Annotated in this window: 55 protein-coding genes and 1 pseudogene; 18 read left to right on the forward strand and 38 right to left on the reverse strand. The window is 53.4% G+C overall.

The window, feature by feature from the left end; genetic code table 11:
- Positions 1-84: 84 nt before the first annotated feature.
- Positions 85-864, forward strand: a complete 780-nt coding sequence (locus D1841_RS07455) for an SDR family oxidoreductase (protein WP_160642717.1) — start codon at positions 85-87, stop codon at positions 862-864.
- Here the strand turns inward: D1841_RS07455 and D1841_RS19090 are convergent.
- Positions 810-932: pseudogene (locus D1841_RS19090) on the reverse strand (helix-turn-helix domain-containing protein); the annotation flags it as partial. The gene D1841_RS07455 and the pseudogene D1841_RS19090 sit on opposite strands and share 55 nt — an antisense overlap.
- A 322-nt stretch (positions 933-1,254) precedes the next feature.
- Positions 1,255-2,511 (reverse strand): hypothetical protein, encoded by a 1,257-nt coding sequence (locus tag D1841_RS07460; RefSeq protein ID WP_160642716.1) that lies wholly within the window; start codon positions 2,509-2,511, stop codon positions 1,255-1,257.
- Positions 2,512-2,951: 440 nt separating this feature from the next.
- Between D1841_RS07460 and D1841_RS07470 the strand changes: the two genes are divergently transcribed.
- Entirely contained in the window at positions 2,952-3,542 is a 591-nt protein-coding gene (locus tag D1841_RS07470) for a transposase (RefSeq protein ID WP_160642714.1), read from the forward strand.
- A gap of 403 nt (positions 3,543-3,945) precedes the next feature.
- Here D1841_RS07470 and D1841_RS07475 read toward each other — a convergent pair whose 3' ends face one another.
- Positions 3,946-4,269 carry a hypothetical protein gene (locus tag D1841_RS07475; RefSeq protein WP_160642713.1) on the reverse strand — a complete coding sequence of 108 codons (324 nt, stop codon included), beginning with the start codon at positions 4,267-4,269 and terminating at the stop codon, positions 3,946-3,948.
- A gap of 77 nt (positions 4,270-4,346) precedes the next feature.
- Complete coding sequence (locus D1841_RS07480) at positions 4,347-4,601, reverse strand: helix-turn-helix domain-containing protein (protein WP_160642712.1); 255 nt, start codon at positions 4,599-4,601, stop codon at positions 4,347-4,349.
- 382 nt (positions 4,602-4,983) lie between these two features.
- Here D1841_RS07480 and D1841_RS07485 point away from each other — a divergent pair, with 382 nt between their 5' ends.
- From D1841_RS07485 to D1841_RS07525, 9 genes are all read left to right on the forward strand, one after another.
- Positions 4,984-6,120 carry an ABC transporter ATP-binding protein gene (locus D1841_RS07485; RefSeq protein WP_237076257.1) on the forward strand — a complete coding sequence of 379 codons (1,137 nt, stop codon included), beginning with the start codon at positions 4,984-4,986 and terminating at the stop codon, positions 6,118-6,120.
- Complete coding sequence (locus D1841_RS07490) at positions 6,110-6,934, forward strand: ABC transporter permease (RefSeq protein ID WP_160642711.1); 825 nt, start codon at positions 6,110-6,112, stop codon at positions 6,932-6,934. Before D1841_RS07485 ends, D1841_RS07490 begins: the two co-directional genes overlap by 11 nt.
- A complete protein-coding gene (locus tag D1841_RS07495; protein WP_160642710.1) occupies positions 6,931-7,737 on the forward strand; it encodes an ABC transporter permease in 807 nt (268 codons plus the stop codon). Before D1841_RS07490 ends, D1841_RS07495 begins: the two co-directional genes overlap by 4 nt.
- The gene (locus tag D1841_RS07500) at positions 7,737-8,894 is read left to right on the forward strand and encodes a PotD/PotF family extracellular solute-binding protein (protein ID WP_160642709.1); all 1,158 of its coding nucleotides are present in this window, start codon (positions 7,737-7,739) and stop codon (positions 8,892-8,894) included. Before D1841_RS07495 ends, D1841_RS07500 begins: the two co-directional genes overlap by 1 nt.
- A gap of 108 nt (positions 8,895-9,002) precedes the next feature.
- Entirely contained in the window at positions 9,003-9,584 is a 582-nt protein-coding gene (locus D1841_RS07505; RefSeq protein WP_160642708.1) for a uracil-DNA glycosylase family protein, read from the forward strand.
- A 77-nt stretch (positions 9,585-9,661) separates the two neighbouring features.
- Positions 9,662-10,228, forward strand: coding sequence for a phosphate propanoyltransferase (gene pduL / locus D1841_RS07510; protein WP_160642707.1), 567 nt, complete (start codon positions 9,662-9,664; stop codon positions 10,226-10,228).
- A 408-nt stretch (positions 10,229-10,636) separates the two neighbouring features.
- Complete coding sequence (locus D1841_RS07515) at positions 10,637-11,287, forward strand: lysoplasmalogenase family protein (RefSeq protein WP_161879944.1); 651 nt, start codon at positions 10,637-10,639, stop codon at positions 11,285-11,287.
- Between the two features lie 13 nt (positions 11,288-11,300).
- Entirely contained in the window at positions 11,301-12,110 is an 810-nt protein-coding gene (locus tag D1841_RS07520; RefSeq protein WP_160642705.1) for an alpha/beta fold hydrolase, read from the forward strand.
- 14 nt (positions 12,111-12,124) lie between these two features.
- Positions 12,125-12,484: a PAS domain-containing protein gene (locus tag D1841_RS07525; protein WP_160642704.1), complete on the forward strand. Its 360-nt coding sequence runs from the start codon at positions 12,125-12,127 to the stop codon at positions 12,482-12,484.
- A gap of 78 nt (positions 12,485-12,562) precedes the next feature.
- Here D1841_RS07525 and D1841_RS07530 read toward each other — a convergent pair whose 3' ends face one another.
- Positions 12,563-14,845, reverse strand: coding sequence for a hypothetical protein (locus D1841_RS07530; protein ID WP_160642703.1), 2,283 nt, complete (start codon positions 14,843-14,845; stop codon positions 12,563-12,565).
- A complete protein-coding gene (locus D1841_RS07535; RefSeq protein WP_160642702.1) occupies positions 14,838-15,323 on the reverse strand; it encodes an RNA polymerase sigma factor in 486 nt (161 codons plus the stop codon). The genes D1841_RS07530 and D1841_RS07535 overlap by 8 nt, the downstream gene beginning before the upstream one ends.
- A gap of 364 nt (positions 15,324-15,687) precedes the next feature.
- Here D1841_RS07535 and D1841_RS07540 point away from each other — a divergent pair, with 364 nt between their 5' ends.
- The 5 genes from D1841_RS07540 (at position 15,688) to pap (ending at position 22,355) form a co-directional block, all read left to right on the forward strand.
- Positions 15,688-16,815 (forward strand): S-layer homology domain-containing protein, encoded by a 1,128-nt coding sequence (locus D1841_RS07540; protein ID WP_160642700.1) that lies wholly within the window; start codon positions 15,688-15,690, stop codon positions 16,813-16,815.
- Positions 16,816-17,036: 221 nt separating this feature from the next.
- On the forward strand, positions 17,037-17,447 hold the full coding sequence (locus tag D1841_RS07545; protein ID WP_237076256.1) for a DUF2089 domain-containing protein: 411 nt from the start codon (positions 17,037-17,039) through the stop codon (positions 17,445-17,447).
- A gap of 54 nt (positions 17,448-17,501) precedes the next feature.
- Complete coding sequence (locus D1841_RS07550) at positions 17,502-18,782, forward strand: DUF4097 family beta strand repeat-containing protein (protein WP_160642699.1); 1,281 nt, start codon at positions 17,502-17,504, stop codon at positions 18,780-18,782.
- A 222-nt stretch (positions 18,783-19,004) separates the two neighbouring features.
- The gene (locus D1841_RS07555; protein WP_160642698.1) at positions 19,005-20,678 is read left to right on the forward strand and encodes a glycoside hydrolase family 3 N-terminal domain-containing protein; all 1,674 of its coding nucleotides are present in this window, start codon (positions 19,005-19,007) and stop codon (positions 20,676-20,678) included.
- A 207-nt stretch (positions 20,679-20,885) separates the two neighbouring features.
- A complete protein-coding gene (gene pap, locus D1841_RS07560) occupies positions 20,886-22,355 on the forward strand; it encodes a polyphosphate:AMP phosphotransferase (RefSeq protein ID WP_160642697.1) in 1,470 nt (489 codons plus the stop codon).
- Between the two features lie 101 nt (positions 22,356-22,456).
- On the opposite strand, the gene D1841_RS07565 is transcribed toward pap, so the two are convergent.
- From D1841_RS07565 to D1841_RS07700, 28 genes are all read right to left on the reverse strand, one after another.
- The gene (locus D1841_RS07565) at positions 22,457-23,512 is read right to left on the reverse strand and encodes a type IV pilus twitching motility protein PilT (RefSeq protein WP_160642696.1); all 1,056 of its coding nucleotides are present in this window, start codon (positions 23,510-23,512) and stop codon (positions 22,457-22,459) included.
- A 410-nt stretch (positions 23,513-23,922) separates the two neighbouring features.
- The gene (locus D1841_RS07570) at positions 23,923-24,396 is read right to left on the reverse strand and encodes a hypothetical protein (RefSeq protein ID WP_160642695.1); all 474 of its coding nucleotides are present in this window, start codon (positions 24,394-24,396) and stop codon (positions 23,923-23,925) included.
- Positions 24,393-24,827: a hypothetical protein gene (locus D1841_RS07575; protein WP_160642694.1), complete on the reverse strand. Its 435-nt coding sequence runs from the start codon at positions 24,825-24,827 to the stop codon at positions 24,393-24,395. The genes D1841_RS07570 and D1841_RS07575 overlap by 4 nt, the downstream gene beginning before the upstream one ends.
- Positions 24,817-25,305 (reverse strand): DUF4860 domain-containing protein, encoded by a 489-nt coding sequence (locus tag D1841_RS07580; RefSeq protein ID WP_160642693.1) that lies wholly within the window; start codon positions 25,303-25,305, stop codon positions 24,817-24,819. Before D1841_RS07580 ends, D1841_RS07575 begins: the two co-directional genes overlap by 11 nt.
- Positions 25,306-25,431: 126 nt before the next feature.
- Positions 25,432-25,773, reverse strand: coding sequence for a hypothetical protein (locus tag D1841_RS07585; RefSeq protein ID WP_160642692.1), 342 nt, complete (start codon positions 25,771-25,773; stop codon positions 25,432-25,434).
- A 10-nt stretch (positions 25,774-25,783) separates the two neighbouring features.
- On the reverse strand, positions 25,784-26,827 hold the full coding sequence (locus D1841_RS07590; protein ID WP_160642691.1) for a type II secretion system F family protein: 1,044 nt from the start codon (positions 26,825-26,827) through the stop codon (positions 25,784-25,786).
- 29 nt (positions 26,828-26,856) lie between these two features.
- Positions 26,857-27,819 carry a transglutaminase domain-containing protein gene (locus D1841_RS07595; RefSeq protein ID WP_160642690.1) on the reverse strand — a complete coding sequence of 321 codons (963 nt, stop codon included), beginning with the start codon at positions 27,817-27,819 and terminating at the stop codon, positions 26,857-26,859.
- Positions 27,820-27,825: 6 nt separating this feature from the next.
- A complete protein-coding gene (gene srtB, locus D1841_RS07600; protein ID WP_160642689.1) occupies positions 27,826-28,626 on the reverse strand; it encodes a class B sortase in 801 nt (266 codons plus the stop codon).
- A 184-nt stretch (positions 28,627-28,810) separates the two neighbouring features.
- The gene (locus tag D1841_RS07605; RefSeq protein WP_160642688.1) at positions 28,811-29,332 is read right to left on the reverse strand and encodes a signal peptidase I; all 522 of its coding nucleotides are present in this window, start codon (positions 29,330-29,332) and stop codon (positions 28,811-28,813) included.
- Positions 29,329-30,348, reverse strand: a complete 1,020-nt coding sequence (locus D1841_RS07610) for a MucBP domain-containing protein (RefSeq protein WP_160642687.1) — start codon at positions 30,346-30,348, stop codon at positions 29,329-29,331. Before D1841_RS07610 ends, D1841_RS07605 begins: the two co-directional genes overlap by 4 nt.
- Positions 30,338-31,099, reverse strand: coding sequence for a hypothetical protein (locus tag D1841_RS07615; RefSeq protein ID WP_160642686.1), 762 nt, complete (start codon positions 31,097-31,099; stop codon positions 30,338-30,340). The genes D1841_RS07610 and D1841_RS07615 overlap by 11 nt, the downstream gene beginning before the upstream one ends.
- 15 nt (positions 31,100-31,114) lie before the next feature.
- Complete coding sequence (locus tag D1841_RS07620) at positions 31,115-31,885, reverse strand: hypothetical protein (protein ID WP_160642685.1); 771 nt, start codon at positions 31,883-31,885, stop codon at positions 31,115-31,117.
- Between the two features lie 2 nt (positions 31,886-31,887).
- Positions 31,888-32,391, reverse strand: a complete 504-nt coding sequence (locus D1841_RS07625; RefSeq protein WP_160642684.1) for a hypothetical protein — start codon at positions 32,389-32,391, stop codon at positions 31,888-31,890.
- Positions 32,391-33,488, reverse strand: coding sequence for a hypothetical protein (locus tag D1841_RS07630; protein ID WP_160642683.1), 1,098 nt, complete (start codon positions 33,486-33,488; stop codon positions 32,391-32,393). Before D1841_RS07630 ends, D1841_RS07625 begins: the two co-directional genes overlap by 1 nt.
- A 42-nt stretch (positions 33,489-33,530) precedes the next feature.
- Positions 33,531-34,397: a class C sortase gene (locus D1841_RS07635; protein ID WP_160642682.1), complete on the reverse strand. Its 867-nt coding sequence runs from the start codon at positions 34,395-34,397 to the stop codon at positions 33,531-33,533.
- A gap of 108 nt (positions 34,398-34,505) precedes the next feature.
- On the reverse strand, positions 34,506-36,218 hold the full coding sequence (locus D1841_RS07640; RefSeq protein WP_160642681.1) for an isopeptide-forming domain-containing fimbrial protein: 1,713 nt from the start codon (positions 36,216-36,218) through the stop codon (positions 34,506-34,508).
- Positions 36,219-36,265: 47 nt separating this feature from the next.
- Positions 36,266-41,101, reverse strand: a complete 4,836-nt coding sequence (locus D1841_RS07645) for a fibro-slime domain-containing protein (protein WP_160642680.1) — start codon at positions 41,099-41,101, stop codon at positions 36,266-36,268.
- A 198-nt stretch (positions 41,102-41,299) separates the two neighbouring features.
- Positions 41,300-41,926: a signal peptidase I gene (lepB, locus tag D1841_RS07650; RefSeq protein WP_347563964.1), complete on the reverse strand. Its 627-nt coding sequence runs from the start codon at positions 41,924-41,926 to the stop codon at positions 41,300-41,302.
- A gap of 199 nt (positions 41,927-42,125) precedes the next feature.
- A complete protein-coding gene (locus tag D1841_RS07655) occupies positions 42,126-42,686 on the reverse strand; it encodes a hypothetical protein (RefSeq protein ID WP_160642678.1) in 561 nt (186 codons plus the stop codon).
- Positions 42,687-43,310: 624 nt separating this feature from the next.
- Complete coding sequence (gene rplA, locus D1841_RS07660) at positions 43,311-44,003, reverse strand: 50S ribosomal protein L1 (protein WP_160642677.1); 693 nt, start codon at positions 44,001-44,003, stop codon at positions 43,311-43,313.
- 20 nt (positions 44,004-44,023) lie between these two features.
- Complete coding sequence (gene rplK, locus D1841_RS07665; RefSeq protein WP_160578776.1) at positions 44,024-44,449, reverse strand: 50S ribosomal protein L11; 426 nt, start codon at positions 44,447-44,449, stop codon at positions 44,024-44,026.
- 151 nt (positions 44,450-44,600) lie between these two features.
- Positions 44,601-45,125 (reverse strand): transcription termination/antitermination protein NusG, encoded by a 525-nt coding sequence (nusG, locus tag D1841_RS07670; RefSeq protein ID WP_160642676.1) that lies wholly within the window; start codon positions 45,123-45,125, stop codon positions 44,601-44,603.
- A gap of 23 nt (positions 45,126-45,148) precedes the next feature.
- Positions 45,149-45,409: a preprotein translocase subunit SecE gene (gene secE, locus D1841_RS07675; RefSeq protein WP_160642675.1), complete on the reverse strand. Its 261-nt coding sequence runs from the start codon at positions 45,407-45,409 to the stop codon at positions 45,149-45,151.
- Between the two features lie 11 nt (positions 45,410-45,420).
- Complete coding sequence (gene rpmG, locus D1841_RS07680; RefSeq protein WP_160578773.1) at positions 45,421-45,570, reverse strand: 50S ribosomal protein L33; 150 nt, start codon at positions 45,568-45,570, stop codon at positions 45,421-45,423.
- A 456-nt stretch (positions 45,571-46,026) separates the two neighbouring features.
- Positions 46,027-47,034 carry a hypothetical protein gene (locus D1841_RS07685; protein WP_160642674.1) on the reverse strand — a complete coding sequence of 336 codons (1,008 nt, stop codon included), beginning with the start codon at positions 47,032-47,034 and terminating at the stop codon, positions 46,027-46,029.
- 86 nt (positions 47,035-47,120) lie between these two features.
- Positions 47,121-48,974 (reverse strand): FtsX-like permease family protein, encoded by a 1,854-nt coding sequence (locus D1841_RS07690; RefSeq protein ID WP_160642673.1) that lies wholly within the window; start codon positions 48,972-48,974, stop codon positions 47,121-47,123.
- Between the two features lie 145 nt (positions 48,975-49,119).
- Positions 49,120-49,800 (reverse strand): ABC transporter ATP-binding protein, encoded by a 681-nt coding sequence (locus tag D1841_RS07695; protein ID WP_160642672.1) that lies wholly within the window; start codon positions 49,798-49,800, stop codon positions 49,120-49,122.
- 25 nt (positions 49,801-49,825) lie between these two features.
- Entirely contained in the window at positions 49,826-50,941 is a 1,116-nt protein-coding gene (locus D1841_RS07700; protein WP_160642671.1) for a hypothetical protein, read from the reverse strand.
- Between the two features lie 224 nt (positions 50,942-51,165).
- Between D1841_RS07700 and D1841_RS07705 the strand changes: the two genes are divergently transcribed.
- Positions 51,166-51,741: an IS30 family transposase gene (locus D1841_RS07705; RefSeq protein WP_161879948.1), complete on the forward strand. Its 576-nt coding sequence runs from the start codon at positions 51,166-51,168 to the stop codon at positions 51,739-51,741.
- Between the two features lie 229 nt (positions 51,742-51,970).
- Here D1841_RS07705 and D1841_RS07710 read toward each other — a convergent pair whose 3' ends face one another.
- Positions 51,971-52,798 (reverse strand): phosphoribosylaminoimidazolesuccinocarboxamide synthase, encoded by an 828-nt coding sequence (locus D1841_RS07710; RefSeq protein WP_160642669.1) that lies wholly within the window; start codon positions 52,796-52,798, stop codon positions 51,971-51,973.
- 22 nt (positions 52,799-52,820) lie between these two features.
- Positions 52,821-53,651, reverse strand: a complete 831-nt coding sequence (locus tag D1841_RS07715; RefSeq protein WP_160642668.1) for a helix-turn-helix domain-containing protein — start codon at positions 53,649-53,651, stop codon at positions 52,821-52,823.
- Between the two features lie 344 nt (positions 53,652-53,995).
- On the opposite strand from D1841_RS07715, the gene D1841_RS07720 reads away from it, so the two are divergent.
- Complete coding sequence (locus D1841_RS07720) at positions 53,996-54,244, forward strand: helix-turn-helix transcriptional regulator (RefSeq protein ID WP_160642667.1); 249 nt, start codon at positions 53,996-53,998, stop codon at positions 54,242-54,244.
- Between the two features lie 39 nt (positions 54,245-54,283).
- On the opposite strand, the gene D1841_RS07725 is transcribed toward D1841_RS07720, so the two are convergent.
- Positions 54,284-54,622, reverse strand: a complete 339-nt coding sequence (locus tag D1841_RS07725; protein WP_160642666.1) for a hypothetical protein — start codon at positions 54,620-54,622, stop codon at positions 54,284-54,286.
- Between the two features lie 917 nt (positions 54,623-55,539).
- A complete protein-coding gene (locus D1841_RS07730) occupies positions 55,540-56,343 on the reverse strand; it encodes a hypothetical protein (RefSeq protein ID WP_161879949.1) in 804 nt (267 codons plus the stop codon).
- Positions 56,344-56,431 lie beyond the last annotated feature (88 nt).

The raw sequence follows: 56,431 nt of genomic DNA on the forward strand, positions 1-56,431 counted from the left end.
AAAACCATTGTACCAGAAGGGCTGGCGGGTCTTCAACTTTCATTTTAGTTTACAGTACGAATATTCTCAAAAGGAGGAATTTTTATGAAATTCGCTTTAATTACCGGAGCGACAAGCGGAATTGGATATGAGTTGGCAAAGTTATTTGCCAAAAACGAATATGGCCTAATCCTAGTATCATCAAGTCAAGATCATTTAGATAATGTCAAGAAAAAGCTGCAAGGACATTATTCTACACCTATCTATGTTATTGAACAGGATTTAACTCAAATTGGGGCAGCATATGAGGTTTATCAGAAAGTAACAAAAGAACAAGTACCTGTTACAGTTCTAGTGAACAATGCAGGTTTTGGGCTTGTTGGCGCAACAAATGAAATCGACTTGAAGCAAGACGAACAGATGATAATAATTAACACGTTGAATCTTGTAATATTAACTAAATTGTTTATCGCGGAGATGTATAAATGCGGTCAAGGGAAAATACTAAATGTTGCTTCGACAGGTGCATTTCAACCCGGTCCATATACTTCAACCTATTTTGCAAGTAAAGCGTTTGTATTGAGCTATTCCAGAGCTATAAGATATGAGGCAAAATCAAAAGGTGTCCAAATTTCAACACTTTGCCCCGGAGCAACTAGGACAAACTTTTTCGTTCGAGAGGGAACGGTTACTCCCACAAATTCTATGACCGCTGAAAAGGTTGCTCAAATTGCCTTTTCGGGTTTAATGAAAAATAAGGAGATAATTATTCCCGGTTTGAAAAACAGATTACTACAACTTTTCCCAACTAAGATTAAAATGATTAGTGTTGCCTTTAGGGACAACTCCTTATTGCGCAGATGGTGGTTTGACATGACGGTGTAGCCACGGTTGCGCTCCACGCGGAAAACTGCCATAGTGTAATACTCCTTTGCGGTAGATTTGTTACGCAGTAGAAGCGCGATTTTGAGGGGTCAGGTATAAACACCTTGCCCCGCCAAAACCGCGCCCGAAAAACCGTATGGCGCAAGGCTTCTTATGCCCCTACTGTGTAACAAAGGGCATAAAAAAAGCGGCGTCCCTTTTCTCCCCGCGTGGGGAGTGAAGAAACGCCGTCATGGTCGGTATATGAAATTGTCATGGTATAGGGGCTATCTGTGTGCTGCCCTCTCCGGGCGTCTGGCTCTCGCGGTGCTGTGCATATCAAGGCTCTTTCCTCAAAAGTAGTAAATCGGTAGTAAATTCCTTGTCCATATCCGCGAAAGTGCCTGTATTTCAAGGCTTTTCAGAGATAATCAAGGTTGTTTTTGATATAAGCAGTAAAGAATGATAAAGGGCATCCAACTGTTGCATTGGAAATGCTGCATTAAGATCGTTTTCATTTTCTAATGATGAGTATATTGAATAAAGCGAATAGCATATTGCCAGCAATCGACGATACGGATGACGTCCGCTCGCAGGATTTATTAGCAAAGCTTCTTCCAGCCTTTTTGAGTATTTAATAACCTCCATCATTTCATTTTCAGTTTTTCTAATATCTTCCAATATGCTGATTTTTTCTGGAGCAGATAGTTTGAAGCATTTTTTAAGCCGTTTATCATGCCCATCCATTAGATCGATGTTCTTTGTCGGAATTACAACATTATATGAATCGAGCAAACGAGCTTCATGAAACCCTGATGCACTTTGATATGCAAGTCCATCAAAACATGAGCTTTGCTGAATCCATTCCATTAAAAGCTGCGGAATAACATACTCTTCGTAATAATATGTATTGCTTTTTAAATATTTGTGGTCAATGCCTACAAAACATGCTATCCTTAAAGGTAAAGTAAGCAAATACTGTTCTATTGCTTCCAAACGATCTGCCTTTTGTTCGTCTGTTTTTGAATCATCATACTCTTGGAGATATTCACTCCCCTTTTTTGCGAAATGCAGAAATACCAATTTTTCCTGCAACTCATATAAACAAAAATGAAATACCTTTGGCATACCACTTTCCATCCATGCCAGTTCCAACATTTCATTTGCAAAAAGTTTTAACCCAGGGTATACAGATAAATATAGGCATGGGTCACCCGAAATGTTAAATCTCTGTGACGAGACACGCTGACGTTTGCTATAAGGTATATGAAACAACGCCTTCCTATCATAAGAACCATTTCCTTGACGAATCCGTACCATCAACGATTCCCGATCTATGGTAAGCTCCCTTATTGCCCCATCATGTTTTAACAATTGTATTAAGTCAGCAAATTGCTTTCTCTTTTCCAGATGCTGATGATTTTGATCCAATTTTAAAATGTTTAAAATTTTTTCACATTGTATTTTCATTTTTGGAATGATTTTTGCTGACAAATTATTATAAAAAGATGACGGAAAGTCATCGAAAACGGTCGCGGCTGAGTCAGTTAACTCCTTCAAAATACTATCATAATACTGTGACAGCAACTCAGTCATAGGCTGATGCTCTTGCATTATCGTTATAAGCAAACTATATTTTTTTAGAATCTGATGAATATTGTAAATCATTCAATTCAACCCCTCTTTAAAAAAATTGCCGTAGCAAGCCACAGGACTTCGTTTACCGCTTCTTCTGCTGAATATATAGGGTGGCTCATCTTAACTTCAAACGGAATCCCCTCTATGATAATAATCTGCTTAATCACCATATTAATAACTACTGATAGCTTTGTCTCCAGCTTTTGTAATATTGCGGATGAATTCTCTTTGTCCTTCGCCGAAGTCTGCACCTACAGTAATGGCGTTTTTGTCGTAATCATCCCCTTATCGCCATTCTATAACATCGTCATTATATTGTAAAGCACCAAATGTCCGAAATGCTATCGTTAAAATTTGCACCCAAAGTCATGCTTGGATGCATTGTATCAAATTGTGGTACGCAAGCCAGATGGGATAGCCGATGAACACTATGTCTGCCCAGCACTGTCCTCTTTGGCCTGAACAGCTTTATGGTGGTAAATTACAATGCTGTGCTGAACCAATTTTCCTCAACCGCCGTGGTGGCGTTCGGGGTCTGCTGCCGTGTGACCGGGTTCTTCTACGCCATTGTGGGCACGCTGTGCAACTCCACCATTCCCATCCTGTCCTACAATCACGGAACCAAAAACAAGCGGCGCATTAACCTGGCCGTCCGCTACGGCTATATCTACGCCCTGTGCCTGATGGCGGTGGGCACGGTGCTGTGCATGGGTTTCCCGGAGGTGTTTCTGTGGATGTTCAACGCCACCGACGACATGATCGCCTCCGACATTGTGGGCCGTGGGAGTAGGATCGGTCTGATGACCGTCCCAATTGCAGTAGGGAAAATAGCTAATAGAACCCGAGAACTGATACGGATGGTGTGTACAGCGAATGAGGTAGAAATAATAGCGGGCCATGTAGGGAAGAACCATATACATCTTCTGGTATCCGTACCACCGCATCTGTCAGCAAGCAAATTGGTACAATATATCAAGCGCGGATTGTCAACGCGGTTCAATACGCACCATACACAAGCCGCCTTTTCGGTGTCCGACGCAATGCCCCGCGCTTCGCCGTAAAGCATTTTCGCAAGGGCTTCAACCTCTGCCGTGTCCGGTATGTATTCGGGCTTGTCCTCTTCAACCATCACAAGCGTCGGAAGGGGAGCGGGCAGCGCGTCTGCTTGCCCTGCTGCCGAAGGCGGCTTTTCCTCTGTCCCGCTCTGCGGCATAAGAAGGGCAAGCAAACCCGCTATTGTCAGAACCGCTATAACGGCGGATACGGTCAGCCGCCGAACTGCTTTCCGGTGGAGCGGGCGCGGGCTTGTCCGGCGCGGCGGACGGTGGGCGGCGCTGCTGTGCTGCGTATTCCCGCCGCTTTCGTTCGAGATTGCCAAATTCCCGCGTACCTCTTCAAAGTAGATCACATTCCCGCGCGGCTCTGTCCCCGTCATAGCTCCGCCCCTTCCGCGTCAAGCGAAAGCTACCATTTCGGATTGCTGCGGAATTCTTCGTTCGGGCAAACGTCGCAATTTTCGGCGCTGCACCCCGCGCAATACTGTTTATGAAAAGCGTCGTCCCACGGCGCTTCGAGAACCGGAAAGGAACGAAGGAAGCCCGCCAGCGTGGGCGCGTCCTTTGTGATTGCTTCAAAGACGGTCGCTTCCTGCCACTCCCGCTCTTTGATTGCTGCTTCGTCAATTACGCACCCGTTCGCGATTTTCTCTTTAAGAAGCTGAATGAACGGAATTGCCGCCGTTACGCAGCGTCGCGGTCTGCAAAAACTTCCGTATTGACTGAATAGCATTCGTTTTCGCTATCCCAATTCCAAAAGCGAATTTTGTACCGCATTTCTGCCATGTTGAATAGCCCCTTTCCTGTGGATTATTTCGCGGCGGCGGATCGACGGTTTCCGCGCTTCGCGATATTGTATTGAAAAACAGTCTGCGCGCGGCCGGCGCTATAAATCTTCCGCTTGTTCGCGTTCCGCTCTCCCGTGTACCCGCGCTTCAACTCTTCATAAACAGCCGCGACGCTGCGCCCGATCTGTGCGGCGATTTCCTCCACTCGAACGTCCGCGTTATGCAGCTTTTCGATCTCGCGGCGCTGATCGAATGTCAAATACGTGTATTTGTCCATCTTTTAACCTCCTTCCGCCGTCCACCGAGATAAAAAAATAAGCAGTAGAAAACACTCTGGTTTTCTCTGCTTTTAATGTTACTCTCTTCAAGGCACTCCCCAAAATAAAAAAAGGATTGACAAAAAGACTGATTTTCTGTATAGTGTACTCATTGCGTTTGCATCTGAAAAAGGGCGGCTCCCGAAGGAGGTGGGGCGGCCCATAAAAGCGGCCCTGTTCTTTCGCCGCGAAAGCTTTTTTGCTTTTGCTTTTTATCCTTTGCGGATGGCGATCCTCCGGGCGCGTGCCGGCAAGGCTCTTGCCGGGCGTCCCAACTGGGCCGGGTTATGTGTGAATAACAAAAGACACGCAAAACTTATTTCGCAAAGGGGATGCAGAAAATTGAACAACACCATTCTTTCCTTACAAAACATCGCTGTGTCTTATGGCGGGGAGCAGGTGCTGGGGGGCTTCCACCTGGATATCCAGGACGGGGAGTTCGTCACACTGTTAGGCCCTTCCGGCTGCGGCAAAACCACGGTTTTGCGCACCATCGGAGGCTTTATCCAGCCGGACGCGGGGGATGTGTTTTTTTATGGGAAAAACATCACGGCCCTGCCGCCGCACAAGCGGGAGGTAAACACCATTTTCCAGAAATACGCCTTGTTCCCTCACCTGAACGTGTATGACAATATCGCTTTCGGGATGCGTATCAAAGGGAAAAACGAGAGGGAAATAAAGGCCACAGTCCATGAGATGCTCTCCATGGTGAACCTTACGGGCTATGCCCACCGGGGGATAAGCCAGCTTTCCGGAGGGCAGCAGCAGCGGGTGGCTATTGCCAGGGCCTTGGCAAACGAGCCGAAGGTGCTGCTTTTGGACGAGCCTTTAGGCGCTTTGGACTTGAAGCTGCGCAAGGACATGCAGGTGGAGCTGAAAAAGATACAGCAGCAGACAGGCATTACCTTTGTGTTTGTCACCCATGACCAGGAGGAGGCTTTGTCCATGTCTGACACAGTGGTGGTGATGGACGGGGGGGATATCCAGCAGATAGGCACGCCTACGGATATCTATAACGAACCGAAGAACGCCTTTGTGGCAGACTTTATCGGGGAGTCCAACATCCTGGACGGCCTGATGCTGGAGGACTACAGCGTCCGCTTTGCCGGGCACACCTTCCAGTGTTTGGACAAGGGCTTTGGGAAAAACACCCCGGTGGACGTGGTGATACGGCCGGAGGACATTGACGTGGTGCAGGCAGATTCCACCCACATCACCGGAGAGGTTACAGCCGTTACCTTCAAGGGCGTGCACTATGAAATTATTGTGGACGTGGCGGGCTTTAAATGGATGATACAGTCTACAGACTTCCGGGCTGTGGGGGATCGCATCGGCCTGTCCCTGACCCCGGACGACATCCACGTAATGGCGAAGTCGGAATACTCCGGCAGGTTCGGGGATTACAGCACCTTCTCGGATGAAATGGACGAGGATATGCAGGCGGCAGGGGAAGAGGAGGGCAAAGCAGATGAAGGCTAAATCCAGGCTCCTCTCCGCGCCCTACACGGTGTGGATGACTATTTTTATCGTGCTGCCCATGCTTTTGGTGGCATGGTTCGCTTTTACCGACAGGGCGGGCCATTTCACCCTGGAAAATATCCTGAGCGTGGGGCAGTATTCCAATGTGTTCCTGCGTTCCATCTGGCTGGGGGCGGTGGCGACCTTTATCTCCCTGGTGATGGGCTATCCTTTGGCCTATATCATTTCTAAAATGAGCGCCAAGCGCCAGAGCGTGATGGTGATGCTGGTGATGCTGCCTATGTGGATGAATTTCCTTCTGCGCACCTATGCCTGGATGACGCTGTTAGAGGACAACGGCCTGATAAACGCGGCCCTCAGGGCTTTGGGGTTTAACGGCATACATATGATAAACACAGCGGGGGCTGTGGTGCTGGGAATGGTGTATAATTACATCCCTTATATGATTCTGCCCCTGTATTCTGTCCTGACAAAGATTGACCAGAGCGTAATAGAGGCAGCGGAGGATTTGGGCGCAAACAGCCGCCAAGTGTTTTTCAAGGTGGTGGTGCCCATGTCCATGCCCGGCATTATCTCCGGCGTGACTATGGTGTTTGTGCCGGCGGTGAGCACCTTCATCATCTCCAAGATGCTGGGGGGCGGTGCGAACCTTCTCATTGGCGACCTGATTGACATGCAGTTTTTAGGCAGCGCCTATAATCCCAATTTAGGCTCCGCCATCTCCCTGGTGCTGATGGTGATTATCCTTATCTGCATGGGCATTATGAACCAGTTTGACGACGGGGAGCCAGGGGAAGGGGGTGTGTTGCTGTGAAAAAGACAGGCGGCCGGATTTACACCTTCCTGGTGTTCTTGTTCCTTTACGCGCCGATTTTGGTGCTTATTGTCTTTTCCTTCAACGATACGGAGACGGCCAGCCGCACGGTGTGGAGCGGCTTCTCCTTTAAATGGTATCAGAAGCTTTTTGAGGACAGGCTGATTCTGGAGGCTTTGCGCAACACCCTGCTGATTGCCGTAATAGCGGCGGCGGCTTCCACAGTGCTGGGCACAGTGGCGGCTGTGGGGATTAACTCCATGAAGCGCCTGCCCCAGCGGATCCTGATGAATATTACCAACTTCCCCATGGTGAACCCGGAAATTGTTACAGGCGTTTCCATGATGCTGCTGTTCGTGTTTGCCGTAGGGCTGTTTGGCGGGCGCAGCCTGGGCATGGGTTCTATCATCGCGGCCCACATCACCTTCTGCCTGCCCTATGTCATTTTGTCTGTGCTGCCAAAGCTTAGGCAGATGGATCCAAACCTCTATGAGGCCGCCCAGGACTTGGGCTGCCCGCCTGTAAAGGCCTTTTTCAAGGTGGTGCTGCCGGAAATCATGCCTGGGGTGGTGACAGGGATGATTATGGCCTTCACCCTGTCCATCGACGATTTTGTTATCAGCTATTTCACCAGCGGCACCACCCAGACCCTGCCTATTTATATCTACTCCATGACCAGGAAGCGGGTAAGCCCGGAGATAAACGCCCTGTCCACTGTGCTCTTTGCGGTGGTGATGGCGCTGCTCATTGTGGTGAACGTGCGCCAGGGCCGGGGAAGGCGCCCGGCAAAGGAGGAAGGCTAATGAAAAAGATACTTGCTTTCCTTTTCGGCCTGTGCCTGCTCTGCGCCCCCCTTCCGGCCTCTGCCTCTGAGGGCGTTACCATTAACGTGTATAACTGGGGGGAGTATATCGCAAACGGCACAGACGGCTCCATGGACGTAAACGCGGAGTTTACCCGCCGCACCGGCATTAACGTAAACTATACCACCTTTGACAGCAATGAGTCCCTCTATTCCAAGCTGGCTGGGGGCGGGGCGGATTATGACATCATCATCCCCTCGGACTACATGGTGTCAAAGCTGATAAGCGAGGGCCGCCTGGCCCCCCTGGATTTTGAGAATATCCCCAACTTCCAGTATATTGACAAGCAGTTCCAAAACCCCAGCTATGACCCGGAAAACCTCTATTCCGTCCCCTACACCTGGGGGGTGGTGGGCATCTTCTACAACACGGACTACGTGGAGGAGGTGACAAGCTGGGACGCGCTGTGGGACAGCCGGTATGCCGGGAAAATCCTCACCTTTGATAACCCCCGGGACGCCTTTGCCATTGCCCAGTTCCGGCTGGGGCTTGATGTGAATTCCACGAATCCGGACGATTGGGAGGAAGCGGCCCAGCTTTTAAAGGGGCAGAAGCCCCTTGTCCAGGCCTATGTGATGGATCAGATTTTTGATAAGATGGAAAGCGGGGAGGCCTGGCTTGCCCCCTACTATTCCGGGGACGCGGCTATCCTGGTGGACAACAGCGACACTATTGCCTTTGCCGTACCGGAGGAGGGAACCAATTTCTTTGTGGACGCCATCTGCATCCCCGCCACCTCCCAGCACAAGGCCGAGGCCGAAGCTTATATCAACTTCCTGTGCGAGCCGGAAATCTCCGGGGCTAACATGGACTATGTGGGGTATTCCACCCCGGAGACAGCGGCAAAGGAATATCTGGATCCGGAGGTGGCGGACAGCCCCCTGCATTATCCCAGCGGGGAGGTTGTGGCAAAAGCCCAGGTTTTCGTGAACCTGCCCCAGGAGGTCAGCAGTTTGGTAGACAAGCTGTGGGCCGAGGTGAAAATGGGCGGGCCAGGGGAATCGGCGGTGCTTATCGCCATTATCCTGGGCTTTCTGGCAGTGTACATCGCCATTATTCTCTATAAACGGCGGAAGCGCAAAAGGGAAATGGAATAGCGGTTTTCAGATCAAACCCTTTCTCAAAAAGGTTTGCAGGCTGTGGGACAATACGTTCACAAGGCGAACGTTTAGTCCCGCGGCCTTAAAAAAGGCAGGTGGAATATTATGCTAAACGGCATAGAGGGCCTGCGGGCCGACTGTATGCAGTGCAAAAAATGCGGGCTGTGCGAAACCCGGAACCATGTGGTGTTCGGGGTGGGGCACCCCCAGGCAAAAGTCATGCTGGTGGGGGAAGGCCCTGGCGAGCACGAGGACTTGGAGGGGGAACCCTTTGTGGGCCGGGGCGGGCAGCTTCTGGACAAGCTGCTGGCGGCGGTGGATCTGGACAGGCACACGAATATCTATATTACCAACATCGTCAAGTGCCGGCCGCCGAAAAACCGGGATCCCCTGCCTGAGGAGCAGGAGGCCTGCATCAACTGGCTGCGGGCGCAGTTTGCCATCCTGCGGCCGAAAATCATTGTGTGCCTGGGCCGGGTGGCGGCCATGCGGATGATAAAGCCTGACATTAAAATTACCAAAGAGCATGGCCTTTTCGCAGAGAAAAACGGGGTGGTGATGATGCCCACCCTGCACCCGGCAGCCCTGCTGCGCAACCCCTCCCAAAAGCCGGCGGCCTTTGAGGATTTCCTGAAGCTGCGGGAGAAAATTGATGAGCTGGGCTGCGATGTGGCAAAGCTGCCATGAGAAAAGGGCTTGAAATTTTGGCGGCAGGGTAGTACAATGAAAGCAGGAAAACCTGTATATTTAAGGAGGAGTTTGCTATGAAAGTTATGGTGGAGACTTCAGCCCATCATGTCCATGTGTCTGACGCCGATCTGGCTGTGCTGTTCGGGGAGGGCGCAACCCTTACCAATAAGAAGGATTTAAGCCAGCCCGGGCAGTTTGCCTGCGTGGAAAAGGTTGAGGTGGTAGGCCCGAAGGGTTCCATGTCCATGTCTATTTTAGGGCCGACCCGCAAGGAAACCCAGGTGGAAATCTCCCTGACAGACGCCCGCAAGCTGGGCGTTACCGCGCCCATCCGGGAGTCCGGCGACCTAGAGGGTACCCCTGGCTGCACCTTGAAAGGGCCTAAGGGAGAAGTTGCCATTGAGAAAGGCGTCATTGCCGCCAAGCGCCACATTCATTTTGCCCCTGCCGAGGCAGAGGAAGCCGGCGTGGTGGACAAGCAGATTGTTTCTGTGAAGGTGGATTACAACGGCCGCAGCCTGACCTTTGGGGACGTGGTGTGCCGGGTGAACCCTGCCTATGCCCTTGCCATGCATGTGGACACGGATGAATCCAACGCCGCTGCCCTGCCGGGCACAGTGGATGGAGAAATTGTGCTGTAAGATTTCTGGAGAATGAGAAGTCCCCCGCCTGCTGGCGGGGGACTTGCTTATCTCTCGGAAACCACTTGCAAGGCGAGTGGTTCAAAAGAAGGCTTTTGCCAATGATGTAAAAAGGAAAATACCTTTTTCTGTAGAATAAGCTTGCGTTCTTTATTTTGGGGAGTGCCGGCACCCATTGCAAAATTCTGAAAATTTTTGTTGCGCCCCGGGCCAAACATGGTATAATAACCTTACAGGTTATTATACTTGATTTCAAATTTGCCCCGCCCAGTTCTTCCCTCCGGTCAGACGGGCCATGGGCAGATACCACAAGCACAAAGCGGCAAACTCGTAAGAAAGGAGCGGGTGCCGGGCACAAAAGGCTGCGGCTTCATGCCTTTTGCAACCCCCTGCACCCCATGCAATTTTATGAACCTTTGGGTATTTTCCTGCCAAATTCTGCCTTTGTGGGGCGGCTTTTTCGCCCTGTACTTTATCCTGCGCCGGGAGGGCCTTGCACGCCAGAGCCTGATAGCCAAATGCGGCGGCAGCTTTCTGGCAGTGGGCTCAGCGGGGTCGGCCCTGTACCTACGGGGGATAAACCCCTTCTCCCAGCCGGTGTTCTGGTTCTTCCTCCTGTGTACGGCGGCGGACGCCCTGCTGGAAATCCGCTTTGTCGCCGGGATGCTGGTGTTCGGCGCCGCCCATGCCTGCCTTGTTATTTGGCTTTGGGAAGCGGCCCCGCCCTCCCTGTGGAGCCTGTGCCTGTGGGTGCTGGCCTATGCCTGCACCGCATTCCTGTTCCGCCGGGAGCTTCCCAAGCTGGGAAAGCTGACGGTTCCCTTCTGCCTGTATCCCGGCCTGCTGGGGGCTTCCCTGGCCCTGGCGCTGCCCCTGCCCTTTTTGGCGGGGCCTGCGTGGTGGCCTGCCGCCATAGGGGCCTTGTGCTTCTTTGTTTCCGACATGATGGTAGCCAAAGGGGAGCTTTCCGGCCTGCCGCCCAAATTCCAAAAGCCTGTGATGCTGCTCTATTGGGCGGCGCTGTACCTGCTAAGCTGGCCCTTGTGGGCAGGGATATGAAGGAGAAAAAACCATGACAGAGAAAACCTTTTCCACGCCTATGGGGCAGATTCACTACTGGACAGCGGAAGCCCCCGGCAGGCCCTGGCTTGTGTTCCTGCCCGGCCTTACGGCGGACCGCCGGCTTTTTGACAAGCAGACCCAGGCCCTTTCCCCCCGCTTTAACTGCCTTGTGTGGGACGCCCCTGCCCATGGCGCTTCCCGGCCCTTTACGCTGGCGTTTTCCATGGAGGATCTCACCTGCTGGCTTCATGCCATCCTGGAGCGGGAGGGTATAAAAAAGCCCCTGCTTGTGGGGCAGTCCATGGGCGGGTGCATTGCCCAAAGCTATAGGAAGGCTTATCCTGAAAGCGCGGCGGGGCTTGTTACCATAGACGCCCCGCCCCTGGGCCGCCGCTATTACACCAGGGCCGAACTGTGGCTTTTAAAGCACACCAAATGGATGTACCGCTCCATCCCCTGGGGGCTGCTGCAAAAATGCGGGGTTGCGGGCACGTCGGAAAGCCCCTATGGGCGCGGCCTGATGAAGGAGATGATGGCGGGCTACCGGAAGGAGGAATACTGCGCCCTTGCCACCCATGGCTACAAGCTGCTGGCCCAGGCTGTAGAGGCCTATGGGGAAAGCACCCTTGCCTGCCCGGCGCTGCTGCTGTGCGGGGAAAAAGATGGGGCGGGTTCCTGCAGGCGGTATGACAAGGCCTGGGCAAAGGCTGAGGGCCTGCCCCTGGTTTGGGTGCCGGAAGCGGGGCACAACGCCAACACAGACGCGCCGGATTTTGTAAACAGCCATATAGAGGGCTTTGCCCGGAAACTTTTTCTGTAATTGGAGGGAAACCCATGGAAGAAAACGCCATGCTGAAAGCCATTTTGAACAGCTACCCCTACCCCATCGTCTTTGTAGACGATACCTACACCATCCGCTATATGAACCGCTATGCCCAATACCATTATTACCAGGAACGGGGCTACCGGGATCTGATTGGGAAGTCCCTTTTCGACTGTCACGACAAGGACAGCTCTAAGGAGCGCATCAAGGTTGCCTTTGAAAAGATGAAAAGCGACGGCAAGGAAGCCTTTGTGGGGGTGAACCTGCGGAACCTCCGCATTTACATGCAGCCCGTGCGGGATGAGCAGGGAAAGCTTATCGGCTTTTTCGAGCGCTTCGAGCAGAACCTGCGCATAGACAAAAAGGCATGACAGAAAGATGCCCGGCCCCCTAGCAGAGGCCGGGCATCTTTTTTCTTCTTGTCAGCTTTCCTGCATGGGGCAAATCACTCAGTATTTTGATCTGCCTATGCCTTCCGCCGTTATCACGATGTTGTTAATCCGCACCCCCAGCACGTCGGAAAGCTTCACAGGCACCTCTGTGCTGAAAATCGCGCTCTGCTTGCGGTGAAGCTCCTCCACAGCCTCCCATTCCTTGTCCCAGGCATAACCGGAACTGACGCGTATACCGCCGGTGTCAACCTCGCAGGCAACCACCTTCCTGCTGCACAGGATCTCCACGGTTTCAATTTTCTCATCATGGATATCGCATCCGGAAATCCGCAGGCCGCCGTCTATAATGGTAATTTCGCTAATATCCATCCCAGCCTGCCACAGGGCCTCATAGCCGCAGGAGGGCAGGAAGGAGGCTTTGGGGATTTCCACCCCGTTTATCTCCACAGCCGTCACGTTCTGCGCATCAAATTCCCGCTCCGGCTGATACCAGTGCTCCTCTGTGTCAGAGCCGGAAGTCCCTGCGCTGACATCATATGTGCAGGCAAGCTTTTCCTCCCCGCACACCAGGGAAACAGACTGCACAGAGTCATAAAGATCCCGGCTGCCCCGCAGGCATACCCCTTCCTGAGTGGCCTTCACACCAGTAATGTGTACCCACTGCTCCCAAAGCGCTTCATACCCCGCCGTGTCCCACAGGCTCCCGGCGGCCAGGGGCCTTTCCGCGCCGTTTATCCGCAGGGCAGAGGCCTCCTGGACCCTTTGCCCGCCGGCAGGGGCAAATTCCACCGAACCCAGGGTGTAATATTCCTTCACTTCGCCCGTTCCGTCCTGGGCCCAGGCAGTCTGGAAATGCCCGCTGTTTTCCTGCCGCTGGAAGGGGACTGCCGTATCCCCGCACACCAGCTCCAGGCTGTCCACCCCGCCGATGCCTTTATAATTTGCCCCGTCAGCCTCCGGCCCGCTGAGGAACACGCCCCAGGGGGTAATCTCCAGCTTATCCACCCGCACGTCCCCCACCTGCATGGGGCCGTACACTGCCATATTGCTGGGCAGCTCCTCTCCCAGGGGGAATTCCGCCTGGATGTCCTCCTCCGCCTGCTGGGAGGTGTGGGTCATGGCAAAGAACTCGTATTCATCCAGTTCCTCCGGGGAAATCTCAAAGTAATACTCCTCATACTTGGGGCCAAAATAGGAGGGCCACGCAATGGGCCTGCCTGCTTCGTCCAGTTCAAAGAAGCTGGAGCTGGCAGACTTGAACATATAGTAATCAGAAAGCTCCTTGCTGCCAGGGTTTTCCTCCTGCAGAGCCTGGATTTTTTCAGCGGTCTTTTGCCCTTCTCCCGCCTTTGCGCAGACAATGGTGCATTGGGTGTAGGGCGTGCCCTCTGTCCGCCCGGGCAGATACACCTGCACGCAGAATTTCCCGTTTACAAAGCCTATCCCGGTTATTTTCAGCCCGCTGCCTGCAAACAGTTCCTCCCCCTCCGCAGGCTTCAGCGCCGACCACAGCCTGCCGTCTCTATAGTCAGTGTCTCCCGTTTCCTCCACAGGCTGCGGCAAAAGGTCTGCCCCCTGTTTCCGGAATTCCTCCACAGCAAAATCCTCCGCGCCCTTGCTGTTCCAGACGCGCACGCCGGAAGGCTCTTCCATATTGGCGCTGCCGTATATATATTGCGCATACACAGGAAGTGTTTTCGGGTTTGTCCAGGCCCCGCTCACATCCAGGGGAATATAATCCTCCTGCTGGAGAGTTTTCGTGACAGCCAGAAGGCTCAGCTTCACCTGGGCGCCCTCCACGTCATAGGTGTCGTTGGTGTCGAAATCCATGCGGCACAGGGCAGTCTGGGTTTCTGCGTCGTAATGCAGCACCCGGTTATACCACATGGCCCCGTCCAGCAGCTCGTTATCCACCTTGGGGAATTCCTTGTTGAGCTTCAGCCGGGCGATAACATCCATGTTTCCGCTTAAGCGGTTTTCCTTCTCCTTGTCCTGAAGGGTGAAATAAACGGACAGAGCGTCCTCTGTGTTGGTGGTGCCCAGCACCTCCAGCAGCAGGCCATCCTTTTCCGCCTGGGCCAGGGCAGGCGCGCCCAAAAGCCCCTTCCCCGCCTCCAAAAGCATGTTCCGGAAGCCGGGCACAGCCGCCGCGGCCGCCGTCAGGGAAATGCACAGCACCAGCACCAGTGCCAGCGCGGCCGTGGCAAACCGCCGGGGCTTTACAGGCCCCACCCAGCGGACGCCCCTGCGCCTGTCCGCCATGCGGCGCAGGGTGTCCTCTACCAGCCGGCTTTCCGGAGCCAGCCGCTCGTTCATGGAATCGTATGTCTGCTTAAACATTCTGTAAACCCTCCTCTTCCAGTATCTCCTTCATCATGGCCCTGGCCCGTTTAAGCTGCTGGCGCACCGCGGCAGGCTTTGCCCCGGTTATTCTGCCTATCTCCGCCGCAGGCAGATCCTCCCAGTAAAACAGGTGCAGCACCACCCGGTATTTAGGCGGCAGCTTTAAAAGCTCCTGGTGCAGCCCCCACTGATCCCTGGTTTCAAAAGGCAGGCTTTCATCCAAGGGCACGTGCCGTTTGTGCCAGGGGGCACGCCATACGTTCCGGCAGCAGTTCAGGGTGACCCGCAAAAACCAGGCCTTCTCGTGCTCCTGGCTTTCAAAAGCAGGCTCCTTCTCCACATACCGCAAAAACACCTCCTGGAATACGTCCTCCGCGTCCGCTTTGCTGCGCAGTTGGGCAAAGGCCAGCCTGTAGACCCGCGGCCCCTGCCGGGCCACTATCTCCTCGTCCTGCCGCCGTTTTTCCTCTTCCACACGCTTCCCTCCCTTCTGCCCTCTATACGTTCCAGCATAGCGGATTGTGACAAACCCGCCCTGTTTTTTTATAAATCGGCAGAAAGCCTGCGTCCGATAGGCAATTCTGCTATATTTTTCCTTGCGTATTCCCGGGAAAAGCGGTATGCTTATCTAGGGCTTGTTTGAAAAATCGCAAACACCGTCTTTTTGTCCAAAACAGGCGTTTCCTGTGTTGGAAATCCTCGACAGGCGACAGCCTGTCTTGCGGTTTCCGCCTTGAAAACCACCTTGTTTTGTCTTAAAAATCCGGCACTTTCTCTATTTTCAAACAAGCCCTAAAAAGCAGAATTTATTTTCTGCGTTGGAGGAGGAGAATATCGAGATGAAAAAGAAAGCACCTACCCGCATCCTGTCCCTGGCGCTGGCAGCGGCGCTGCTCTGCAGCCTGCCCGTTTTCGCACAGGCCGCTGTTTCCACAGGGTCAGCGGGCGGCAGCACCCGTTGGGCATATGACAGCTCCGCCCGCACCCTAACCTTCACAGGCTCCGGCTCCACCGGGGATTACCGCTGGTCCAGCTCGGCGGCAGGCAAGTGCACGTATATGTCCGTCCTGATGAAATCCCGCACTGTCGCTGTGAAAGAGGGTATCACCCGCTTGGGTGACAGCTTTCTCGCCAACGGCGGCAATTCCATATCCAGTGTAAGCCTGCCCCAGTCCCTGCGGGAAATAGGGCCTTTTGCTTTTATGGAAACCAGGAAACTGAAAAGCATTACCATTCCCGCCGGCGTCAGGAAAATTGATCATGGCGCTTTTGCCCAAAGCGGGATTGCGGACGTCTATTTTGAAGGCACCCGCGCCCAGTGGGACGCCATAGACAAGGCGCCTAACGCAAGCTTCGCCCCCGGGGTAGACGGCCTGAAAAACGCCGCCATCCATTTCCTGGGCGACACGCCCTATCCCGGCACTCCCTTTACAGACATCAACAGCCATTGGGGCCGGGAGGCCGTCAAGTGGGCCTATGGGGAAAAGCTTTTCAGCGGCGTAAGCGGGACGGAGTTCGGCCCTGAGGGCAGGATGGAGCGGGGCATGCTGGTCACAGTGCTCCACCGCCTGGCAGGAGAGCCTGCGCCTCAAAGCGCCTGCGCCTTTACAGATGTGCCCAAAGGCAGGTATTACGAGAAGGCCGTGGCCTGGGCCTCTGAAAACGGCATTGTCAGCGGGGAGGGCGGCGGCCGCTTTGGGCCTGGCGGCAAAATAACACGGGAGCAGGCGGCAAAAATCCTCTATAGCTATGCGGTGAAGTATGGGAAGGATGTCTCCATCCGCCCCGGCGCCCTTTCCGGTTTTTCCGATCAGGAAAAAATATCCTCCTGGGCACAGGAAGCTATGGAATGGGCCGTCTCCCACGGCGTACTCAATGGCAGCGGCGGGAAGCTGAATCCCGGCGGCACAGCCAGCCGGGCCGAGGTTGCCCAGATCTTCTACAACAGCCGCGCCCTTCTGGCATAAAGCAGAGCTATAAACAAATATCACAGGAACCGCAGGGACACAAACAGCCCTTGCGGTTCTTTTTTGCGCCCAGGGCCAGCTCTATGTGTAAATTAAAAAAATCAAGCAGTTTTATTAAAAAAATTGATTTTATTATTGACAAAATTAAATTCACAGCGTATACTGTAGAAAACGCAAAAGAAAGGGACGGTACCGGGCAGGGGAGGGCTGCTTTGTACCGCATGGTGATGAAAATGGGCAGAGAACAATACCACGCGCCGGCAAAGTGTCCGGTGTGCGGACAGACTATGGAGGTAACCCGGCTACAGTGTACCTGCTGCGGCTCTGAGCTTACCGGGCGCTTTTCCCCCTGCAGGTTCTGCGCCTTAGAGGAAAAGCACCTCTCTTTTATCGAAACCTTCCTGCGGTGCCGCGGATCCATTAAAGAGGTGGAAAAGGAGCTGGGGGTAAGCTATCCCACTGTAAAGAATATGCTGGAAGCAGCCCTGGGCGCTTTGCAGCTTGAGTCTCCCCAGGAGCGGCAGGCCAGGCGGAAGGAGGAGAAAGCCGACGTACTTTCCCGGCTCTCCCAGGGGGATCTGACTGTAGAGCAGGCCGTGGAGGAGCTGAACCGCCTGCGGGGGAAAAACTGACCTGATAATATTTTGAAGAAAGGGAGGAGCCGGCTTGCGCCGGCGGCGACAGATATGGACAGCGAGAAGCGCAGAATTTTAGAGATGGTGGGAGAGGGAAAAATCTCCCAGGAGGATGCCCTGCGGCTGTTAGACGCCCTGGAGGACGAGCGGGTGGACCGTGCTTTTGAGGACGCCATGGCCCGCCTGCGGGAAAATCCAGGCGGCCCTGCCGGGCAGCCCCAGGCCGGACCCGGGCCTGCGGAGCCAGAGGTCATGCCGCCCCAGCCGGCGGAAGGGGATATCTGGGGGGAAGTGGAAGAAGCCGCCCGGGAAGTGGGCCAGGTGCTCAGCCAAACAGCCGCCGTAACCATGGACGCCATTGCGGAAGGGATGCAGTGGGCCAAGGGCGCAGTGCAGAAAATCCCCGGGGTGTCTGTGTGGTGGGGAAACCAGCAGGATATCCCCGAAGGCGAGCAGCCCCTTCCCTATCATTACCCCGACGGCAGCACCCAGGTCAGCAAGCTGGACATCCAGTGGGTAAACGGCCCGGTAGAAATCGTCCCCTGGGAAGGCCAGTGGGTAAACGTGACGGAATACGCCCAATACCCTTTGCAGGAAAGCCAGCAGTTAGAGCTTACCGTAACAGACGGGGGTACCATGCGCATCCGCTGGACAAAAGACAAAAGCTTCTGGAAGGGCCTGCGGCTTTCCAAATACCTGCTGGTGCAGGTGCCCGCGGCCATGGGGCTGGAAAAAATCAAGGTGGAAAATGTTTCCGGCAGCGTGCAGGCGGAAAACCTTCACGGAGAGGATTTCTCCCTGAGCACCACCTCGGGCCAGATAGAGGCCCTGGGCCTGCGGGCGGAAAAGCTGAAGCTGGCCTCTGTTTCCGGCAGGGTATACGGGAAAAACCTCCAGGCCGGGCTGATTGACGCTGGCTCCACTTCCGGAAAGGTAGACCTGTATGGCTTTGGGTGCCAGCGGCTGAAGGCCAACACAGTTTCCGGCTCCATCCATCTGTATGGCAACGGGGAAAGCCTGCAGGCCAAAAGCGTTTCCGGCAAAATCACCCTGCAAACAGAGCCGCTTACAGAGCGGATCCGGCTGGAAAGCCTTTCAGGCCGCCTCACCCTGCTGCTGCCCCAGGGCTTCCCAGAGTCTCCGGGCTTCCGGGCAGACTTTGACTCCATGTCCGGCAGCTTTTCCAGCGGCTTCCCTGTAGGCGGGATCCTGGGCGGGAAGTCGGGCCAGGCAGTGTATGGGCAGGGAGAAATGAAAATCCACCTGCACACCCTTTCCGGCAAAATGGAAATACAGCCTGTGCTGGAAGAAAGTGCCTCCCCCGCGCCCTAACGCCAGCCAGCCATCAAATGCCCCCTGTCTTTTTAGGCAGGGGGCATTTAGCCTGTTTTCATCCTCTTACGCGTTACAGGCAATGCAGTTCCAATAGGTGTGCACCGTAGATATAAACCGCGTGTTCGGACACTCCCCAATATTTTCCAAAGCTTGCATTGTTCTTCTGTTTTGTGGTATGCTATTGTTAGAAATATGATATGATATGCTATGGGGAATTTTATGAAAAAACTGCTTGCACTGTTTTTAACCCTCCTGCTTTCTGCAGCCGCCCAAAAGGCCGCCGCAGTGGCAGAGCCTGCTTTGCTGCCTTTTCAGGATGTAAAGCAGGGCGACTGGTTCTATGACGCTGTGTCATACGCCTATGGGGAAAAGCTGTTCCAAGGTGTTTCAGCCAGCTCCTTCAACCCCTCCGGACAAATGGACAGGGCCATGTTTGTCACAGTTCTTGCAAACTTAGCCGGGGCAGACACCTCCAGCTTTACCCAGCAGCATTTTACAGACACAGCCCCCGGGCAGTGGTATACGAAAAATGTGGAGTGGGCCGCTTCCTTCGGCATCGTCTCCGGCATGGGCAATTTCCAGTTTGCCCCCCGCAGCCCCATCACCCGGGAGCAGATGGCAGCGCTGCTGTACCGCTTTGCCGAAGCCGCAGGCAACGACATGTACGTAAGCGGCAGCCCGGCAGGCTTTACAGATTACAACAAAATCTCCAGCTACGCTAAAACCGCTATGGACTGGGCCATCAGCAAAAAACTGATCCGCGGCCTTTCGGAAACCGTTCTGGATCCCCAGGGCACTGCCACCCGCGCCCAAGCCGCCCAGATTTTCTGCAACGCCCAAAGCGTCCTGCTGAAAAAACAGGTGGCAGCCCCGCCTGTGGCCCTGCCCCTGCCCACGGAAATTGACAAAAAGCTTTACACCATGACACTGGAAGAAAAGGTGGGCCAGCTTTTCCTTCCCCGCTTTCCAGGCAAGGATGCAAGCACCTGGACAAAGGGCTATTTCCCAGCAGGCTACGTCCTGTTTGCCAAAGACTTTTCCGGCAAAACAAAAGCCCAGGTGCAAAACATGCTCTCAGAGTGCCAGTCCGCAGCAGAAACGCCCCTGTTCCTGGGGGTGGACGAGGAAGGCGGCACAGTGGTGCGGGTAAGCTCCAACAAGAATTTGGCAAGCGCCCCCTTTGCCTCTCCGCAGAAGGTATACCAGCAGGGAGGCGTGGAAGGCATCAAGCAGGACACTGAGAAAAAGGCAGCGCTGCTGCTGGATTTGGGCCTGAACCTGAACCTGGCCCCAGTGTGCGATATCTCCACCGACCCCGGGGACTACATCTATGCCCGCACCCTGGGCGTTCCCGCAGAGGAAGCCGTCCAGGTGACAGCAGAGCTGGTGGGAGTCATGGAGAAGCAGAACCTTTCCAGCACCCTGAAGCACTTCCCTGGCTATGGCAATAACCTGGACACCCACACAGGCATTGCCGTGGACGAGCGGCCTTACCAGCAGTTCCAGGAGGAGGATTTTCTCCCCTTTGCAGCCGGCATAGAGGCTGGTGCCCCCAGCGTGCTGGTGTCCCACAACATTATCAACTGCATGGATCCTTCTAATCCCGCCTCCCTCTCCAAGCCTGTGCATGATATCTTGCGGGAGGAGCTGGGCTTTGAAGGGGTCATCATGACCGACGACCTTTCCATGGATGCCATCAAACTGTATACAAACCGCCAGTCCCCGGCGGTAACAGCCTTTCTGGCAGGCAACGATCTGCTGCTCACCTCCGACTGGAAAGCAGACTATGACGCTCTTTTAGCCGCCGCCAAAAGCGGGGAAATCCCCTTAACGCGGATAGAGGAATCTGTGCGGCGCACCCTGGAATGGAAGGCAAAAAAGGGCCTGCTGTGATGGGATGCTCCCTGCAACAGGCCCTGGGTTCCTTTTCTTTATGCTGCCCTATAAGAACCTGTATTCACAACCAGGACCCCCTCCCGCCCTTTTCTTTTCGCCCTCCGAAAATATTTCTAAAATTTTTCAAAACAGGGGGTGACTTTTAGACAAATTTGTGATATACTGATAACAACCTAAAACAAATCCCCAAGAGGTGTATTGGTTATGCTCAAAAACTGGATGCCCCCGGAAAAACCGGAAAAAGAAGAGCTGAAGGCCCGCCTGAAGGCCGCCCAAGAAAAGCTTGCCCTCCAGCAGATGCAGCTTAAAGACAGGAAGCTGCCTGTGCTGGTTCTCATTGAGGGCTGGGGCGCCGCCGGCAAGGGAAGCGCCATCGGCCGGGTTATCCGCAATATTGACCCCCGCTTTTTCAAGGTGTTCTCCATGGGCGCTCCCACCGAGGAGGAGCAGCGCCTGCCTTTCCTGTACCGCTATTTTGAGAAAATCCCGGAGGCCGGAAAGTTCACGTTCCTGGATTCCGGCTGGATGGACGAAATTATGAAGGACAGGCTCCAGGGCGGCATGAGCGACGAGGTGTATGCCCAGCGGGTGGACAGCGTAAAGCGGTTCGAGCGGCAGCTCACCGACAACGGCTATCTGGTGCTGAAATTCTTCTTTAACATAAACAAAAAGGAGCAGGCAAAGCGCATTGACGGCCTGCTGGAAGATAAAGACACTGCCTGGCGGGTAGGCCGCCGGGACGTGTGGCAAAACCGCCATTATGAAGACTGCCTGGATGCCTTTGACCGGTATCTTACCGATACCAACACCCCCAGCGCCCCCTGGTACTTAATAGACGCGAAAAACAAGAAATTTGCGGAGCTGCAGGTGATGGAAACCCTGTGCATGGGCATTGAAACAGCCCTGCACAACGACAAGCTGGCAGTGCCCCTGCTGCAAAACGCCTTCCCCTTAGTGAAAATGCCTAAGCTGAAGGATGTGCCTTTAGACAAAACCATCAGCGATGAAGAATATAAGTCGGAGCTTGACCGCCTCCAGGCAAAGCTGCGGATGCTCCACAACCGGCTGTACCGCAAGCGGGTGCCTGTCATCATGGTATACGAGGGCTGGGACGCTGCCGGCAAGGGCGGCAACATCAAGCGGGTAACCGGGGCTTTGGATCCCCGGGGGTTTGAGGTGCATCCCATTGCCAGCCCGGAGCCTAAAGAAAAAGCCCGGCACTATCTGTGGCGTTTCTGGACGCGCCTGCCCAAAACAGGCCACATCGCCATTTTCGACCGGAGCTGGTATGGACGGGTTATGGTAGAGCGCCTGGAGGGCTTCTGCTCTGAAAACGACTGGCAGCGGGCCTTTTATGAGATGAACGAGTTTGAACAGGAGCTTCACAACTGGGGCGCTGTCATCCTGAAATTCTGGGTGCATATAGATTCCGACACCCAGTTGGCCCGTTTCACCGACCGCCAGAACACCCCCTCGAAGCAGTGGAAAATCACAGATGAGGACTGGCGCAACCGGGAAAAATGGGACGAATATGAAATGGCCATTGACGAAATGCTGCAAAAAACCAGCACCACCTTTGCGCCTTGGCATATCTTAGAGTCCGTAGACAAAAAGTATGCCCGTATTAAGGCGCTGCAAATTGTGGTGGACACCCTGGAAAAGGCCCTTGATTAAATCCGATTAAAAGACTTCATTTTCTTCTTTCCTTATTTATACTGAGGGGGAGGCTGTAAAAAGCCTCCCCCTTGGTATCTTTTTATGAAGCAGCTTCCCAGCTATGCCAGCCGCTTGGACATCACCTCATAGTGGGTGCAGTAAACCAAAGCGGTTTCCTTGGTTATCCGCCCTTCCCGGCAAAGCTTCAGCAGGCTGCCGTCCATGGTACACATGCCGTCGGTAGCGCCGGACTGGAGAACAGATTCCAACTGGTGCAGCTTATCCTCCCGGATCATATTCTGGATGGCGTTGGTGCTCTTCATAATCTCAAAAACCGGAATCAGCCCGCCGTCCACGCTGGGCACCAACTGCTGGCACACCACGCCTTTGAGAAGCTGGGAAAGCTGGATTTTCACCTGTTGCTGCTGGTTTGCCGGGAACACGTCGATAATGCGGGTGATGGTGTGGGCCACGCTGCTGGTATGTAGGGTGCTGAACAGCAAAAGCCCTGTTTCCGTAGCGGTGATGGCGGCGGATACGGTGTCGTAATCCCGCATTTCTCCCAGCAAAATCACGTCCGGGCTTTCCCGCAGGGCAGAGCGCAGCGCCGCCGGATAGCCGGGGGTGTCGATAGAGATTTCCCGCTGGGTGACAATAGCCTTTTCATGGCGGTAAATATACTCAATGGGATCCTCCATGGTGATGATGTGGCAGTCACGGCCCTGGTTAATGCGCTGAATCATGCAGGCAATGGTGGTGGATTTCCCTGTGCCCACCGCCCCGGTAACCAGCACCAGCCCTTTCTGGTTCTCCGCCAGGGACAGCACCTCCTCCGGGATGCCCAAAGCCGCCGGATCCGGCAGGCCGAACTGAATAAGCCGTATCACAGCCGCCAGCGTGCCCCGCTGCCGGAACACATTCACCCGGAAGCGCCCCAGGCCCCCAATGGCAAAAGAGAAGTCATCGTCCTCACCCCGGCAGAGGTGGGTGTCCTCCCGCTTGGCAACGGTGTAAATCTGCTCCACAAACCGCTGGGTGTCCGCAGGCTTGCAGAAGCCCTCCCCCCAGCGCTCCTGGTGCCCCTTTATTTTCAAGGTAATGGGCAGGCCCGCCACCAGAAAGATGTCTGACGCCTGCTCGTTACACGCCCTCTCTAAAAGCTCCTGTATGTCCATAGTGTTTATCCTTTCCTCCTCCAACTCTTTGAGATCCTCCACAGGGCAAAAAGAATGGTATAATAACCTCACAGGTTATTATACCATAAGCGCAAAGCGCGTTGGTACTGCCCGTCGCCCGTCTGACCGAAGGGAAGAACTGGGCGGGGCAATTTGAAAATCAAGTATAATAACCGCTCTGCGGTTATTATACCATCTGCCTGCCTTTTTGTAAATACGCTCAAAATCATGGGAGTGGCTGAAACACAGAGTTTTAAATGGAATTTAACAAATGCAAGAAATTAGTTTTAGGATCAACCCCTTTTTTAAAAGGGGTTGTGGGGTGTGGGGCAAAGCCCCATGGACTTGCGCCGTAGATATAAAATGCATGGTTCAGACACTCCCTAAATCATGGAGATTCCGCGCCAGCCTCATTCTCCCGCCCACAGGCCGCCAATCTCCTCCGGCGCCTGCCACTCCCGGGAAAACTGCCAGCAGACCACTGTAAAGCCTTTCCCCTCATGATCCGCCGCATCCGCAAAGTCCAGCCCAATCCGCAGCGTCTGGCTGTCATGGCTCAGTTCTTTCCAATAAACCCCGTTTTCGTCCTTCTCCATCCCCAGCGCAGACAAGGCTTCCTGCGTAAATCCATAGATTTTATATGATACACCGCCTGTTACCTTTGTCACAAACTCTTTGCCAGCCGCCTCTGCCGCTTCCTGCAAAAATGCCTGGCCCTCTGCCTCCAGCTCATACCGCTGCTGGGTAGAGGCCGCCAGCTTCTGCGCCATAGCCAGATCCGCCCGGGCAGTGGAAAAGGTGAGCAGGCCCAGCACTGTCATGCAGATGGCCACCACCGTGAGCAGCAGGGCCAGCGGCCCTAAACGGACAGGTATATGCTTCATGCCCCGTCACCCCCTCTATAGGCCCCGGTGCGCAGGATGTACACAGGCTCTGTCCCGTTCTGCCAGTATACGGCAATTTCGCTTTCCACCAGCCTGCCCTCCTCCTGCCAGGACACATCCACACAGAAATCCCCGTCCCAGCGGGGCTGCATATCCCTGCTGTACCAGGCCCGCACGCCGCCGTCAGCCTCCTGCTGGGCATTGTCCCCCTGGTTCAAAAGGGCCAGCAGCTCCTGGGGGCTTTGGGCCGCCCCCACCAGCTCGGCGGCGTTTTCCGCCAGACACACCGCCCGGGTGAGCACCTGGGCTTGCCCGCTCTCCTCTTTGGCAAAGGCGAAAATCCGGGTGAGGGTGAGTATAACGCCCAGGAACACCAGGATGAGCACCAGCAGCTCAATATAAAAAGCTGTTATCCCCTGTTTACGATTCATTCCCACACCTCAAAACAAGGCCGCTGCGCAGGCGCAGGGGCACCTCCCCCCCGTCTGTCACCACGTAGGCCAGCCCGTCCCTTTCCTGAATCTCAAAAAGCGCCGTCTCTCCCAGCACCTGGGCATCCTCCGGCTGCAAAGGCCCGTCCACAGGGCCATAGTCCTCCAAAAGCTGCCCCTCCCACTGGTAGATGCGCAGGGCATAGCCGCTGTCTCCGTCCGCAATGGTCAAAAGCGCCCCGTTCAGCCCGTCCTGCTCTGTGCAGGCTTCCCAGGACAGCGCCCCTGCCCTGTCGTTTGCTTTCAGGCAGGTGGAAAGATAGCTTACCAAAGCCCGGGTGCGGTTGTTCTCCCCCTGGCCCTCCACTGTTTCCCGGTAGGTGGCGGCCCCAAAGGTGACCAGCAGGAAAAATCCCGCCAGGAACAGTCCGGCTATGCCCAGGGTGAAAAACCCCTGGGAAAAGCTTCCCCTTTTCACATGTACCAGCTCCCTTCCGGCCTGTTTTTGAAAGATGACAAATGATTACAAAAGATTACAAGTAGTTTACAAAGCAGCAGGTTTTTGCCAAATTTTCCCATGTTTAACAGTTTGTTCATCATTCTACTACGGAATTAAACCCGTTTCCTGCCTGGGGCGGGGCACCACCGTCACCTCCGGGGGCAGGTTTACGGCGAACACATCGTACACCACGTAAAAGTCCTCCCGGTTTATCTGCAAGCCATAATTTTCCTCCAAATGTTCCAGGGTGGGAGGATAGGCCCCCTCCACCGCATAACACTGCATGGCGCTTTGCCGCACAGCGTTTTTCACAGCCTGCGCCCCTTCTTCCTCCATCTCCTGGCGGGAAAGCCCCCTTCCCTGCCAGAAAACCAGCGCCAGAACTGCTGCCAGGGCAATCCCGCACAGTATAAGGGGCCAGCGCCGCCTTTTTTTATCTATGTACATAGCCCGCCCCCTAGCCGATGGAGTTCATAATGCCCAGCAGGGGCAGCATAACGCTTAACAGGGAGATGCCCACTGTCACCAGCAGCACGCCGGAAAGCAGGGGATCCACCACGCCCACCAGGCGGTCTGTCCGGGCGCCGCACTGCTCCTCTAAAAGCTCTGCCAGCCGCCACAGCACCGGCTCCAGGCTGCCGCTGCGCTCTCCTGCCAGCAGCATCCGCCCGTAAACCGGCTGGAAAAGCTGTTCCTCAAAAGCAGACTGGGCAATGCTGTGGCCCTCCTCCATCCGGAGGATGCACTTTTTCACCTTTTCCTCTACAGGCTGGCACTCCGTCATTTTCAGGCTCTCCATCACGGCGATGTCCTGCACCTCGCCGCTGGCCAGGAAGGTGGCCAAAGCGCAGGTGAAACGGTACATGCCCAGCTCTTGCAGGATGTCCCTCGTAACAGGGATTTTATAGAGCAGCCCCTCTATTAAGGGGCGCTTTTTGCTGTTCCACAGGGTAAGCCCTATAAGCAGGGCCGCCGCCAGCAGCACCATCACCCCTAAAGCCGCCCAGCAGAAGCCATAGGCCCACTGTATATAGCTGTAGGCGGAATGGGCCAGGCTGCCTGTAAGCCTGTTATACACCTGGGTGAAGGCAGGCAGCACCATGGTGAGCATCAGCACCAGCACCACAATAATCAGCACCAGCATGGCGGCAGGATAGGTTACGGCGCTGCGCAGCTTTTCCGACATGGTTTTCTGCCCGGCGTAATACCGGCTTAAACGGAAGAGCACATCCTCCAGCCTGCCGGAGGACTCTCCCGCCGCCACCATTTTGCAGGCATAGGCCGGGAAAATCCCGGTTTTTTCCAGCGCGCCGGAAAGGCTTCCCCCCTGCTCCAGTTCTCCCTGCACCAGGGCAAGGGCCTGTTCCAGAGGGCCGGGCTTTTCCTTTTCCTGGCGCAAAAGCTGCACAGCCTCCTCTGTCTGGATGCCCGCCTGCAGCATCATCGCCATGCTTTCGCAAAAAGCGCTGATTCCCAGCGCGTCCAGCTTTCTTTTTCCCATAACTTCCTCCTTCGCCTGGCAGGGGCCTGTCAGTAGTAATAAACGTCTGTATAGTTTGTTCCGTCCCCCACAAACCCGCTTTCCTGGCTGTTTGCGGAGAAGGTGGGATCCAGCCGGTTCCAGGTGTTGGATTCCACCTCATACTGTACGGAAACCCACCCGCTTTCCTGGGTGTAGAACATATTCCAGGCGTGGTATAAATCGTCGGGCTGCACATAGCCGAACACCATTTTCGTGGGGATTCCCTGGCTGCGCAGCATGGCCGCCGCAAGGCTGGCATAGTCAAAGCAAATGCCCGTCCCGGTTTCCAGGGTTTTGTCCGGATCCGGCAGATATGTTTTCTCCACCGTTTTCGCCAGCTCCTTGTCATAGGTGACGCTTTCGCAGATGTAGCCCAGCACCGCGTCCACCACGCCTAAAGCGTCTGCCTGCCCGGAGGCAATTTCCCCTGCCTTTTTCACACAGGCGGAATTTTCCCCATAGGGCACATACTGGCTGGGCCGCAGGAAGGGCTGGAAGGGATCCTGTAGGGCCACAGAAGCGCTTGCCTCATAGAGCTTGGCGTATTTGCCCTCTGTCACCTCCTGCATCACCCGGAAGGTATAGTCCCCGTCCCCGCTTTGCAGGGGCAGGATGGCAGGCGTGCCGTCAGAGCCGATGTTGTACGTGTATGTCGTTTCCCCTTGCAGCACCTGGAATTTCAGCCTGCCTTCCCCTTGGGCGGAAACCCCCACATACCCCTGGGCTGTGGCGGAAAAATCCAGCAGCACCCCGCTTTCCCCCTGGGCCTGTTCGCTGTGGAAAGCGGAATCTGCAAAAGCCGGGGCCTGGTAAGGGGTGAAATCCCCTGGGGCGCTTTCCTCCGGGCGGGAATCAGCCTCCTGGGAAGCCGGTTCCTCTGGCAGCTCCGGATCCGTGCCGGCCTGGGTGACGCACCCCCACAGGTTCAGCAGCAAAAGGAGGGCCAAAAGCCCTGCAATCTTCCGTCCCATGGAACGCTACCACCCCCGTCCGTGAGGGCCTACAGGCTCCAGTTTGCCATGGACCACATAGCGGGCCTCCTCGAAATCGTAAGCGCAGGTGGAAAGCACCACATAGCGCCCGTTGGGATCCATTTCGCCCACCCGGGCGTCAAAGTCCGACAGCGCCAGGTTTTCCTCCAGATACTGGGTAAACTCCGGCATGGGCGCCCGGAAAATGGAGTATACATCCCCATAGGCAGACACTGTGTGGCCGCTGAACAGCACCACCCGATAGTCTGTGGTGGGGGTGAGCAGCCACATAACAGGGTGCTCTTCATAATAGCTCTGCTCCCGCCAAAGCTCCAGCCCCGCGAACATAGATCCGTCGTTCATGTTGTGCCCATACAGCACTGTGTTGGAGTCTGCAAAGTCCGGGGCTGTCTGGGCGTCTGCAAAGATGGCCCCGCAGTTGTCCTCCAGCTTTTCATAGCTGTAATGCAGGTAATATTCGTTGTCGTCCCCCTGCACTACCGGGTAGTTGATTTTAGTACCCTCGCAGTAAATCCATCCCACCACCTGGGGGTTTATCCCCTGAAGCTTTTCAAAATCCACTGTAAACGGGGTTAGGGGGCCTTCCCCATCTGTCTGGGACTGGCCCCCGCTGCCTGTTTTAGCGCTATCCGCCTGTTTTCCCTGTGTTGTAAATTCCTCCGCGGCCTTGGCATATACCTGCTGGCTTTTGGCATACCGCTGCTGGGCCACTAACACAGCCCCGCCCGAGCCTGCAAACACCAGCAGCAGAGCCGCCACCGCAATCCATTTCAGCTTTCTCCCCATACATCGCCATGCGATACAGGTTTCGCACAAAAGGCCATTTAAAAAACAGCCCCTTGTGCCCGGTACCGTTCCTTTCTTCTGTTTTTTTATGTACCGCCATAGGGAACCTGCGCAAAAAGCTGTGAAAAACAGCCCTTTGCGCCCAGCACCGTTCCTTCCCTTTATTTTTCACGCCGAACGCTCTCTATCGGTAATCCTCCGCTTCGCCGCTCTCCCTGGCCCGCTGGCGTATCCTGCCTCCCAGTATGTTCAGCATGGCCCCGCAGGCGGCAAAGCATATCACGTATATTTTGCCCACTGTGGTGGAAAACAGCACCAGCATAGCGCCCAGGTAAGGGAAATGCCGCTCTACCCGGCCTATCAGCTCCCTGTAGGCTACCGGGTCGATGTCCTTTTGCTCATTGGCATCCCCTTTGGTGACAAGCTGGCCCTCGATTATATTGTTTTCCAGCACCCGGTGTGCCACCACTGCGTCCTCCCGCCAAAAGGCGATGATTTCCCCTTCCCCCACTTCCTCGGCCGGGACGGGGGAGACATATATCACACTGCCCACAGGGATTTCCGGCTCCATGCTGCCGGTGACAATGTGGTAAATCTCATAGCCCAGCAGGCGCGGAAGCGTGGCGGCAAGGCTTAAGCCTATCACCAGCACCAATATCAGCGTGCCCAGCACATTGCACAGCAGGGCAATTATTTTTTTACTCATAGGTGTTCATCTTCCATGGAAACTTCCTCCCTGTCCCGCCGGAAAAACAGCAGGAACCAAAGGCCAGTGGCAATGGCGCCCAGCACCAGCACCCCGGCTGTAATCTTTGTCCACAGGGGGATATTTTGCCAGAACAGCTTTCCTTCCGACTGCAGCTCCATTTGGGAGGGCTTAAAGCCCTCGCCTGCATTGGCCAAAGGCACCTCGCCTTCATCAATGTCTATCAGCTCCGGCGGCTCTTCCGGCTGGGCCTCGGGCACAGGATTCTCCGGGATTTCCGCAGGGGCCTCAGAGGAGGGTTCAGACTCCTCCTCTTCCGGGGCAGAGGAAGGCTCTGCCTCCTCATCCTCGTCGGTGTCAGGCGTGTCTGCCGGGGTGATGACAGTGGCCCCGGGGCCGGAAGGAGGTATCACCGTTGTACCGCCGCCGCTCGGCGTGGTGCTGGGCTGGGTTATCCGGGTGTACACAAAGGTGAGGATATTTTCCATGGGGTTGGATGACAGGGTTTTGGTCAGGTTATAGCTTTGGGGCTGATAGCCCTCTATATAAAGGTAGGCCACCACAGGGCGATCCCCCACGTTGCCCATATAGGTTTCGCTGGGGGCCAGGGTGTTGCCCTGGGCGTCCTGGAAATTCACAGTGTATTCCACCATGTCGCCCTTTAAGCCATAGGCCACCACATAGTCCTGATCCCTTGTCACCAGGAAGGTGGAAAGCCTGTTGCCAACACCCAACACTTCCTCTGTGCCTTTGCCGCTTTCCCGGAAGCCTTTTATATAATATTTGCTGTCATTATCCAGGGTAACGGAATAATCCCGCAGGTTCACGCGCTCCCCCGCGGCCTTTTTCTCCGTTATCATGTTTCCCCCGTTGATTTTCCCCTGCTGCCCGGCGAAAACGCGGATCGTATAGATATACTGGGGCTTTGCCGCCAGAGCGGGGAGCGTACAGGCGCAGGCCAGACAGAAAGCCCCCAGGACAGAAAGAAGCCTGAAAAGAATGGATTTACCTTTCATGCCGGCTGCCCTCCTCTCCGCCTTCCCGCTTCTTTTTCACGCTGAAGCAGGCAATAATCAGCAGCAGGACGCCGCTGGCCGCCATAAGGGCATATAAGGGCAAAAGGTTGGTTTCATCGCCGGTTTTCACAACCTGGTTGCGGCTGCTGGTGTTGTTGTCGTTCACCTCGTCCACCGCAAACTCCAGTTCCACGTCCGCAATGGTATTCTGGTACAGATTGTTCTGGGTTTCCCCGTCCAGCGCCACATGCAGTTCTACCTTGGCTGTATCCCCGGTTTGCAGGGTGTCCAGATAGAAGAAGTCCTCCATGGAATCAGTGGCCTGGTGCAGCCCCTCTTTTTCAGAGGTTACACCGTCTGTTTCGCCGCCCACTGTTTCGCTGTCAAAAAGGACATTCACCTTTCCGGCCCTGTCTGTATAGGTGAGCCGGTAGGTATAGGCGCCGCCCTCTGCCACAGTGCCGTCCTCCAGGGAGGTGATGGCCTCGTTGAGCATATACCAGTTGGTGGCCTTGCTGCTCTCGTTGCGCAGGTTAATGACAATATCGCTGGAATCCCCGGGCTGCATACCCTGCACCAGCTTGCTGATACTTCCGGAATCAAAATTGCCGGACATCTTCTTGTCCTTTGTAAAGGTGAGGTACCAATTCTCCTCCTGCTGGCTGTCTATGGCCCCAGCCGGCAGGCAGAAAGCCCACAGGCACAGGGCCGCGAGCAGCCCTGCCAGCATGGGTTTTGCAAGTCGCTTCATGCCTTCCCTCCTCCTTTAGCCCAGGCGCAGGGGCTTGCCATTGGGATGCACATCCACATCCCGGCCCCAGGCGCTGATAATCGCGTCCTCAGCGTTGTGGGTCTGTACGGCGTTGGCTTCCACTTCCAGGCGGAATTCCACGCCGTTATAATCATAGGTGGTGCGGGTTACGGTTTTCCCGTCCACCTGCAGGGTTTCCTTTGTCACAAATTTCGCCACCCCGCCGTCAATGGTCAGGGTTTTGCTGAAGGGCAGGGCAACCTCCCCGGCAGCCAGCGGCTCTGTATAATACAGTACCAGCCGTTCCGCTGTGGTGGCAGTTTCGTCCTCTATCCATAAATCCTCATTTGCCCGCTCCAGCTTGATAAGCTCTGGGGAAAGCTCCTGGCATTTTTCCTCTTTTTCGCCCTTCACCCAGTACCGGTAAATATTCACCCGCACAAATTCGTCAATTTTCCCGCTGTTGCGCACAGTCAGCTCCTCAGGATACGCCTTGCCCAGCTTCAGGGTTTCCCCTTCTGCCAGCATGTTCCCCAAAAGCCCGCTGCCGCTCTCCTCCCAATTGCCGTCAGCCTCATTGCCGTAATTCCGGTAGGCCACGTCCTGGCCGTTTTCCACCAGCGTCACGCCGATGTTGTAAAGCTCCACCTGGGATTTATAGGTTTCCGAAAAATAGGTCAGCGCCGCCTGGGCACTGCCAATGCTGCTGGTGAGCAGCAGGGCCGCCGAGGCAATGAACATCAGCAGGGTGCCGATGGGCAGCGCCTTCCTCCTTCTGTTTTTCATACTCAGGCCCCCTCCTCATAGCTGGTAAGCACATTGCTCCAGTCGGCATAAGGATTGCCGTCTTTGTCATACAGCACCAGGGTGGATTCATACACTACCACCACGTTGAACTCGTCTCCCTCCTCCGGCTCCTCGCCAGCAGGGAAGCTTATCTTCACATCCAGGGTTTTGGTGGTTTCCCCAGGCTGCAAAATTGCTTCATAATACCACCAGCCGTCCTCCTCATGCCAGCCGCCCTCCGGGGCGCTGTAGGTAAGGCTGTGGCTGCCGTCTGTAAAGCCTCTGGCCCGCACAAAGACAGGGGACAGCTCTGAGGTGTTTTCAATGGTAACGTGCTTAGTCCAGTCAGAAAAATCCTCGTGGATTTCCGTTTCCTGGCCCAGGTACAGGGGATAGCCGCCTTTTGCCTGGGTATAGGTAGTGAAATATCCCCACGCCGCCGGCAGGGAAGCGCACACAGTCAGCACCGCCGCCAAAAGGGCCGCGCAAATGGAAGCCTTTTTCATCACGTCTCCCCTCCCCCATTGATTTCAGATTTTGTCAGGTGCCAGCCCAGCTTGCCGTCCTCGTCCGGCCCATAGGTGAAATGGTTCTGGATGCCATGGCCCTGGTTGGGGCCGTCCATATCGTTTGTAAACACAAACTCCAGGATTTCCTCCAGGGTCACGGTGGGATCCGCCGGGCTGGAGCAGCCCTCCGGCACCAGCGTGCAGCTTGCCCCTGAATAGATTTCCTCTACCGTCACAACAGAGCCTACAGGCAAATCTGTGAGGGTGAGGGTTTTTGTGCCTGCCTCTGTAAAGTCCAGGGAAACCACCTTGTCATACACCAGCTTGCCATCCCGGGTGGCCTTCACATGGAACACAAAGGTGTTGGCCTTTCCGGCAAAGGAGCGCAGGTTTTTGGTGATGGTGATGGAACCCAGGGCATCGTTTATGCCGGGCTTCAGGTATATCGTCACGTCCTCCAGCCAATCGCCGGGATTGGCGGTATTGATGACCCCGTTTTCGTCTGCCTCCTTGCTGGGCAGGGTGATAACCTCCGGGATGAAGGTGTACAGGTTCTGGCTGCCCTGGAACTGGGTGACCAGGCTGCCGGCCTTTTCTGTCACATAGTCCTTATAATCCTCCCCCAGCTTGTGGGCAATCACCAGGTAGACCCCAGGCTCCAGCCCTGTACACTGGGTTTCGCCGCCCAGGGGCATATCCCTTTTCACCGGCTCTATCTCCAGCACATCCCGCAGCTTGCCGTCCTGCCAGAAAATTTTCTCCGCCGCATTCTGGGCAATTTCCCGCCAGCCCTCGCTGGTGATGTCGTCCTGAATTTCCACCTCCGGGAAATCCTCTGCGGGGGTGAAATCGTAGGTATCAAAAGAGGGGGAACGGCTCATGTCCGCCACCTTGTATAAATCGAAAACCAGCAGGGAAGAACCTCCGTCAGGGGCTGGCTCCAGCAAATCCTTCATCTCCTCCGACTTAGCCGGGTCGCAGGGGTATACGGTAAGGGAGCAAGGCCCTGCGGCGCCTGCCAGCATTTGCAGGGCCAGCAGCAGGCACAGGGCCGCCGCCAGGACGCCAGCCGCCCGGATCCATTTCTTTTTCATGGGCAAATTCCTCCTTTGGGATTGAAAAGCTAGGGAAAACCGCTATTTGCGCTTAAAGGGATCCCGCAAATCCTCCGCTGTCAGGCGGGGGCGGCGCTTATAGAAAATCAGCAGGATGGCAAGCAGGATGAACAGCATGGGAACGCCCACAGCGGGAATTACCACATAGGTGGGCACCCGCACAGCCTCTGCCGCCGCAATCAGCGCTTCCTTCACGTCGCCAATGCGCTTGCCCCGCAAAAGCAGGCGATGGGTATTGACGCCATAAGGGGTGCAGGTTTGCAGGGTGCAGTAATCCTCCCCCCGGTACAGCTCCATCTCCGAGGTGTCCTCCGGGAGGACAATGCGGATTTGCACAATCTGGTATGTAAGCACCTGGCCCAGGACTGTGACGGTGAAGATGTCGCCCTCGGAAAGCTTATCCAGATCAGTGAAAAGCTTGGCAGAGGGCAGGCCCCTGTGGCCGGAAATGGCGGCATGGGTATCCGCCCCGCCTACCGGCAGGCTGGTACCCTCAATGTGGCCGCTGGCAACCTGCAAAACTGCCTCGTCAGTGCCATGGTATATGGGCAGGCTCACGTCTATCACAGGTATGTTTACATAACCCATAATGCCGGTGCCCGACACATCTAAAAGACTGCGGTACTCCTCCGCCTCCTGGGGGGAAGGGATCCAGCGGTTGCCCTTGTCCCACAACCGTTCGTTGTAGGCCCGGGCCTCCTCCAGCAGGGCGTCCATTTCCTCCTGGGACATGCCTTCCACCGTCTCCACATAGGAGGCGATGGCCCGGGACTGGTGCAGGGAATTCCACCAGTCGCTGAAAGTGGGATACAGCAGTAAGCAAAGCCCTGCAAGAATCACAACGGCTAAAAATATATTGATCATATTTTTTTTCAACCATTTTGCCATATGCAAGGCTCTCCTTACTGATGTTTATCCCCGCCGCCAACGACAGCGGGGATAAAACGAATCAGTTATCTGTGTAATTTGGTGCGCTCTTTTTCAAGAGCACTGGGCTTAGCCCTTGGAACCCATGCGCTTCTTTACAAACAGCAGGATGCCAGCGCCAACCACCAGCGCAGCGCCAACAGCGTAGAAAATGGTGGTGCCGATGCCGCCGGTGCTGGGCAGCAGGGTGCCGGTCTTGTTGACAACTTGAATAGCAGCGCCGTCGCCAACTACAGGAGCGTCATTGTTCAGCTTGTCAGCGTCCTCGTCTGTAACATCCTCATTGCCAATATACTTCTTGTCGACTATGCAGGTGATAGTATGGGTAGTCGGATTCTTTTCACCCTCTGTTACAGTAATGAGAATATCAGCGGATCTGTTGTAACCGCCTTCAGGCACAGTAGTCTCGCTCAGGATATAGTTGCCAGGGCCAAGGCCGTTAAAGACAAACTTGCCGTCTGTCCCAGTTTTAATCTCCTTGGTTACACCCTCTGTTTCATTTCCAGTATAAACCGCGAGCTCGCCCTTGTCGTTTGCTTTAAACTTTATAGCCTCGCCTTTTGTCCACTTATCGCCCTCGCCCTGCGTTGCATAGTACAGTGTGAAGCCAGCACCTGCAAGCAGGTTATTCTCACCAATTTCGTCCTTATACTTGGTGCCGTCAATTTTCAGGGTGAATACATAACTCTCATCCGGCGTGGTGCTGCCTGTTCCCTCGTCATCAGGGTTCCTGGTGAAGTCAAGAGAGCCTTTGTTCTTGTTGGCATTGTCATCAGTAAGGTCGGTGCCACCTTCCTCTGTGCCACTGCCCATTACGATGGCGTTCTCGTTCAGATATGCATCATAGGTGAGAACAACTTTTACATACTCAAGATCAGTTTCCTCGTCTGTAACTGTAGGCCACTCCTTCTCGCCAATGAACTCAAACAGGTTTTCAATTTCTACAGTGAAGGAAACGCCGGCCTTGCTTTCAGGCTCCACGTCTAATGCCTTGTACTCTTCGTCTGTATACTGGAACTTATAGCCATCTGCAGGAATTACATCGCCATTTACAACTTCAACCTTCATATTGCCAGCATAGGTCAGGCCATCGGACATAGTATCCTTGAAACGGATCATGTACTCGTCAAAGCTGGAAAGCTGGGCTACAGGAATCTTAGCCTCCAGTTTAAACTGGAAGACTTCGCCAATGGTGTGGCCTGCGTCATCAGTGAATTCGTCCGGGTTCACAGTCTGCACAGTCTTATCCATGGTGGTGTCAGTTGTCTTGGTCTTTACGCTGGTGTCGCCAATAATCTGAACCATCAAAGCGGAAACCGTATCATCAGCGTCACTTCCATTGTCAACAATCAGATAATAGCCAGTTTCTACCTCAACTGTTAAAGAACTGCCATCTTCTGCCGGGCCCATGGTCTGATAAGCATCACCCCGGAGGGCTCTGAGCAGGTCGTTGGCAAAGCCTTCGCCAGCACCCAAAATGGCATCTGTAACGCTGCTGTCAACTGCAGTGCCAACAGACTGCAGAGCATCGGCATCAAAGCCGCCAAAGTTTACGCCATACTTAATGTTGGCAAGAGCGTCTTTCCCATCTTTTTCTCCAACATCACCAGTGAAAATCTGGTAAACGCTGTAGGTGTGGCCCGGGGTGGGATTCTCCAGGGTTAAGGTCTGCGTTTTAGCTGCCGCAACATTTTCACCCTCTGTTGCCATCGCCGGGATGGCCATAGCAAAGCACAGGGCCAGCGCCAGGGCAAGTGCTAAGAACTTTTTCATAGATTTCATACGCTCATTTCCTTTCTTATTTTTATATAATAGGTTTGCATTGGTTTTTAAGACTTTTGCACACCCTCCTTCCCCCGCCTCCGAGAAGTTTTATATACCAGGGCCAGCCCTGCCGCGCTTAACAGCGCCGCGCCTGCCCAAATATATCCCTGTATGCCTCCGCCGCCCGTTTTCGGCAGCTCGTAAGCATAAACGGTATTCACATAGGTGACAACCTGGATTTTGTCATCTGTTTCCCCAAGGTGTACCTGGCCCGACATAGTTCTGTCAGTGTCTCTGCCAAAGTCTGTCGGCTCGCCCTGCACCATCTGCCCGATTTCCTTGTTATACTGCGTTATATAGGCAGAGCAGAGGTAATCGTTATCCGGGTCTTTTTCCTTTATCTTATATCCCGTAACATTGCCGTTATCATCCTTCACCTCTTCCAGCCCGCCGGAAACCTGCTCCCGGTTTTCTGTAACCGTATACTTAGTTCCATCCGGCAGCATGTTGATGATGATATACTCGCCGTTTTTCAGGGTGAAGTCCGCGCCGCTATGCAGCACCATGTCTTTGTCCAGTATGCCGCCGCCGTCTACAACAGGCTGGCCGTCGGCGTTATACTTGGCATAGGAGTAGTCGTCCGGCAGCCTGCCGCCGTCGGCTGTAGTCAGCTTTAAGTTGAAGATGAATTCCTCATCATGGCTGGGAAGCTGGCTGATGTCAAAGCCGCCAGAGGACAGGTTCCCTCCAACTGTCAGCCCCTCCACCTTCTTCTCTATCTTCAACTGCGTGTAGGCTTCCTCCACCGTTGTGGTGCCGCCATGGACAGAGGGCAGTGTAAACTGCATCCAGCAGGTAGAGCCGGAAGCGCCGCGCTCGGTGTAGTAGAAATCCAGTTTGTAGCCGCCGGATTGCCCCTGCTCAATGTAGTTCCACAGGTCTACATACTCGCCCACTGAACGGTGTACGCCGCCGATATCGCAAATCAACTGGGAATTCCCACTTGGGTCGGTCAGGAACACCCACATGTCATCATCGCCAAAGAACAGATACTCCAGCGGGCCAGCATAATTTGCCGTCAGGTCAAATTCTATCGTGCTATGCATGGCAAAATAGCTGTTGTGGGCTATACCGTTGTCACTGGTTGGCATCTTAGTCCAGTCACCTATTTCTCTAAAATACCGGATGTTTTCCGGGTTGCCAAATAGGCCGTCACCATCTGGATTGGGGAAACTATCCATTGGCCAGAAATGGTTCGTCCAGATCTTTTTCTTGTTTTGTATTCCATCATATTGGCCGGGATGGCTGAATCTGTCCAGCCCGGTAAGAGCCGCACCATCTACGCTTACGGAAGTGAGCGTGTAGGTATCACCTAAACGGTTAAACGTCAGCCCGCCATTCTCAAACACACGTTTTCCCGTAAATGTGCCTGTGCTGAACAGGTCAGGGACTTCAATACCTTCGGCAAATTGCAGCACACCATTTTGTATACCTGTGACAAGGCCGAATGTACAACCTTCATAGCTGGCTGTATTAAACTTATTGAGATAGTTGCCGTTCCAGCTTAAAGTTCCATAATCGGTGCCGGCATTATTATTGCCGAAAGCAAAGGGGACTCCTGTCTTTTTAAAATAGGCGTTTATGCCGCTTGACTTTGTATCCAGTATTTTCTTATCCCCAGGCCCGGAGCTGATATCATAGTCATAAAAAACTCCGTTAACTGTTTCCGGCCCATCAGTAGGCTCATATACAAGGCGCAGGATAGATTCATGGGCAATATGGATGTAGACATCCTCGCCATATTTCCCCGCCGCATCTCTTCTGTTGGTAAAATGCAGCTTATTCTCGCAATTCGCTACCAGTTTGTCTTCATCCGGAACAATGTCGCGGCACGATTCTCCATAAATATCCCAATACACCGGCTTGCTCCGCTCTTCCTCGTCCATTATATCCTTCGCGCTGTCTTTCAGCACCCAAATCTGCTTCAAAATGTAAGAATCAGACTTTTTGCCTGTGTCCGGGTCTACCAGCGCGTCAATATAGTGGATGTTGGGCTTTGTGAAATAGGTACAGACATCATCCGGATCGTCTGTTTTGCCCTTTGCCTTATAGATTTCCGTCAGCTTTTCCGTTGACTTGACCTTTCCATATTTATCCGCGCTTGTCTCAATCTGCAAATTGGTCAGTGTCTGTATCGGGGAATTAACGGGTAATTTCCGCGTGCCACCGTTGCTTGCCGCGCTGGTGTCAATTACAGACAAGCTGTTTGCGACATCATTGGCAAGCCTCCTGTCCACCCTGTCCAGATAAGCGTAATACTCCACTGCATAGTGGGGGTTTACAGAGGTGTTTGTGGTCAGGGCAATGGTGTTCCGGCTTACGGCCCGGTTTGCGTTCTCAGGCTCTTCGGCGGTTGTGGGCATGGGCACCCCCTGCTTATGCACAACCATATTCATAATGACTTCCTCGCTGTCCTGGGTCACCTCCCGGGAATCCAGCATACAAATATCCGATTCTTCGCTGACAGCAAGGCGCTGCTCCTCCACCATCCGGGGCGCATTCTGGATGTCCTCTTCCGCTTTTGCCGCGGCAACGGCCTCGGCGCTGGGGTAGATAACCTTTTCGCCCACAGCCTCTTCGCCGTTTCCGGCAGGCGCCAGCATGGAAAGGATTACGCCTACATCACCTTCCGCCTCGCTTGCCACGTCCTCCGGCGTCAGAGCCTTGATCTGCTCCTCCAGCTCCTGGGTAGATCGAACCTCCACTGTCACCCGGCAGGCGGAGATATCCAGCTCCTGCCCGCCATAGCGCAGCTTATAAGACATAACCTCCAGAGGAGACAGGCCTGTTTCCTCCTGGGATTCGCTTTCATCCTTCCCCGCCTGCACATAGTCGGCATAGGGCAGATAGGCCGGTTCGCCTGCCTGCACCTTTTCCACCACGAACTCCACCGGCTGCTCCAGATACAGCACCGAGTTTGCAGGCAGGATGCCGCCTGTTGCTACGATAGCGCCGCCCAGCCGCAGCTTGGGCGCGGCCTCTGCGGGCTGGGAATCGGTTTCCGGCTGGGAAACTGTCTCATCCGCCAACTGGCTGGAGGAACTTTCCTCCTGGATCGGTTCCTCCGGGCTTTCCGCAGCAGAGGGCAGCGGATCCCCTTCATCCTTTGTATCTGCTGCCTGGCTTTCCGTTTCTTCCTCTCCCCATTTCAGGGCAGGATCCGCCTGGGAGGAAACTTCCGGCTCCTCCGGGCTTTCCGGCTCCGCCTGCTCCGGCAGGGTGGCGTCACCCTCTACATGGAACACCAGGTTAAAGAGGGAATCTGTGTCATAGGAGAAGGACTGGGACACGTGAAGCACATTGGCGTCCTCATCCTCCTGCTCCTGCACGCCGTTCACCTGATCGGCGTCAACCTTCACCGGGGCTTTGCTGCCAAAGCCCAGCAGCGTCTCCTCCTCTATCTGGGTGACAGCCCCGCCGCCTTCTCCCAGGGTTACAGGAAGCTGCTGTGCCCGTTCCCTGTCCAGCACCATGCCAGGCACTGTCTCCAGGGTGTCATCCTCCGGGGCCTCCGCAAAGGCAACGGCGCACACCTTGCCGCCCTCGGCGGAAACGCCCTCACCGAAAAATTCCGCTTTCAGGGAAACCGGCCCGTCAAAGGGCACCTGCTCCCCGTTTTCATCCTGCAAGCCCACTTGCAGCAGGGCGTGGAGGGCATACTCCTCATCCTCCATAGCCTGTTTCAGCTTGGCCTGGCGCTGGGCAAGCTGCTGGGGATCTTCCAAGCGCTCCACCACCAGATGGGTTCCCTCCGGCAATTCCCCTTCCACTTTCACCTTTAAGGTGGCGTCCTCATAGGCAGCTTCTTTCTGGGGCGCCTTGTCCGGCTGAGGCTCTGCCTCCTCCGGCTGGCTGCTGGGGGTGTCCTCCCCGCTTTCCAAGCCGCTGCTCTCTACATCACTGCTGGCAAGGCCGCTGCTTTCCAGCGCGCTGCTGGAGGCAGCGCTTTCCTCCAGGGCGCTGCTCTGTTCCCCGCCGCTTTCCGGCAGGCTTTCCACTGTGCTTTCTTCCTGCTCCGGCTTCCGGAAGCATTCGTTGCCATGCTCATGCTTCTCTGTTTGCAGCATACCGCAGGTAAGCACAAGCACCTGATCTGTCTCCCCGCCTTCCGGCAGGCTTTCCACCTTAGAAAGCGTCCCGTCCTCGCCCAGCACGGAATAGCATTCCTTTGTATGGGCGTGCAGGCTGATTTCCGGCTTGCCGCAGGTGAGGATCAGCTCTGTCTCTTTACAGTCGTCTGTATGGATGTGGGAGCCAGCCCCAGCCTCCTGGCCGCAGACAAGCTCTTTCTCAGAGCAGTCTGGCCCGTGGCTGTGTCCAACCCCTTCTTCCAGGCCGCAGACCAGCTCCTGGTTTTCATCATAGCAGGCAGCGCCATGGGCATGGGCCGGGGACTCCTCCAACTGGCAGGTTAAGGCTTCCTCATAGCAGTCATCCAAATGCACGTGGCCCACTGTCTGCTCTTGCCCGCAGATCATCACCTCGCGCTTTTCATAGCAGGCTTCCACGTGGTGATGCTCCCGGATTTCCGGCAGGGCGCACACAAGGGCCGCTTCCTTATCGTAACAGTTATCATTATGTTCATGGACTACATAGTTTGCGTAGCCGCAGGCAAGCTTTTCCTCTCCGTCAAAGCACGCCTCAGAGTGCTGGTGGACAGGCACCGCGCAGTCCAGCACCATGTCCCGCCGGGCCATTGCCTGCCCCTGCTGGATCATAAAATAAAAGGTGCCCACTGTTACAACCAGCGCAAGGCCCGCTACCACCGGAATCCATCGGCGAACCCGCCGCCGCTTTCCCAGCATTTTTGCCGCCTGCTTGTCAAATACCGCGTTTGCCATGCTCTCCATCCTTTCGTGCTTTCAATACAGGGCACTTAGAACCTGTATTCACAACCTGTAACCACCGTCTAAACGGCCTTTTTGAAGCCACTCTATGTTAAATTTTCTTGCAAGGCGACAGCCTTGCTGCGAACATTTGCCTTGATTGGCTTCAAAAATTCCCGCTCATCCGGCAATTTCGATTATGAATACAGGTTCTTACTTTACCGCCCCCAGCCCGCTTAAGGGCCATACCCGGAACAAAAGCTTTCCTACAATCAGTTCCTTGTTTACACAGCCCACCGCTGTGTTCCGGCTGTCAATGGAGGTTTCCCTGTGATCCCCCATGACAAAAATGCGTTCCTCCGGCACCTGGTAAGGCAGGGTGATGTTGCACTCCCCCAAGGCCTTGCCGGAAACATAAGGCTCCTCCAGCTCCTCACCGTTTACAAACACATTGCCGTCCTTATCTATATCCACCCAGTCGCCGGTTGTGGCGATAACCCGCTTCACCAGCAGGGTGTTGTTGTAATAAAAGGCGATAACATCCCCGGTGGCGAAGTCTGAGGTGTTCATGGTCACCACAATGTCCCCGTCCATCAGGGTGTTGGTCATAGACGTGCCGCTTATGCGCAGCACCGGGAACACCAGCACCGCCACAATCACCGCGGCGGCGGCCGCCACCATCAGGGCAAAGACTGTGGTGCGCAGCACCCGGCTGTGCTCCTTCTTGCTCAGTTCCTTTTCAAGCTCTGCCTCCACCTGGGCAACAGTGGGCAGATCCACCTCTTTTTCCTTTTCTTCCTTCTTTTCTTCCTTCTTTTCTTTCTTTTCCCTCAAGCGCACCCCTCGCTTCAACTGATTTATGAAGTACCCGTCCGGCCCTGAGTGGCCTGCTGCCTTTCAGGGACTGCCGTGGGGCCGCGCTCCGTTATAGCGTATGCGGTTCAAATAAGGATAAGGCGCCTTTTGAACCGGCCTTCCCCCGTTTTCCACCGCGTTTACTAACCCGCTTTATCCACCATACAGACACATCCGGTTTGATTCAGGAGCCTTCCTCCACCCGCTGGGAGCGCAGAAGCATCCTGCTCTGGGGCTGTAATTTCCCCTGTACCACCTGTACCACTTCCAGCACCCGGGGCGCCTGCTGCTCCCTGCCCCCTCTAACAGGCGGCGGGGCCAAAGGCATTCCCTGGCCCTGGGCGTGGCGGGGCTTCCTCCCAGCGGAAGGCGGCTCCTCCCGCTGCTGGGGGCGGGGCGGCGGGCTTGCGTATACCTGCCGCCGGGGGGCCTCCTGCAAAACAGGCGGGGGCAGAGGCGCAGCCTGGCCTCTTCCCCGCACCTGGGCAAAATCCATGTCAAAATCTTCCTCCGGCGCAAAGCCCTGCCTTTGCCGCTGGGCCTGCAGGCTTTCCCGAAGCTGTAAAATCTGGGCGTCCTTATCATTCAGGCGTTCCTTCAGGCGCTCATACCCTTCCTCCAGCTTGCTCATTTCCTCCTGCACCTCGGCAAGCTTGGCCTTCGCCTTTTCCGCTTCCCTGCCTTGGGCCAGCAAAAGCTGCAAAAGCTCACGCCTGCCCAGCTTATGCAATTCCTTGTCAGTCAATGGCGCGGCTCCCCCTTTCATCCGGCAGGCCCGTCGCATTGCCGCTGCTATCAGGCTTAGCATGAAACGGGCGGCCGCCCGTTTCATTTTCCATATGGAAAATGGCCTTGCGACATACCCATTTAAAAAACATGCTTCTAAACTGAAAACCAATGTACAGTATACAGTATTACACTATGCTAAACAAAACAAGAACAATATTACTCCATCCATAATACTACACCATCTACCGGGAAAAATCAACCCCGGGCGGCCCGAAAAACCACCTTTCGCCGCCAAGTGTATGATTAAGCGGGAGGCCTCCCGCTTAACTTTGGAATATTCCAAAGTCGCCCAGTCCTGCCTTTACATGTATTATACTATGGATCCGCCCTCTTTGCAAGGCCAAACACCAGATCTGGCGGCTTGTCACCTTTTTGTAATATCCGCAGGCAAATCCTGTATACATTCAATTTACGATTCATTCTTATTTTACTCGTATAAGCTGGAAAAGTCTACCTGCTTTCTGCACGAAGATTCTCCTCTAATTTTATGCAATTTTGGATGGAAGGGAAAACCAGCGCTGCCTCCTGAAAACAAAAAAGGGAATCCCGCAGGATCCCCTTTCACTTTGCAATATTCTTTTTAGATAAACTTGGCAGGGCTAATCTTCACGCCAGGGCCCATGGTGGCGCTTACCACGCAGGAGCGCACATACTGGCCTTTAGCGGCGGAGGGCTTTGCCTTCACAATGGCGTCCATCAGGGTGTTGAAGTTTTCAGAAAGCTTCTCCACGCCAAAGGAAACCTTGCCGATGGGGCAGTGGATGATGTTGGTCTTGTCCAAGCGGTACTCGATTTTACCAGCCTTGGCTTCCTGGACAGCACGTGCCACGTCGGGGGTCACAGTGCCGGCCTTGGGGTTGGGCATCAGGCCCCGGGGGCCTAAGAGCTTGCCCAGACGGCCTACCATGCCCATCATGTCCGGGGTGGTAATCAGCACGTCAAAATCCATCCAGCCTTCGCCCTGGATCTTCTGCACCATTTCCTCAGAGCCTACAAAGTCCGCGCCAGCGTTCTGAGCGTCCTCAATCTTCTCAGGCTTGCAGATAACCAGCACCCGCACGTTTTTGCCGGTGCCATTGGGCAGCACGATGGCGCCGCGCACCTGCTGGTCTGCATGGCGGCCGTCAACGCCCAGCTTCACATGCAGCTCTACCGTCTCGTCAAACTTGGCGGTGCCGGTCTTTACAGCCAAATCAAGGGCTTCGTTTACCTCATACAACTTCTGGCGGTCAATGAGCTTTGCGCCCTCTCTATATTTCTTACCGTGTTTCATTCGTCTATACCCCCTGCCCCTTAGTCTACAACTTCGATGCCCATGCTGCGGGCAGTGCCTGCGATCATGCTCATAGCGGCCTCGACAGAGCCGGCGTTCAGGTCGGGCATCTTCTGCTCGGCAATCTTCTGCACCTGCTCCCGGGTGATTTTGGCAACCTTCTTTTTGTTAGGCTCGCCGGAGGCGGACTCAATGCCGCAGGCCTTCTTGATGAGGACAGCGGCGGGAGGGGTCTTGGTGATGAAGGTGAAGGAGCGGTCGGCGTATACGGTGATTACCACAGGGATAATCAGGCCCACGTCGTTCTTGGTGCGCTCGTTGAATTCCTTTGTAAACGCCATGATGTTCACGCCATGCTGGCCAAGGGCAGGGCCGACAGGGGGGGCCGGGGTTGCTTTGCCGGCGGGGATCTGGAGCTTTATAAAGCCCGTAACTTTCTGTGCCATTTTCTGATCTCTTCCTTTCCGTTGTGGTTCGGACGACCCAGGCGGCTGCGGTATTCCGCTTAAAAATCCGCCTGTATCTCCCACTGGGCAGCTTCCTGCCCAATACAGAGCAAATCAAACAAAAACCTTTCTTTCCGGTGACTTCCGGCGCTTAGCCCACAGGCTCCGCCTGATCCAGCTCCAGCTCCACAGGGGTGTCCCTGCCGAACATGGAAACCGTCACCCGGACGCGGTTCTTCTCCACGTCCAATTCCTCCACTGTGCCGATGAAGCCCTCCAGGGGGCCGTCTACGATGTTTACCGAATCCCCCACCTGGTAGCTGATTTCAAACTCCCGGTTCTCTATCCCCAGCCGGGCGACTTCGTCCTCCGTCAGGGGGATGGGCTTGGAGGAGGGGCCGACAAAGCCTGTGCAGCCGCGGATGTTGCGCACGGCATACCAGGATTCGTCTGTCATAACCATTTTCACAATCACATAGCCGGGGAAAATCTTGCGCTCCACTTCCTTGCGCTTGCCGGCGTCCGTGATTTCAGTGACCTTTTCGGTGGGCACACGGATCTCTTGAATCAACTCCTGCAGTTGGCGGTTCTCCACCGTTTTTTCCAGGTTCGAGGCCACCTTGTTCTCATAGCCGGAGTAGGTGTGTACCACATACCATTTTGCTTCCTCTGCCATGTGTTACCTCCGATGCAGCCATCTCAGCCCTTGGCCACGTCCATGACAAGGCCCAGAAGGTTCATGAACACAGTATCCAAGGCAAACACAAACAGCCCCAGCACAATGATGGTGACCAGCACCACCCCCGTGTTCTTGAAAACGGCCTTGGGCGTGGGCCAGACAATTTTTTTCATTTCGCCCTTGCAATCCTTAAAGAACTTTGCGATGCGCTTAAAAAAGCGCACAAAGGGGTTTTCCTTTTTCTCAGGCTTCTTTTCGGTCTTTTTTGCGTTATCCGCCATGCTGACACCCCTTATCTTGTTTCCCTGTGCAGGGTGTGTTTCCGGCAGAACCTGCAATACTTATTCATTTCCAGTCTGTCGGGGTCATTCTTCTTGTTCTTCTTGGTGAGATAGTTCCTCTGCTTGCACTCTGTGCAGGCCAGTGTGATCTTCACGCGCATTTGTCGGCACCTCCCGTTTTACGGAAATAAATTTGGGGTCTCCCCCAGCCTCCCTCCAAAAAGGGCCAGCCGCCTGCATTTCCAGGCAACACAAATAAAGCCTCTTTTCGAGGTGCTCCCAGTATACCACATCTTGTTGGGGCTTGTCAACTTTTTCTTTTGGGCGGGCGTGCGGCGGCAGGCGTCTGCCCCCGTTGCAGTAAACCCGCGGCGGATGGGAATATCGTAAAAGTCTGGCGGGAGCGCTTGGAAAAGCAGCCCACGCAGCTTGTATTCCGCGATTCCCCACTCTGAAAAAGCAGCGGATTCAACAGCTATGATAATATAAAACCATGTGAAAATATTTTGAAATGTATACTTTTTAGCAATCCAATCTGAAAACTTTTTGTTTGTATAATTTTACCACTATTTCCCCCAAAAAGCAAGGCTTTTACCCTGTGTTTTGGATAAATCTGTTTATCCTGCCCGCTGGCAAAAAGGTATGCAATTATTCACGTCACTTTTTGACAGTTGGTACCACCCGGCTTCAAAATCCGACTGGCTAAAGAGATCATATAAGATAGTGCAGGTATATCCTCCACATTCAAATTGATTCTGAAGCCGTTTCCCTAGCAGCATTATATAGTCATAGTCTTGATCTGCGTATCGGAAAAGCAATATTGGAATAATATTATCACTGGATGCTGTACGAAGATTGTCTGCCGCTTCGCCAAATTTTTCTGCTTCTACAGTCTGCGCATCGAATAATGCAAGTATATTTTCTTTCGGGAGAAGCCGTTGATTTTGTGCCAGAATATATGCAATTTCTGCACTTATCTGTGGAACCAAAATACTGTTAGAAGTTTCATAGTTTAAATTGTATTCGTCTCTAAGAGTTTTTAAGACAGAGGTTTCTGTATAAGCCGCAGCCACTTCAATCCCGTCAATGGGATTATGGACAAGCCTAATCAGCTTCTGCGACACATTGCTTTTGCAAACCTGGCGCTTCACCCCAAGAACGCAGGGAAATGCCGCTGGATATGTTAGTTTTAAATCATTAGATGCGGCGGCTACTAAAACAGCACTGCTTTGGAGTTGATGCAGTAATGGCAGCATCTGCCTGGCATACAGCAAATGATACATTCGCAGACTCGTAGATATGATATCATATTTTTCTGTGATACAGTATTGCAATGCACGAATCAATGTAGGAAGTGAATGGTTACTATATCCATGATTCATCATTAAACCGGAAATCACAACTTGTTCCAAAGTTCCTTTTTTATGCAAGCTTTCAATCAAAAGCGCCGTACATAAAGTCCCGTGAGTAACCCGCAGGGGAAAAGAAGATGATGGCGTTCCCTTATTGCCGCCGTTTCCTTCCAGTTCTTTTACAGAGAAGCGCTTTTGATAGTATGGCACAAGCTTATGCAGTACTTCCCAGTCAATCCTATCATCGATCACGCAAATTTTTATCGGCACCATATCCCGCCTTACTGTTATAGTTGATAAAATTAAAACATACTTTCAACTTTATCAGATAGATAAGTCATGTTGGGCTGCCCCGCCTGCTATTCCTCCCGCTGGCTCAGCAGGAGGATAGGCTCCGTTTTGAGATTCCGGTTTACCAAAATCACCGACAATGTAAGGGTAAACAGCAGCAAAAAGGCGGAAATTCCCGCCGCTAAGGGCAGCGCCGCGCCTTCTGTGGCTAATCGGGAGGCTAAATCTCCGTTTGCCTCTTCCGTCACCCAGGAACTGAATTCCGTACTGTAGGCAGACTCCTGCTCATTTCCCAGAGATTCCATCTGGTTTGCGGCAAGCAGGCCAACCCCGCTTCCCAGCACCACCGCCACAACAGCCAGCCCCATTATGCCGCCAATGAGGGAAACGCGGCACTGACGGCGGCTCATGCCCAAGCCGCGCTCGATAGCCGTTCTTTTTTTCTGTTTCACAATAAAGAAGTACAGGAGCAGAAGGATGATGATCATGGCCGAAAGCATCCCGGCCATGCACAGCAAGGCCGCTATGCTGCCTGTCTGCCGCAGATTTTCCGCAATCTGTTCATAACCGTTGTCATCATAGCTGATTTCCAGAAACTCGCCTGCCCCCGATTTTTGAAAGGCACTGTCAAAAGCGGCAACCGAACCATTGGGGATCTGAAAAGAGGTGGTATAGGCAAGCATGGGGCCGAAATCGGCAATATTCTGCTCATCGGACGCCTGCACGGATTTTGAGGGGATAATTACCGTATCCCTTCCCAGCTCGCTTATGTGCGCCTGATCGGGATTGGGTCCCTGATAGCGGTAAATCCCAACAATTTCATAGGCCGCGTCCCAAAAGACCGGGTATACATCCCCCTGGGTATTGGCAAGTGAGAAATCAATAGCGCCAAAGTTATAACCAAAGGTGAAGCCGGGGCTTGTCCTATAGTTTGCGAAAAACAGCGGCAGTTGAAGGCTGTCCCCCACTTCCAAGCTGTTGTGCTTTGCAAAGTCCTCCGGCACCATGCAGGCCAAAGCCCCGCTTTGAAACTCCTCTTCTGAGATTTCCCGCCCCGCAGACACGGTCGCTTCCCTCTTATGGAAGGATGGCAGGAGGGAACAGCTTTCAGTAGGCAGTACGGGGAGGATATCTTCAAAAAGTGCCTGCCGTTCTACAAGGCTCAGCCAGCCCTTTCCTCTCGCTGTTTCATAGAAGCCGTCCGTCACTTCTTCCCAGCGCACCCCATCCGGCATATTCATGTCGCTGTCCAGTCTGACGCCCTGCCCATCCGTCTGGGTAGATTCAGGCCGGAGCCAGGGCGTGAACTCCAGTCCCGAGGGTATCTGCACATCCGGGTGGGTGTTAGCTTGATACTGCAGTCCGGCAATATATGTTTTTCCAGCTTCTAAAGGGGCCGGGTTCTCTGTGAAATGGTCGCAGAACCAAAGGGTCTTGCTGCCGCGGGCGTCTCCCCACAGGACTTTTTTAATGTCTACCAGCACAGGCTGGGTGGGAATACAGTCTTCCACCGGGCTGAACTCAATAATAAGATAAAAATTGTATTCTTCCGCATTGATGGGGGTTCTCTCGCAGTCCTGCAAAAGAGCGCCATAGTATGGGCGCTTTTCCGGGCCTTTCAGATACTCCGCCCCCTCAAACTCCAGGACGCTCTCCGGCAGGACGGTATCATAGGCAGGATATGTCCAGTGAACATACTCCTGCAGCGCGGCATCCCACTGGTCGTATGTGGCGGTTTGAGTTTCCTTTTGCGTCACCGTGCCGATAGTGGTAAAAATTTCTTCCATCTTTTTCAACTGCTGAGCCGACTTCATCCACAGGGCCGCGCCGACCATCAGCAGCGCTGTGCCCGCCGCCAGCAGGATCAGGAATAAAACCAGCTTAAACGGAGTCCTGAAAAGCTGCTTGATACTGTTTCCCATAATTTCCTCCTATTGCAGGGCAGTCCCATCTTTACGATGGGACTGTCCCTATTCCATATAAAAAGCATATCGTTTTTACAAAGCTTTCAGAAAGGACTTGAAAAACAGTATCTAAAAGGTGTCTTATACAAAAAAACTAAAGGTTTCATACAGCTCTTTCCTCTCTGTCCAGCTTTCCGTCTGTCATTCGGTAAACCACATCTGCCTGCGCGGCAATGTCCAAATCGTGTGTAACTACAATTACACAATAATTTTTTTCTGCTACCAACTGCTTGAGCAGGCCGATAACCACCTTCCCATTCTCTGTGTCCAGATTGCCTGTAGGCTCATCCGCCAAAATCACTTTTGCCGAGGAGGATAGCGCCCGCGCGATTGCCACCCGCTGCTGCTCTCCGCCGCTGAGCATCGCCGGAAACTTCTTTTCCTGTTCTTTCTTCAGACCAACGCTTGCCAGCAATTCCCTAGCCCGTGCGGCGGCCTCTTTTTGGGAACGCTTTACAATCTGCATGGGGTACATCACGTTTTCCAAAACGGTAAGAGTGGGGAAAAGATGGAATCCCTGATAAATAAGGGAGACGTTCTCCCGCCGATGGCGTTCCTGTCCAATCTCGTCAAGGGGCGTTTCCCCCACATAAACGGAACCTCTCACAGGCGTTCCCAAGCCGGCAAGCACAGAGAGCAGGGTTGTTTTCCCGCTGCCGGAATGACCAATTATAGCATAAAATGTTCCCGCTTCAAAGGAACACGACACGTCTTTCAACGCCTGGACTTTTTGATATTTGCTTTGGTAGATATAGTCCACATTCTTTGCAGAGAGCATTTCCATAACGGTACTTCCTCCCTTTCCATTCTCAATCGATCTTTGTTAACAATTCTAAGACGTTCATGCTGAACAGGAACGCCAGGGCAATGATAATACTGAGAAAAGCGCAGACTAAAAAGATGCCCTCCATCACAAGGATATCGCCCAGGCCCAGGCTGGTTGCCGCCAGCAGTACAGGCAGGGTGACAACACAGCCCAAAAGCATCAGCAGGGCGTTTTCCAAAAAGCAGCGCAGGGCGCATAGAAAGCCGGGCCGTCCCAGAGACAGGGCAATCGCGATTTCCCTGCGGGAGCTGCGCAGCACCAGAAACAGAACGAAAACAATCAATAAAACTATAAGAGATAAAAACGGGGCCTGAAACCACCGGAAAATACGGATATTCTCCTGTATCCTGTCTGCGGTTTCTATAAACAGCCTGTCGTTGACTTCCAGCGCATTGCCCTCCCGCTCTTTGAAGGAGTCGGGATCAACCTCCTGAAAGCCCGCTTTTTTCATCCCGGCCTTCCATTCGTTAAGCTGTAAAGGGTCAGCCACTGTCCCCTGAAAGGACGCATACGTATAATCCAAGCCAGCGTCCTGCAAAAAAGACTGAAGCCAGCGGGCCGGAACTGCCACATCGCTGGCATTGCCCGCAGCAACTTCGCTGGAGACATAAGTACCCGCTACGACCAGACTGGCCTTTCCAACCTCTACAAAGCGAAAATGCATGTCATCCTCCTCATATTCCCAGACATACAGAGGAAATTCTATCGTACCGCCCAGGGAAATGCGGTGGCGGGAGGCGTAATCCGTGCTGATAACGCAGGCAGGCTGATCGCCGGAAAACAAGCTCTCATCCCACCCCTGGGCGTAGGATATCTGTTCCCGTATAAGAGGGGAGAGCAGGCTGCTGTCGTTAATCCCTATCATAGAGGTGTCGCAATATTGAATAGGCTGCTTCTGGTTCTTTTCATCTATGTTCCCGCCCGCAAGCATGGTGTAGAGGGAGTCACTGATGCCCCCGGAAAGCAGGGCCTCTATATGCTTCTGATCGATTTCCAGCCCCGCCTGCCGATTCCCATTCGTGCCGACCACCTGCACGGTTACTGGTATCGTTTGCGAAAGGTTCCGCAGTATAGCCTCATTGTTTTGGATGTTCCCCATGTAAAACGCGATACAAAAAATCACTAGAATCCCAAATAAAAAAACCAGAAAACTTTTCCCTTTATTGCGGTATAAATCCCGCCAAACTTCAGTTAGCGCAAACATGATATTCCTCCGGGATGGGCAAACAATAATTTTACACAAATTTTACTACCAGTGAATGCTTTTTGTCAATAGAAAAACCTAAAAAAGCTATCTCCGTTTTCGTTTTATAAAAAAGTATAATGAAACAGGGTAATGAAAAATGGAAGAAATCCGAGCAAAGATTGACGATATTAAGGCCGAACAGCGGGAACAGCGCAATAAAGGGCGTATCCCTTCGCCTGACGAACGCGGACTTGCCGGAAAAGCCGAAACGCAAGCGGCCATATCACACCGTTAAAACAGTGAAGCGCGCGCCGAAGGGCGAAAGCATAGAGAAACGCCCCGCCGAAGTGGACACGCGGGAAGATGTGGGACATTGGGAAATGGACACCGTTTATTCAAAAAAGAAGAGTTCAAAGAAAACCCTTCTTGTGCTGACCGAACGGAAAAGCCGTCTTCCCATTATGGAGCTAATGCCAGATCGGACGGCTGAAAGCGTGGTTGCCGCCCTTGACCGTATAGAAAGGCGTTTCGGTTCGCGCCTATTCCGGTTGATCTTCCGAACGATCACCGTTGACAACGGCAGGGAATTCGCGGATGTGGAACGGCTGGAACCTTCCGCACTGACGAAGGGAAAGCGCACAGCACAAAGGTTTACTATTGCCAGCCATACAGCAGTTACGAGCGGGGAAGCAATGAAAACGAAAATAAAATAAAGCGGCGGCACTTCCCGAAAGGAACGGACTTCGGGAAAGTAACCGCCGCAGAAGTCAAGCGCGTGGAAATCTGGATTGCAAACTATCCGCGTAAAATATTAGGCTGGAAAACATCTGAAATGGTCTTTCGTGCCGCCGTCGCCGCCCTCTGAAAAAATATTTCAAATTTTTTCGCATTTGCTCTTGACATTTCCGGCCTGCAAAGATTTTTGACAAGCACAAACCCCAGTTAGTATTCCTGCTTCCCTGTAAGCCGCCGAAAACATTCCTTATAAAGCCCCTCAGTAGTGTGCACGATATCCTTCGGCAGCGCTGGCCCAGGCTCTACTCCATCCAGCCCATTGTCTGTAAGCCAATCCCGCACGAACTGCTTGTCAAAGCACTTTGGCGATATGCCCGTCCGGTAGTCCTCCGCTGCCCAAAACCGGCTGGAATCCGGTGTGCAAATTTCATCGCCCAAGGTGAGAGTACCATCTCCATCATACCCAAACTCGAATTTTGCGTCTACAAGGATGATGCCCTTTTGTAAAGCGTGTGCTGCACAGGTTTCATAAAGAGCAAAGCTGATTTTATAGATTTTTTCTGTCTCATCAGGGCCCAAATCCTGCCGCAGCTTTTCCATTGATATATTTTCATCGTGCCCCGCGCTGTTCTTTGCCGCAGGCGTCAGGACAGGCTCCGACAGCTTTTCTGCCAGTTGATACTTGTTCCCATTATAACTCCCAGCCGCCTGATACTCTTTCCACAAGCTGCCAAACATATAGCCCCGCACGATGAATTCGTAAGGCAGCATGTTCAGTTTCTTAACCAAGACTGTGCGCTTTTGGCAGGGCTGGGGCAGCCCCGCAGGGTTAGCTGAAAGGATGTGGTTTGGCACAATAGCGCGGGTATAATCAAACCAGAAATTGCTAATCTGCGTAAGCGCCACTCCTTTGTCTTTTATAACGGAGTCCAGGATGACATCGAATGCCGAGATCCTGTCCGTAGCTACGATGGCCAGTTGGCTTTCTCCCGTTTCGTAAACTTCTCTTACTTTGCCGGAAATAATTTTTTTCATAGGCTCATCCCTTTCCGAATACTCAGATCACGGCGGTCTGCTTGATAGCGTACAGGGTGTCCATGCAATGCCTATGCGGGGAACCGCCGCTCATGCAGTCGAAAATTTTCTCCTCGCAGTGGACGATGAGCCAGTCGGCGTAATAAGTGAAAAGCTCACCGGACACCCATTTATAACGGCCCTCCCGCTGGTCGGATTCCGTAATGAGGAAGGGCTTCCTCACAAATACGTTCAGGGCATGAAGCCCGGCATCTGTTGTGTGCGCCTGGTAATTTTCCAATATCTCCCGCCGCAGCTCTTGAGAAATGTAGTGCAGAGAGCCAGAGCAGAACACAATATCAAAATGGCTGTCCAGCCGGAAATCACGCAGATCAGCCCGGAAGAAGTTGATATCCACCTGAACCTTTTCGGCAAGGCGTTTTGCCTTGTCCAACCCCAGGCGTGCCGCGTCAAAAGCGGTGACGCTGTACCCATTGCGGGCAAAGAACACCGCGTTTTTCCCTTCGCCGCAAGCCACATCCAGCAGGCGCAGAGGCTTTATGGGAGGACAAAGCTTCATTATCTCATAACACATAGGAGAGGGCTGCACGCCCCAATAGTAGCCATCGGCCTTATAGCGTTCTTCATAGTCGGTAATGCGTTTCTGCTCTGCCGCATAGCCCATCAGTTGATCAATGCTGCAGTGCAGGACATTGGCCAGCAGCGGCAAAACAGAAGTATCTGGCAAAGAACTTCCATTTTCCCACTTGGAAACAGCCTGAAAGGATACCCTTACCTGTTCGGCCAGTTTCTCTTGGGTCAACCCCTGCTGCTTACGGAGAGCGTGTATGTTTTTGCCGATTTGATTGCCCATAAAATCCGCCCCTTTCGGGTTAAGTATAACACAAAAGGGGCGAGCCATGTATAACTTGTTTTTTGAGATGGGCTAAGGATTCAACTGGAGGTAGAATAGGAGTATACGGCCTAATACTCCCATGAATAAGGCTGGTTTTGAACCATCGGATAAAAAAGCAGAAGTTTCGCGTTCATTTTGTTTACCTCCGTGGTTTGATTGTGTCTGTATATTACCATGCAAACGCCGTAATTGCAAGAGGCTAAGGCGCACAAACTTTCGCCTTGATACCTGGTGCATATGCCGGCTTGACAAAACCACGCATTTGAGGGATAATAGAGTAAAATGGAGAAGGGGCTCTCATAATGAGGCGTATGACATACAAAGAGGACATGACCCCGATGGACAAGCTCTGCATTGAAAAGGGCATCACCCGGCGGGAGCTGGCGCGGCAGAGCAGGGTACCGATCCGCACCATAGAGGGCTGGGCCAAGAGGTCGCGCACCAGCCCAAACGTCTATCAGCTCTACAAGGTAGCCCAGGTGCTGGGATGCCAGATAGAGAACCTGTTGGAATTGGACAGGCTTGAACAGGAGGAAAGCGGCAGGGAATAAGTAAAGGGGAACCGTTTTCGGTTCCCCTTGCGTATTCATTTAGGCCGTTATATAGTCGTACAATTTGGCTTTCAGGACAATCATCTGGGCCTCCGCCGCCTCGGCCCGGGCCTTGTATTCGTCCCGCTCTTCGGCCAGCTGACCGGCCTGCACCGTGCACTGGGCCAGCTGCTCTCCCAGATCCTGGGCCTGCTCCACCGGGTTTCCGGAGAAGTCGTTGTCGATGTTCTCCTCCGCGATGTCGAATACGCCCCTGAACGCCGTGGCGATGTAGCTGCGCGGTCCCAGGTCGTCCACCATAGCTTTTATCTGCTGAAGGACTTCACGCTCCTGGTCTTTGGTGGCCATAGCGGCCTCCGCTGTGTTTTCGATGCACATTTTTGATTTACCTCCTTGATTTTTCTTTCCTGCTCTGTTAAAATCAAGTTAGCCGGGGGCAGGTTTCCCCGGCCCGCCTTGTTTGAGGCATCGGAGGATAGCGGGGTAACATTGGCGTGTGTACCGCTATCCTAGTTTTTTCACTCCTTCCCGCCTCGGGACTATATGCAAAAGAAAAAGCACCCGGTTTTTACCGAGTGCTTTTCTAATTGCCTCATTCAGTGGGCAACATCATGGCCAACACGAACGCCGGGCCTACAAAATAGATTGTGGCGGGGTTCGTATGACTCTGGTATGTGAGGTGGATACGAAAAAGATATTTTTGCCAAATCGGTGGATGTATATGAACTTTCAATATGCATATATCAGATTTAAAATATCTTTTTGATAATGTTCTTTCGACTTTCTAATGGCACTCCAGCTTTTGACATAATTAATAGATAAATAAAACACCTTAATATTCGGTATGTAGCGAAATCGACAGGCTCCAATTGCTTTATTGAGCCGTGGGCGATACAATTTCTTGTAGTGCTATATTCTTCAGCAAAACCTGACTGGGGTGGTAATTGTGAATCAATGCAAATTTATTCCATCTGACAAACCATCTCTGGAGCGAATTCTGTTTCACAAAATGCAAATTTGTCCTTAATTGTTACATCATAATGACTTATTAAATTCTTAAAGCTACGTAAAGATGAATTCCTCTTATTATTTATGCCATACCCAGATTGCATTACTGCTTTTTCGATAGTATCCAATAATTGATTTTTGACAGCACGGAATGTCTCATCCTTTTCAGATTTAAAGCTTGAGAAAATATTGTTAAACTCGCCTTCAAAGCTAATTGCAGTTATTAGCCATTTAGCGGGATCTATTGTTAGCTTGTCTTGACTATCATTTGGAAAAAAGTACGGATTTTAATTACCTGTAGTCCTTCTCTCTGCTACCAAAGAAAACAATCTGGGTAAAATATTTATATCGAGATCATCAAACGTAATAGTATTCTTGCAACTCGGCTTATAATTCAAATAATCACGTTGGAAAATTACCGCTTTTCCAGATTCAGCATATTGACCATCTGGCCTTAGTTTATAAATAACAATGTCCTCCATTGGGATGTCATTTTGAAAATTAGCAAACACCAAGAAGTCTCGTACATACAAGTAATATTTCCCGATATCAGTTGACTTTTTAGGAGATTTAAATGTTATGGACCATTTGGGATTAATCGAAAGCGGAGTATTGTCTTCAAACTTGAGATTAAGCCTACTGCTGAATTCAAGGATACATTCAATGTTTTCTCCATCAATAGTACAGGTAAACTCCTGATTTATATCAGACCATTGATTAAGAGATATGCCAGATATTTTATATAACTGTTCGGATTGAAAATTATAGGCTTTACGCGGCGAGAAAAAAGCTCTTAATGCTGGAGATTGGAACACCAACTTATCATAGCTATCTTCGCACCCATAATAAGTCGCATATATTTGAATAGAGAATCTAATACTTTCTTGTATTGCCGCCATTGCACCGCCTAGTCTTTTGCAATAAAGGAAGACAATTTTTCTATTTGACGTGCTTCCTTCAAGGTAATCAATAGAATCTATACTATCAAACCCACCAAGATATTCATTTTTGGCTCGAACGACTGTAAGAATTCTTCCATCCAATACGAAAGGATACTCGCCACCTTTAAAATTGAATTTGCCACAAATCATATTCCAATTTAACCAATGTCATTAAGTTAGTACGCAAGGACGCACGCCAAAGGGCCAGGGGGCACAAAAAAGAGCAAAAGGAATTGGG

The sequence above is a fragment of the Neglectibacter sp. X4 genome, from assembly GCF_009917365.1.
GTDB lineage: Bacteria > Bacillota > Clostridia > Oscillospirales > Acutalibacteraceae > Acutalibacter.

Coding starts and splice junctions, on each gene's coding strand:
- D1841_RS07455 (WP_160642717.1), top strand. CDS start 85: ATGAAATTCGCTTTAATTACCGGAGCGACAAGCGGAATTGGATATGAG.
- D1841_RS07460 (WP_160642716.1), bottom strand. CDS start 2,511: ATGATTTACAATATTCATCAGATTCTAAAAAAATATAGTTTGCTTATA.
- D1841_RS07470 (WP_160642714.1), top strand. CDS start 2,952: ATGGTGGTAAATTACAATGCTGTGCTGAACCAATTTTCCTCAACCGCC.
- D1841_RS07475 (WP_160642713.1), bottom strand. CDS start 4,269: ATGCTATTCAGTCAATACGGAAGTTTTTGCAGACCGCGACGCTGCGTA.
- D1841_RS07480 (WP_160642712.1), bottom strand. CDS start 4,601: ATGGACAAATACACGTATTTGACATTCGATCAGCGCCGCGAGATCGAA.
- D1841_RS07490 (WP_160642711.1), top strand. CDS start 6,110: ATGAAGGCTAAATCCAGGCTCCTCTCCGCGCCCTACACGGTGTGGATG.
- D1841_RS07500 (WP_160642709.1), top strand. CDS start 7,737: ATGAAAAAGATACTTGCTTTCCTTTTCGGCCTGTGCCTGCTCTGCGCC.
- D1841_RS07505 (WP_160642708.1), top strand. CDS start 9,003: ATGCTAAACGGCATAGAGGGCCTGCGGGCCGACTGTATGCAGTGCAAA.
- pduL (WP_160642707.1), top strand. CDS start 9,662: ATGAAAGTTATGGTGGAGACTTCAGCCCATCATGTCCATGTGTCTGAC.
- D1841_RS07515 (WP_161879944.1), top strand. CDS start 10,637: ATGAACCTTTGGGTATTTTCCTGCCAAATTCTGCCTTTGTGGGGCGGC.
- D1841_RS07520 (WP_160642705.1), top strand. CDS start 11,301: ATGACAGAGAAAACCTTTTCCACGCCTATGGGGCAGATTCACTACTGG.
- D1841_RS07525 (WP_160642704.1), top strand. CDS start 12,125: ATGGAAGAAAACGCCATGCTGAAAGCCATTTTGAACAGCTACCCCTAC.
- D1841_RS07530 (WP_160642703.1), bottom strand. CDS start 14,845: ATGTTTAAGCAGACATACGATTCCATGAACGAGCGGCTGGCTCCGGAA.
- D1841_RS07540 (WP_160642700.1), top strand. CDS start 15,688: ATGAAAAAGAAAGCACCTACCCGCATCCTGTCCCTGGCGCTGGCAGCG.
- D1841_RS07545 (WP_237076256.1), top strand. CDS start 17,037: ATGGTGATGAAAATGGGCAGAGAACAATACCACGCGCCGGCAAAGTGT.
- D1841_RS07550 (WP_160642699.1), top strand. CDS start 17,502: ATGGACAGCGAGAAGCGCAGAATTTTAGAGATGGTGGGAGAGGGAAAA.
- D1841_RS07555 (WP_160642698.1), top strand. CDS start 19,005: ATGAAAAAACTGCTTGCACTGTTTTTAACCCTCCTGCTTTCTGCAGCC.
- pap (WP_160642697.1), top strand. CDS start 20,886: ATGCTCAAAAACTGGATGCCCCCGGAAAAACCGGAAAAAGAAGAGCTG.
- D1841_RS07565 (WP_160642696.1), bottom strand. CDS start 23,512: ATGGACATACAGGAGCTTTTAGAGAGGGCGTGTAACGAGCAGGCGTCA.
- D1841_RS07570 (WP_160642695.1), bottom strand. CDS start 24,396: ATGAAGCATATACCTGTCCGTTTAGGGCCGCTGGCCCTGCTGCTCACG.
- D1841_RS07575 (WP_160642694.1), bottom strand. CDS start 24,827: ATGAATCGTAAACAGGGGATAACAGCTTTTTATATTGAGCTGCTGGTG.
- D1841_RS07585 (WP_160642692.1), bottom strand. CDS start 25,773: ATGTACATAGATAAAAAAAGGCGGCGCTGGCCCCTTATACTGTGCGGG.
- D1841_RS07590 (WP_160642691.1), bottom strand. CDS start 26,827: ATGGGAAAAAGAAAGCTGGACGCGCTGGGAATCAGCGCTTTTTGCGAA.
- D1841_RS07595 (WP_160642690.1), bottom strand. CDS start 27,819: ATGGGACGGAAGATTGCAGGGCTTTTGGCCCTCCTTTTGCTGCTGAAC.
- srtB (WP_160642689.1), bottom strand. CDS start 28,626: ATGGGGAGAAAGCTGAAATGGATTGCGGTGGCGGCTCTGCTGCTGGTG.
- D1841_RS07605 (WP_160642688.1), bottom strand. CDS start 29,332: ATGAGTAAAAAAATAATTGCCCTGCTGTGCAATGTGCTGGGCACGCTG.
- D1841_RS07610 (WP_160642687.1), bottom strand. CDS start 30,348: ATGAAAGGTAAATCCATTCTTTTCAGGCTTCTTTCTGTCCTGGGGGCT.
- D1841_RS07615 (WP_160642686.1), bottom strand. CDS start 31,099: ATGAAGCGACTTGCAAAACCCATGCTGGCAGGGCTGCTCGCGGCCCTG.
- D1841_RS07620 (WP_160642685.1), bottom strand. CDS start 31,885: ATGAAAAACAGAAGGAGGAAGGCGCTGCCCATCGGCACCCTGCTGATG.
- D1841_RS07625 (WP_160642684.1), bottom strand. CDS start 32,391: ATGAAAAAGGCTTCCATTTGCGCGGCCCTTTTGGCGGCGGTGCTGACT.
- D1841_RS07630 (WP_160642683.1), bottom strand. CDS start 33,488: ATGAAAAAGAAATGGATCCGGGCGGCTGGCGTCCTGGCGGCGGCCCTG.
- D1841_RS07635 (WP_160642682.1), bottom strand. CDS start 34,397: ATGGCAAAATGGTTGAAAAAAAATATGATCAATATATTTTTAGCCGTT.
- D1841_RS07640 (WP_160642681.1), bottom strand. CDS start 36,218: ATGAAATCTATGAAAAAGTTCTTAGCACTTGCCCTGGCGCTGGCCCTG.
- D1841_RS07645 (WP_160642680.1), bottom strand. CDS start 41,101: ATGGCAAACGCGGTATTTGACAAGCAGGCGGCAAAAATGCTGGGAAAG.
- rplA (WP_160642677.1), bottom strand. CDS start 44,003: ATGAAACACGGTAAGAAATATAGAGAGGGCGCAAAGCTCATTGACCGC.
- rplK (WP_160578776.1), bottom strand. CDS start 44,449: ATGGCACAGAAAGTTACGGGCTTTATAAAGCTCCAGATCCCCGCCGGC.
- nusG (WP_160642676.1), bottom strand. CDS start 45,125: ATGGCAGAGGAAGCAAAATGGTATGTGGTACACACCTACTCCGGCTAT.
- secE (WP_160642675.1), bottom strand. CDS start 45,409: ATGGCGGATAACGCAAAAAAGACCGAAAAGAAGCCTGAGAAAAAGGAA.
- rpmG (WP_160578773.1), bottom strand. CDS start 45,570: ATGCGCGTGAAGATCACACTGGCCTGCACAGAGTGCAAGCAGAGGAAC.
- D1841_RS07685 (WP_160642674.1), bottom strand. CDS start 47,034: ATGGTGCCGATAAAAATTTGCGTGATCGATGATAGGATTGACTGGGAA.
- D1841_RS07690 (WP_160642673.1), bottom strand. CDS start 48,974: ATGGGAAACAGTATCAAGCAGCTTTTCAGGACTCCGTTTAAGCTGGTT.
- D1841_RS07695 (WP_160642672.1), bottom strand. CDS start 49,800: ATGGAAATGCTCTCTGCAAAGAATGTGGACTATATCTACCAAAGCAAA.
- D1841_RS07700 (WP_160642671.1), bottom strand. CDS start 50,941: ATGGGGAACATCCAAAACAATGAGGCTATACTGCGGAACCTTTCGCAA.
- D1841_RS07705 (WP_161879948.1), top strand. CDS start 51,166: ATGAAACAGGGTAATGAAAAATGGAAGAAATCCGAGCAAAGATTGACG.
- D1841_RS07710 (WP_160642669.1), bottom strand. CDS start 52,798: ATGAAAAAAATTATTTCCGGCAAAGTAAGAGAAGTTTACGAAACGGGA.
- D1841_RS07715 (WP_160642668.1), bottom strand. CDS start 53,651: ATGGGCAATCAAATCGGCAAAAACATACACGCTCTCCGTAAGCAGCAG.
- D1841_RS07720 (WP_160642667.1), top strand. CDS start 53,996: ATGAGGCGTATGACATACAAAGAGGACATGACCCCGATGGACAAGCTC.
- D1841_RS07725 (WP_160642666.1), bottom strand. CDS start 54,622: ATGTGCATCGAAAACACAGCGGAGGCCGCTATGGCCACCAAAGACCAG.
- D1841_RS07730 (WP_161879949.1), bottom strand. CDS start 56,343: ATGATTTGTGGCAAATTCAATTTTAAAGGTGGCGAGTATCCTTTCGTA.